54 protein-coding genes and 2 tRNA genes (1 of these 56 running past the window's edge) are annotated in these 56885 nt (G+C 63.6%); 21 read left to right on the plus strand and 35 right to left on the minus strand.

What is annotated here, in order from left to right:
- Positions 1-115: 115 nt before the first annotated feature.
- From WBA38_RS15825 to WBA38_RS15845, 5 genes are all read right to left on the minus strand, one after another.
- Positions 116-188 (minus strand) — tRNA-Glu (locus WBA38_RS15825).
- Between the two features lie 53 nt (positions 189-241).
- Positions 242-313, minus strand: a tRNA-Gln gene (locus WBA38_RS15830).
- Between the two features lie 138 nt (positions 314-451).
- A complete protein-coding gene (gene gltX, locus WBA38_RS15835) occupies positions 452-1942 on the minus strand; it encodes a glutamate--tRNA ligase (RefSeq protein ID WP_424293253.1) in 1491 nt (496 codons plus the stop codon).
- Between the two features lie 55 nt (positions 1943-1997).
- Positions 1998-2831, minus strand: a complete 834-nt coding sequence (locus tag WBA38_RS15840) for an alpha/beta fold hydrolase (RefSeq protein ID WP_424293254.1) — start codon at positions 2829-2831, stop codon at positions 1998-2000.
- Positions 2828-3598 (minus strand): fumarylacetoacetate hydrolase family protein, encoded by a 771-nt coding sequence (locus WBA38_RS15845; protein ID WP_424293255.1) that lies wholly within the window; start codon positions 3596-3598, stop codon positions 2828-2830. Before WBA38_RS15845 ends, WBA38_RS15840 begins: the two co-directional genes overlap by 4 nt.
- Before the next feature lie 86 nt (positions 3599-3684).
- On the opposite strand from WBA38_RS15845, the gene WBA38_RS15850 reads away from it, so the two are divergent.
- Complete coding sequence (locus WBA38_RS15850) at positions 3685-4947, plus strand: MFS transporter (RefSeq protein ID WP_424323123.1); 1263 nt, start codon at positions 3685-3687, stop codon at positions 4945-4947.
- On the opposite strand, the gene WBA38_RS15855 is transcribed toward WBA38_RS15850, so the two are convergent.
- From WBA38_RS15855 to serA, 3 genes are all read right to left on the minus strand, one after another.
- Complete coding sequence (locus WBA38_RS15855; protein ID WP_424323096.1) at positions 4925-5875, minus strand: DUF1648 domain-containing protein; 951 nt, start codon at positions 5873-5875, stop codon at positions 4925-4927. The genes WBA38_RS15850 and WBA38_RS15855 overlap by 23 nt on opposite strands.
- A 117-nt stretch (positions 5876-5992) precedes the next feature.
- Positions 5993-7003 (minus strand): 3-isopropylmalate dehydrogenase, encoded by a 1011-nt coding sequence (locus tag WBA38_RS15860; RefSeq protein WP_424293260.1) that lies wholly within the window; start codon positions 7001-7003, stop codon positions 5993-5995.
- Between the two features lie 8 nt (positions 7004-7011).
- Positions 7012-8607: a phosphoglycerate dehydrogenase gene (gene serA, locus WBA38_RS15865; RefSeq protein WP_424323097.1), complete on the minus strand. Its 1596-nt coding sequence runs from the start codon at positions 8605-8607 to the stop codon at positions 7012-7014.
- Positions 8608-8882: 275 nt separating this feature from the next.
- On the opposite strand from serA, the gene WBA38_RS15870 reads away from it, so the two are divergent.
- Positions 8883-9551 carry a serine protease gene (locus WBA38_RS15870; RefSeq protein ID WP_424296975.1) on the plus strand — a complete coding sequence of 223 codons (669 nt, stop codon included), beginning with the start codon at positions 8883-8885 and terminating at the stop codon, positions 9549-9551.
- Between the two features lie 120 nt (positions 9552-9671).
- On the opposite strand, the gene WBA38_RS15875 is transcribed toward WBA38_RS15870, so the two are convergent.
- The 4 genes from WBA38_RS15875 to WBA38_RS15890 form a co-directional block, all read right to left on the minus strand.
- The gene (locus tag WBA38_RS15875) at positions 9672-10115 is read right to left on the minus strand and encodes an SRPBCC family protein (RefSeq protein ID WP_424323098.1); all 444 of its coding nucleotides are present in this window, start codon (positions 10113-10115) and stop codon (positions 9672-9674) included.
- 552 nt (positions 10116-10667) lie between these two features.
- The gene (ilvC, locus tag WBA38_RS15880) at positions 10668-11669 is read right to left on the minus strand and encodes a ketol-acid reductoisomerase (RefSeq protein ID WP_424323124.1); all 1002 of its coding nucleotides are present in this window, start codon (positions 11667-11669) and stop codon (positions 10668-10670) included.
- A 152-nt stretch (positions 11670-11821) separates the two neighbouring features.
- Positions 11822-12322 (minus strand): acetolactate synthase small subunit, encoded by a 501-nt coding sequence (gene ilvN / locus WBA38_RS15885; RefSeq protein WP_424294876.1) that lies wholly within the window; start codon positions 12320-12322, stop codon positions 11822-11824.
- The gene (locus WBA38_RS15890; protein ID WP_424323099.1) at positions 12319-14226 is read right to left on the minus strand and encodes an acetolactate synthase large subunit; all 1908 of its coding nucleotides are present in this window, start codon (positions 14224-14226) and stop codon (positions 12319-12321) included. Before WBA38_RS15890 ends, ilvN begins: the two co-directional genes overlap by 4 nt.
- Before the next feature lie 335 nt (positions 14227-14561).
- On the opposite strand from WBA38_RS15890, the gene WBA38_RS15895 reads away from it, so the two are divergent.
- The 3 genes from WBA38_RS15895 (at position 14562) to ilvD (ending at position 18298) form a co-directional block, all read left to right on the plus strand.
- Complete coding sequence (locus WBA38_RS15895; RefSeq protein WP_424294879.1) at positions 14562-14969, plus strand: PH domain-containing protein; 408 nt, start codon at positions 14562-14564, stop codon at positions 14967-14969.
- Between the two features lie 26 nt (positions 14970-14995).
- Positions 14996-16309: a magnesium transporter gene (gene mgtE, locus WBA38_RS15900; protein WP_424294881.1), complete on the plus strand. Its 1314-nt coding sequence runs from the start codon at positions 14996-14998 to the stop codon at positions 16307-16309.
- A gap of 144 nt (positions 16310-16453) precedes the next feature.
- Positions 16454-18298 carry a dihydroxy-acid dehydratase gene (gene ilvD / locus WBA38_RS15905; protein WP_424294883.1) on the plus strand — a complete coding sequence of 615 codons (1845 nt, stop codon included), beginning with the start codon at positions 16454-16456 and terminating at the stop codon, positions 18296-18298.
- A gap of 84 nt (positions 18299-18382) precedes the next feature.
- Here the strand turns inward: ilvD and WBA38_RS15910 are convergent, their stop codons facing one another.
- Positions 18383-19600: a DoxX family protein gene (locus tag WBA38_RS15910; protein ID WP_424323100.1), complete on the minus strand. Its 1218-nt coding sequence runs from the start codon at positions 19598-19600 to the stop codon at positions 18383-18385.
- A gap of 80 nt (positions 19601-19680) precedes the next feature.
- On the opposite strand from WBA38_RS15910, the gene WBA38_RS15915 reads away from it, so the two are divergent.
- Entirely contained in the window at positions 19681-20826 is a 1146-nt protein-coding gene (locus tag WBA38_RS15915; RefSeq protein ID WP_424294886.1) for a PQQ-dependent sugar dehydrogenase, read from the plus strand.
- A 73-nt stretch (positions 20827-20899) separates the two neighbouring features.
- Here WBA38_RS15915 and gatB read toward each other — a convergent pair whose 3' ends face one another.
- Genes gatB through WBA38_RS15935 form a run of 4 tightly spaced genes read right to left on the minus strand, consistent with a single transcriptional unit; the run spans position 20900 to position 25549 of the window.
- A complete protein-coding gene (gene gatB, locus WBA38_RS15920; protein WP_424294887.1) occupies positions 20900-22405 on the minus strand; it encodes an Asp-tRNA(Asn)/Glu-tRNA(Gln) amidotransferase subunit GatB in 1506 nt (501 codons plus the stop codon).
- Between the two features lie 54 nt (positions 22406-22459).
- Positions 22460-23488, minus strand: a complete 1029-nt coding sequence (locus tag WBA38_RS15925) for an ATP-dependent 6-phosphofructokinase (protein ID WP_424294889.1) — start codon at positions 23486-23488, stop codon at positions 22460-22462.
- Positions 23489-23543: 55 nt separating this feature from the next.
- Entirely contained in the window at positions 23544-24185 is a 642-nt protein-coding gene (locus tag WBA38_RS15930) for a response regulator (RefSeq protein ID WP_424294890.1), read from the minus strand.
- 5 nt (positions 24186-24190) lie between these two features.
- Complete coding sequence (locus tag WBA38_RS15935; protein ID WP_424323101.1) at positions 24191-25549, minus strand: sensor histidine kinase; 1359 nt, start codon at positions 25547-25549, stop codon at positions 24191-24193.
- A gap of 165 nt (positions 25550-25714) precedes the next feature.
- Here WBA38_RS15935 and WBA38_RS15940 point away from each other — a divergent pair, with 165 nt between their 5' ends.
- Complete coding sequence (locus WBA38_RS15940) at positions 25715-26359, plus strand: hypothetical protein (protein WP_424323102.1); 645 nt, start codon at positions 25715-25717, stop codon at positions 26357-26359.
- Positions 26356-27552 (plus strand): alpha/beta-hydrolase family protein, encoded by a 1197-nt coding sequence (locus tag WBA38_RS15945; protein WP_424323103.1) that lies wholly within the window; start codon positions 26356-26358, stop codon positions 27550-27552. Before WBA38_RS15940 ends, WBA38_RS15945 begins: the two co-directional genes overlap by 4 nt.
- 67 nt (positions 27553-27619) lie before the next feature.
- Here WBA38_RS15945 and gatA read toward each other — a convergent pair whose 3' ends face one another.
- The gene (gatA, locus tag WBA38_RS15950) at positions 27620-29107 is read right to left on the minus strand and encodes an Asp-tRNA(Asn)/Glu-tRNA(Gln) amidotransferase subunit GatA (protein ID WP_424323104.1); all 1488 of its coding nucleotides are present in this window, start codon (positions 29105-29107) and stop codon (positions 27620-27622) included.
- A 2-nt stretch (positions 29108-29109) separates the two neighbouring features.
- Entirely contained in the window at positions 29110-29421 is a 312-nt protein-coding gene (gene gatC, locus WBA38_RS15955) for an Asp-tRNA(Asn)/Glu-tRNA(Gln) amidotransferase subunit GatC (RefSeq protein ID WP_424297453.1), read from the minus strand.
- Positions 29422-29570: 149 nt separating this feature from the next.
- On the opposite strand from gatC, the gene WBA38_RS15960 reads away from it, so the two are divergent.
- Positions 29571-29912 (plus strand): YbjQ family protein, encoded by a 342-nt coding sequence (locus WBA38_RS15960; protein ID WP_424297451.1) that lies wholly within the window; start codon positions 29571-29573, stop codon positions 29910-29912.
- A complete protein-coding gene (locus WBA38_RS15965) occupies positions 29909-30589 on the plus strand; it encodes an amino acid-binding protein (RefSeq protein ID WP_424297449.1) in 681 nt (226 codons plus the stop codon). Before WBA38_RS15960 ends, WBA38_RS15965 begins: the two co-directional genes overlap by 4 nt.
- A 30-nt stretch (positions 30590-30619) precedes the next feature.
- On the opposite strand, the gene ligA is transcribed toward WBA38_RS15965, so the two are convergent.
- Positions 30620-32755 (minus strand): NAD-dependent DNA ligase LigA, encoded by a 2136-nt coding sequence (ligA, locus tag WBA38_RS15970; protein ID WP_424323105.1) that lies wholly within the window; start codon positions 32753-32755, stop codon positions 30620-30622.
- Between the two features lie 82 nt (positions 32756-32837).
- Here ligA and WBA38_RS15975 point away from each other — a divergent pair, with 82 nt between their 5' ends.
- Entirely contained in the window at positions 32838-33227 is a 390-nt protein-coding gene (locus WBA38_RS15975) for an MmcQ/YjbR family DNA-binding protein (protein WP_424297445.1), read from the plus strand.
- Positions 33228-33329: 102 nt separating this feature from the next.
- Positions 33330-33662 (plus strand): DUF4333 domain-containing protein, encoded by a 333-nt coding sequence (locus WBA38_RS15980; protein WP_424297444.1) that lies wholly within the window; start codon positions 33330-33332, stop codon positions 33660-33662.
- An 11-nt stretch (positions 33663-33673) separates the two neighbouring features.
- Here the strand turns inward: WBA38_RS15980 and WBA38_RS15985 are convergent, their stop codons facing one another.
- From WBA38_RS15985 to WBA38_RS16015, 7 genes are all read right to left on the minus strand, one after another.
- Positions 33674-34711: a vitamin-B12 independent methionine synthase gene (locus WBA38_RS15985; protein WP_424297442.1), complete on the minus strand. Its 1038-nt coding sequence runs from the start codon at positions 34709-34711 to the stop codon at positions 33674-33676.
- Positions 34708-35802: a tRNA 2-thiouridine(34) synthase MnmA gene (mnmA, locus tag WBA38_RS15990; protein WP_424323106.1), complete on the minus strand. Its 1095-nt coding sequence runs from the start codon at positions 35800-35802 to the stop codon at positions 34708-34710. Before mnmA ends, WBA38_RS15985 begins: the two co-directional genes overlap by 4 nt.
- Entirely contained in the window at positions 35802-37025 is a 1224-nt protein-coding gene (locus WBA38_RS15995) for a cysteine desulfurase family protein (protein WP_424323107.1), read from the minus strand. Before WBA38_RS15995 ends, mnmA begins: the two co-directional genes overlap by 1 nt.
- Before the next feature lie 69 nt (positions 37026-37094).
- A complete protein-coding gene (locus WBA38_RS16000; RefSeq protein WP_424323108.1) occupies positions 37095-37973 on the minus strand; it encodes a lysophospholipid acyltransferase family protein in 879 nt (292 codons plus the stop codon).
- Between the two features lie 14 nt (positions 37974-37987).
- The gene (locus tag WBA38_RS16005; protein WP_424323109.1) at positions 37988-38839 is read right to left on the minus strand and encodes a GNAT family N-acetyltransferase; all 852 of its coding nucleotides are present in this window, start codon (positions 38837-38839) and stop codon (positions 37988-37990) included.
- A gap of 353 nt (positions 38840-39192) precedes the next feature.
- Positions 39193-40146: an electron transfer flavoprotein subunit alpha/FixB family protein gene (locus tag WBA38_RS16010; protein WP_424297433.1), complete on the minus strand. Its 954-nt coding sequence runs from the start codon at positions 40144-40146 to the stop codon at positions 39193-39195.
- A gap of 54 nt (positions 40147-40200) precedes the next feature.
- The gene (locus tag WBA38_RS16015; RefSeq protein ID WP_424297431.1) at positions 40201-40986 is read right to left on the minus strand and encodes an electron transfer flavoprotein subunit beta/FixA family protein; all 786 of its coding nucleotides are present in this window, start codon (positions 40984-40986) and stop codon (positions 40201-40203) included.
- Between the two features lie 159 nt (positions 40987-41145).
- Between WBA38_RS16015 and WBA38_RS16020 the strand changes: the two genes are divergently transcribed.
- From WBA38_RS16020 to WBA38_RS16055, 8 genes are all read left to right on the plus strand, one after another.
- Entirely contained in the window at positions 41146-41982 is an 837-nt protein-coding gene (locus WBA38_RS16020; protein ID WP_424323110.1) for a class I SAM-dependent methyltransferase, read from the plus strand.
- Positions 41983-43509, plus strand: coding sequence for a 1,4-alpha-glucan branching protein domain-containing protein (locus WBA38_RS16025; protein ID WP_424297428.1), 1527 nt, complete (start codon positions 41983-41985; stop codon positions 43507-43509). It begins immediately after the preceding gene.
- Complete coding sequence (locus WBA38_RS16030; protein ID WP_424323111.1) at positions 43509-44753, plus strand: glycosyltransferase family 4 protein; 1245 nt, start codon at positions 43509-43511, stop codon at positions 44751-44753. The genes WBA38_RS16025 and WBA38_RS16030 overlap by 1 nt, the downstream gene beginning before the upstream one ends.
- Before the next feature lie 163 nt (positions 44754-44916).
- Entirely contained in the window at positions 44917-45438 is a 522-nt protein-coding gene (locus WBA38_RS16035) for an alternate-type signal peptide domain-containing protein (protein ID WP_424323112.1), read from the plus strand.
- Positions 45439-45483: 45 nt separating this feature from the next.
- Positions 45484-46077 (plus strand): hypothetical protein, encoded by a 594-nt coding sequence (locus WBA38_RS16040; protein ID WP_424294132.1) that lies wholly within the window; start codon positions 45484-45486, stop codon positions 46075-46077.
- A complete protein-coding gene (locus WBA38_RS16045; protein ID WP_424323113.1) occupies positions 46074-46745 on the plus strand; it encodes a signal peptidase I in 672 nt (223 codons plus the stop codon). The genes WBA38_RS16040 and WBA38_RS16045 overlap by 4 nt, the downstream gene beginning before the upstream one ends.
- On the plus strand, positions 46742-47314 hold the full coding sequence (locus tag WBA38_RS16050) for a hypothetical protein (RefSeq protein WP_424323114.1): 573 nt from the start codon (positions 46742-46744) through the stop codon (positions 47312-47314). The genes WBA38_RS16045 and WBA38_RS16050 overlap by 4 nt, the downstream gene beginning before the upstream one ends.
- An 8-nt stretch (positions 47315-47322) precedes the next feature.
- Entirely contained in the window at positions 47323-48930 is a 1608-nt protein-coding gene (locus WBA38_RS16055; protein WP_424323115.1) for a signal peptidase I, read from the plus strand.
- A gap of 2 nt (positions 48931-48932) precedes the next feature.
- Here WBA38_RS16055 and WBA38_RS16060 read toward each other — a convergent pair whose 3' ends face one another.
- Positions 48933-49694, minus strand: a complete 762-nt coding sequence (locus tag WBA38_RS16060; protein ID WP_424294127.1) for an acyltransferase — start codon at positions 49692-49694, stop codon at positions 48933-48935.
- 149 nt (positions 49695-49843) lie between these two features.
- Here WBA38_RS16060 and WBA38_RS16065 point away from each other — a divergent pair, with 149 nt between their 5' ends.
- Positions 49844-51175 carry a PQQ-binding-like beta-propeller repeat protein gene (locus WBA38_RS16065; protein ID WP_424323116.1) on the plus strand — a complete coding sequence of 444 codons (1332 nt, stop codon included), beginning with the start codon at positions 49844-49846 and terminating at the stop codon, positions 51173-51175.
- 106 nt (positions 51176-51281) lie between these two features.
- Here WBA38_RS16065 and WBA38_RS16070 read toward each other — a convergent pair whose 3' ends face one another.
- The 7 genes from WBA38_RS16070 to WBA38_RS16100 all read right to left on the minus strand — a co-directional run.
- A complete protein-coding gene (locus WBA38_RS16070; protein WP_424294124.1) occupies positions 51282-51785 on the minus strand; it encodes a hypothetical protein in 504 nt (167 codons plus the stop codon).
- A gap of 53 nt (positions 51786-51838) precedes the next feature.
- Positions 51839-52810, minus strand: a complete 972-nt coding sequence (locus WBA38_RS16075) for an alpha/beta hydrolase family protein (protein ID WP_424294123.1) — start codon at positions 52808-52810, stop codon at positions 51839-51841.
- Positions 52810-53091 (minus strand): hypothetical protein, encoded by a 282-nt coding sequence (locus WBA38_RS16080; RefSeq protein ID WP_424323117.1) that lies wholly within the window; start codon positions 53089-53091, stop codon positions 52810-52812. The genes WBA38_RS16075 and WBA38_RS16080 overlap by 1 nt, the downstream gene beginning before the upstream one ends.
- Before the next feature lie 63 nt (positions 53092-53154).
- On the minus strand, positions 53155-53721 hold the full coding sequence (locus WBA38_RS16085) for a transporter substrate-binding domain-containing protein (RefSeq protein WP_424323118.1): 567 nt from the start codon (positions 53719-53721) through the stop codon (positions 53155-53157).
- Positions 53722-53869: 148 nt separating this feature from the next.
- Complete coding sequence (locus WBA38_RS16090; RefSeq protein ID WP_424323119.1) at positions 53870-55087, minus strand: THUMP-like domain-containing protein; 1218 nt, start codon at positions 55085-55087, stop codon at positions 53870-53872.
- A gap of 110 nt (positions 55088-55197) precedes the next feature.
- On the minus strand, positions 55198-56208 hold the full coding sequence (locus WBA38_RS16095; protein WP_424293381.1) for a class I SAM-dependent methyltransferase: 1011 nt from the start codon (positions 56206-56208) through the stop codon (positions 55198-55200).
- Between the two features lie 13 nt (positions 56209-56221).
- Positions 56222-56885, minus strand: the 3' portion of a protein-coding gene (locus tag WBA38_RS16100; RefSeq protein ID WP_424293382.1) for an enoyl-CoA hydratase/isomerase family protein. The gene runs 125 nt beyond the window's last position; 664 of the gene's 789 nt are visible here — the last part of the coding sequence; the start codon falls outside the window, past its right edge; it ends in the stop codon at positions 56222-56224.

Genomic DNA, 56885 nt, shown 5'->3' on the forward strand with positions numbered 1-56885 from the left:
CTACACGTCTGACGTGTAGCGGGAACGCACGCATCATGCGAGAACACCCGGGGAGTGGGTTGTCGCACCAACGAGAGAAGGTCCGCACCTTTCGGTACGGACCTTCTCTTTTCTGTAGCCCCGACGGGATTCGAACCCGCGCTACCGCCTTGAGAGGGCGGCGTCCTAGGCCGCTAGACGACGGGGCCCTAGGAAAACATTCAATTGTAAAGTGCACAGAGAACTACCTCTGTGAACTTCGCTGGGGTACCAGGACTCGAACCTAGAATGGCGGTACCAGAAACCGCTGTGTTGCCAATTACACCATACCCCAAGGTATTGCCCCGAAATCCGCCAAGACGCTGTGGTCGCGGCGCTTTTCGAGCCGGGAAGAACAATACCAAGAACCCCCTACCCAAACACAAATCGGCTGGTCAGAGGCCACAATTTCAGCCCGACGACGAGGGCGCAGCTATTGCGCAGCCATCGAGGCTGCGAGCTCGCGCGCACCGCGCAGTCGGGCGATCGTCTTCTCCCGACCGAGCAATTCCATCGACTCGTACAGGGGCGGGCTCACCGCAGCACCCGTGACACCAACGCGGACCGGACCGAAGGCCTTGCGGGGCTTCAGTTCCATCTCGTCAATGAGCGCCGCTTTCAAACCAGCTTCGAGAGTCGGGGTGTCCCAGGTGTCGACCGACTCACAGACGGCGATAGTGGCATCAAGGACGGCCGTGGCCTCGCCGCCGAAGTTCTTCTGCACCGACTTCTCGTCGTAGACGAAGTCCTCGTCGGAGACGAACAGGAACTTAATCAGGCCCCACGCATCGCTAAGCACCTGAATGCGGGTCTGCACGAGATCGGCAATAACAGCCCACTTGGCGGGCTCGACGGGCTCCGATAGGTTGCCAGCGTTGATCAGGAACGTCTCTAGGCGCGCGGCAAAGTCAGCGGGGTCCAGACGGCGGATGTGCTCGGCATTGATCGAGTCAGCCTTTCGCTGATCAAAGCGTGCCGGGTTCGAGTTCACATTGCGAACGTCGAAGGCCTCGATCATTTCCTCAATCGAGAAGATGTCTTCGTCGCCCGAAAAACCCCACCCGAGGAGCGCCAGATAGTTGATCAAGCCTTCTGGAATGAAACCGCGGTCGCGGTGGTGGAACAGGCTCGACTCGGGATCCCGCTTCGAAAGCTTCTTGTTTCCCTCGCCCATCACGAATGGCAGGTGCCCGAACTCCGGCACTGCATCGGCAATACCCAAGCGCATGAGGGCCTGGTACAGCGCGATCTGGCGCGGAGTCGACGACAGCAGATCCTCACCGCGCAGGACATGCGTGATCTTCATCATCGCGTCGTCGACCGGGTTCACCAGCGTGTACAGCGGGTCACCGTTGCCGCGGGTCAACGCAAAGTCGGGAACCGTTCCCGCCTTGATCGTGGTGGTGCCGCGCACCAGATCGGTCCAGCTGATGTCTTCGGCGGGCATGCGGAGTCGAACCACCGGATTGCGACCCTCGGCCCGATAGGCGGCACGCTGCTCGTCGGTGAGGTCACGATCGAAGTTGTCGTAGCCAAGCTTCGGGTCGCGTCCGGCGGCCTTGTGGCGAGCCTCGACTTCCTCATTGGTCGAGTACGCCTCGTAGGCCTCCCCCGCCTCGAGCAACTGAGCGACGACGTCAAGATGCGTCTGCTTGCGCTCGGACTGGCGGTACGGACCGTACGGGCCACCAACTTCGGGACCTTCATCCCATTCCAGACCCAGCCAGCGCAGCGCGTCGAGGATCGCATCGTACGACTCCTGCGTGTCACGAGCCGCGTCAGTGTCCTCAATGCGGAAGACGAAGGTACCGCCGTCGTGGCGGGCCTGCGCAAAGTTGAACAACGCCGTGCGGGCGAGGCCGACGTGCGGGGTTCCGGTGGGTGACGGGCAGAAGCGGACGCGAACGTTTGCGGCACTGGTCATGCCCACAATGTTAGTCAGTGTGCCGACTACCATCGAGGCGGCCCGTCCACCGGCCTCACCGATTGCTGTCGAAGAACTCCAAGATCAACGAATTCACTTCGTCCGGCCGCTCAATGTAGCCGTAGTGTCCGGCCCGCTCGATAACCCGGTGCACCGCCCCGGGGATCGCCTCAGCCACCTCTTTCGCCAGATACGGCGGCAGCGTCCGATCATCTGCGAACCCAACCACCAAGCACGGCACGGCGATCGCCCGGTACGCGGCGAGACGATTCTGTTCGCGGTCGTGGAGGTCGAGTTGGGCGCGGACACCCGGCGAACGGGTCTGACCACTGAATCCGATGATATCGAGCCAGTCGCGCGCCGCGCGATCGTCGGACAGCGTATGCGGCGACAGATTCATGTGTGCAGTCAGAGCCGCGTGGTACGACTCGGGCAGCGTGATGTTTTTATCGATCAGTTCACGTTCGCCCTGCGAAACGGCCTCAAGCATTGGGGTGGGACGCCCATAGGTCGCGAGCATTACCGCAGCCTTCACCAGATCAGGTCGAGAGAGCGCCAACTCTTGCGTGATTCGCGCACCGAGTGAAGTCCCCACGACGAGCGCCGGGCCACCGAGGTGCTCGATGAGCGCGGCGGTGTCGGCGACCATGTCGGCCAGGGTGAAGCCTTGGGCACACTCGCTCGACGGCGCGATCCCTCGATTGTCGAAGGTCACCACGCGATAGCCTGCCTTGACCAGCGCTGGCTGTTGGTGCGCGTGCCACACGCGTCCGGGGCTACCCGTGCCCATGACCATCACGACCAGCGGGCCGACACCAACGTCGGTGTACGACACGGTGATTGAGTTCAGGGTGGCAGTCTGCGGCCGAACCGCACCGGGTCGGGTCACTTGTCGATAACCGGATTGCTGAGGGTGCCGATCCCTTCGACCGTCACCGATACGCGCTGGCCGGCAGTCATGGGGCCGATACCTTCCGGGGTGCCGGTCAGGATGACGTCGCCGGGAAGCAAGGTCATGACGCGCGACACCCATTCGACGATTTCGCCGACGCTGTGCAGCATCAGCGAGGTCCGACTCGCCTGCTTGGTCTCGCCGTCGAGCTGGGTGCTGATGGCGACGTCTTCGGGATTGAGATCGGTGACGATCCACGGGCCGAGCGGGCAGAACGTGTCGTAGCCCTTTCCACGGGTCCACTGGCCGTCGTACTTCTGCTGATCACGTTCGGTGACGTCGTTGGCGACGGTGTAGCCGAGGATGAAGTCCTTGGCCTTGGCTGCGGGGATGTCCTTGCCCGGACGGCCGATGACGATGGCAAGTTCACCTTCGTAGTCGACGCGAGTGGCACCGCGAGGGCGCACGATCGGGGCTTCCGGTCCGACGATCGAGGTGTTGGGCTTCATGAAGATGACGGGGTCGGCCGGGGCCTCGGATCCCATCTCGGCCGCGTGGGCGGCGTAGTTCTTGCCGATCGCGATGATCTTGGTCGCGAGGATCGGCGCGAGAAGGCGCGTGTCGGACAGCGGCCACGACCGGCCGGTGAAGGTGGGATCACCGAAGGGATGCTCGGCGATCTCGCGGGCGGTTTCGCTTCCTTCCGCACCTTCGATCGCTACGAATGCGACGCCGTCAGGACTGGCAATACGACCCAATTTCATACCCTCAAGGCTAACGTACCCATGTCGATGTTTTACACTATGGAACACAAGTTTCACTATGTGAGACACAATTGAACGGTGGCGCGATAGCCTCGACGCGGACGAAAAGGAGTCCACAGATGCCCAACACCGACGGTGCCACGGCCAACATCTCCAACGCCCGCGCGTGGACCATGCTCGCGTGCGCACTCATCGCCGCTATGACCACCACGTGCGCCACCGCCGGCGTCGCCTACGTGATCCCCGAACTACACCGGGCGCACGCGATGTCGCTCTCGTCAGCGGCCACCCTGGCGGCCATTCCGACCATCGGCCTGACGCTGACGATCATTGCCTGGGGCGCGGCCTTGGATCGCTTCGGTGAACGACGCGTCCTCCTGGTATCGCTGCTAATCACCCTGGCGGGTACCGTCGCCACCTTGATCGCTGCGGCGGTGGGTGCCGGATTCACCACGCTCGCCGCGGGCCTGCTGATCGCCGGTCTCGGTGCCGGTGCCGCGAACGGCGCGAGCGGCCGGATCGTCGTGGGGTGGTTTCCCGCTTCTCAGCGCGGGACCGCGATGGGCATCCGCCAGATGGCGCAACCCCTCGGAATCGCGGTATGCGCCTTAACTATGCCGGTGTTGGCCGCAACTGCCGGCTTGGTCGCAGCATTCGCTGTGCCCGTCGTCGTCACGACCGTCGGACTGATCGCCGTGGTCTTCGGGATCGTCGATCCACCATTGGAACGGGCCACCGGTCACCCTGGCGCAGCGGCCAACCCGTACCGCGCGTCGTCGTTCCTGCAGCGCGTCCACGCGGTCAGTGTCCTGCTGGTGATCCCGCAGTCGATGCTGTGGACATTTGTGCCCGCATGGCTAATCGTTGGGCACGGGTGGTCTCCGCTGAGTGCGGGAATCCTGGTGACCGCCACCCAAGTGGTCGGTGCCGTCGGCCGAATTGTCGCTGGCCGTATTTCCGACGTGTGGGGTTCCCGCATGCGCCCGATCCGGGCAATTGCGGTCGCCGCCGGTGCCACGACCGCACTGCTGGCCCTGGCCGACTGGTTGAATTCACCTCTCGCCGCCGCGGTGATGGTATTAGCCAGCATCAGTTCGGTTGCCGACAATGGACTGGCCTTCACCGCCATCGCCGAGTTCGCGGGCGGATCGTGGAGTGGCCGAGCCCTCGGTGTCCAGAACACGGCGCAGTACGTGACGACGGCAGCCAGCACACCGGTATTGGGAGCACTCATCCAAGCCGCAGGCTATCCGGCGGCGTTTGCCGTGAGTGCGATCGCTCCGCTGATCGCCGTCGGGTTAGTCCCCAAAGACGCAACGCCTCGGATCAGTGAGACACCAGTGCGTTGAGGATGCCAGCCGCTTCGACTGCGCCGTCGACGACGACCAACTCGCGACGGTCGTCCCCGACGACCAGCAACGCCTCCCCCGACCGCAGCACGAAGCCCTTAACCCCGCGGAGTTCGCCTCGGCCTGCCACCCGGTAGCCCCAGCCACCGAAATCACGGAATCCGTTGACGTTCACCACTTCCGCGCGTCGGATGTCGGCAAGCGCCATATCGATCTTGGGCCAGCCGAGCGAGTTGTGCGCGTGGAATCCGTCGCTCGAGACGGTGACCTTGATTGACCCCATCAAGCCCAAGCTGACAATAGCCACCAACACGGCCAAGCCGAGCAGGAACCAGCTGGTCATCACCACCCCGAGCCCGATCAGCACGGCGACAGAGGCACCCATGGCCACGAGTCCCGTAACGCCAGCAGATGCCGTTCCCTGCCACTCGCGGCGGCCGTCGTGCGCGACGGGCACCTCACCGAGCGCCTTCGTACGGCCGTAGTCACTAGCGCGAGCTGGCGTCGATAGTCCAGCACCGATGCCGATCAGCAGCGAAATCAGGCCGCAAACAACCATCACCCAGTTCGGGGCCGTCGCCTCGGCCGCGTCGGCGAGCCCGCGTTGCCTCGCGGTGATCCACACTTCGGTCGCGATGATGAACACTGCGGTGCCGGTACCGATCCCGACGAGGATACGACTGGTAGTCGTGTCTTTGGCAATGAAGGCACCGTATGCGGCGATCAAGGCACCAACGACTGCCGTGGTCGCGGCGATGAGGATGACGTTGGTCAGCGACGAGAAGCCGTCTGCGCCGCCGTCCATGCCGAAGTGTGACGCCACCGGGTCGGGAAGCTTCCCCGACCACACGGCCAGCAACACACAGCCCACGACTCCGGCGACCACAGCAATCAGCGGCCCAACGGTCCTTTTCGCAGTTTCACCCATGGCCCAACCGTAGCGGTGCGGACCGACAGGACATAAATCGCTCACGGGACGAAAAAGGCCTTGGCCCGCCCGAATCATCGAGCGGCCCAAGGCCTTCAGTCGTTACTCGTGGATTGCTTACACGAGAGCGAGGATGCGAGCACCGACCTCGTCGGTGGCACCGCGCTCGCTGCCGCGGGAGGCGACGTCTTGGGCGACGGCCTTCTCCACGCGCTCAGCACCTTCGTTGTCGCCGAGGTGACGCAGGAGCAGTGCCACGGACAAGATGGCCGCAGTCGGGTCGGCGATGTTCTGGCCCGCGATATCGGGGGCACTACCGTGGACCGGCTCAAACATCGACGGGCTGACGCCGCTGGCATCGATGTTGCCCGACGCCGCCAAACCGATGCCGCCGGAAACGGCAGCGGCCAGGTCGGTGATGATGTCGCCGAACAGGTTGTCGGTGACGATCACGTCAAAGCGGCCCGGATCGGTGACCATGAAGATGGTCGCCGCATCGATGTGCAGGTAGTCGGTGGTGACCTCGGGGAACTCGGTGCCGACTTCTTCGACGGTCCGCGCCCACATGGAGCCAGCGAAGGTGAGGACGTTGTTCTTGTGGACCAACGTCAGCTTCTTGCCGCGGGCCTGCGCGCGAGCGAACGCATCGCGAACCACGCGCTCAATACCGAAGCGAGTGTTGACGCTGACCTCGGTGGCGACCTCGTTGGGAGTGCCGACGCGGATGGCGCCACCGTTACCGGTGTACGGGCCCTCGGTGCCTTCGCGAACGACGATGAAGTCGATCTTCGGGTTCCCGGCCAGCGGCGACTGCACGCCGTCGAACAGGAACGACGGTCGCAGGTTGACGTGGTGATCCATGATGAAACGCAGTTTCAGCAGGAAGCCGCGTTCCAGGACACCCGACGGCACCGACGGATCGCCGATCGCGCCGAGGAGGATCGCGTCGTGCTCGCGCAGCGATGCGACGTCTTCGTCGGTCAGCAGCACACCGGTGTCGTGGTAGCGGCGTGCACCGAAATCAAACTCGGTGGTCGTGACGTCAGGATGCAGCTTGCGCAGCACGTTCAACGCCTGGGCGACGACCTCTGGTCCAATGCCGTCACCGGGGATGACAGCGAGATTCATCGGCTTGCTCATCCGAGGTTCACCTGCTTAATCAGGGTGGCCGAGACTGCATCGCCGACCGAAGCCAGCAGCGCGTCGTCGAGCTCACGGTCGAGGCGGAGGATCATCGTGGCACCTTCGCCATCAACGTCTTGCGCAAGTGCGGCGGCCTCGATGTCGACGCTGGCACCGCCGAGGACGGTACCGATCTTGCCGAGCGAGCCCGGCTGGTCGGCGTAGCTGACCAGCAGGTTGCGGCCTTCGGCGCGGAGGTCGAAGTTGCGGCCGTTGATGTTGACGATCTTCTGGACCTGCTGCGGCTCGGTCAGGGTGCCTGCCACGTTGACGATGCTGCCGTCGGCGAACACGGCGCGCACGTCGACCTGGCTGCGGTGGTTGGGGCTTTCGGTTTCGGTGACGACCTCGTGGGTGACGCCACGCTCGCCGGCAACTGCCGGGGCGTTGACGAAGGTGACGGGCTCGTCGACGACGGCCGAGAACAGTCCGCGCAGCGCCGAGAGTCCGAGGACGTCGACCGGGTTGGCGGACAATTCGCCGCGCACCTCGACGGTCAGGTGGGTCGGCATGCCGCCAGCGACGACGCCCGCGAGGAGGCCGAGCTTGCGGGACAGTTCCAACCAGGGAGCGACTTCGTCGTCGACCGGGCCACCGGTGATGTTGACGGCGTCGGGAACGAAGTGCCCTGCGAGGGCCAGCTTGACGCTCGCGGCGACGTCGGTGCCCGCGCGGTCCTGTGCTTCGGCGGTCGAAGCGCCAAGGTGCGGGGTCACGACAACCTGGTCGAGTTCGAACAACGGCGAATCGGTGCACGGTTCGGTGTTAAACACGTCGAGGCCAGCGCCGCGGACCTTGCCGGAGCGGATGGCGTCGGCGAGCGCCTGCTCGTCGATGAGGCCACCGCGGGCGGCGTTGATGATGATGACGCCGTCCTTCACCTTGGCCAGTGCGTCCGGGCCGATGAGGCCGGCGGTCTCCTTCGTCTTGGGCAGGTGGACGGTGATGAAGTCCGAACGCTCGAGGACCTCGTCGAGCGAGACGAGCTCGATGCCGAGCTGTGCGGCGCGGGCGGCCGAGGCGTAGGGGTCGTACGCGATGATCTTGGTTTCGAAGGCGGCAAGACGCTGCGCGACGAGCTGGCCGATGCGGCCCAAGCCAACGACGCCGACGGTCTTGTCGAAGAGTTCAACGCCGGAGAACGACGAACGCTTCCAGGTGTGCTCCTTCAGGGTCGCGTCGGCTGCGGGGACCTGACGAGCGGTTGCCATCAGCAGTGCGACGGCATGCTCTGCGGCCGAGTGAATGTTGGAGGTCGGGGCGTTGACCACCATGACGCCGCGCTCGGTGGCTGAGGGCACATCGACGTTATCGAGGCCAACGCCTGCGCGGGCGATGATCTTCAGGTTCTTGCCTGCGTCGAGAACCTCAGCGTCGACCGTGGTGGCCGAGCGCACCAGGATGGCGTCGGCGTCGACGACCGCCTCCAGGAGTTTCGGACGATCGGGGCCGTCGACCCACCGAACTTCTACGTCGGAGCCGAGGGCTTCCACCGTCGAAGGGGCGAGCTTGTCAGCAATGAGGACAACGGGACGGCCGGTTTCGGTCACTACTTTCTCCAGGTTTCTTCCGGTGAAGAGTGCCACGTCCGGCACCCGAGATTTCCCTACTATGGTAGGTCGCCGAGGCCCGCCAAGCACAGTTGGCCTCAACTGAATGTGGTGTCCGACACGTCGGGCCTGTACCCTTCGTTAGGCGTCTCAATTCCGTCACAACCTTCTCGCAAGTGATGGAACACATTGGTGGTCGCTGGCAAGGCACCTACAGTTGGCACGTCGCCGTTGTCGCGGCCAGCAGCAATAAACGTACTGAGCGGAGATCTTTTATGAAGAAGTCGATGGTGCTGCTTGCAGTCATCGCAGCGGCGTTGATGTCGCTGGTGGGGTTCGGAACTGCTGAAGCTGCGCCGAAGGTTCCGCTTGGTGGCGGCTCCGGAATCCTGGTTTTGAAGGGCGGGAACACTGCTGCAGCGTGCACGGTGACGACTGTCGGACGCCCTACGGCTGGCGCAAATAAGGGCGAGCTGATCGGCATTACCGCAGGTCACTGTGGCAAGCGTGGCCAGAAGGTCTACTCCGAGCGCTACCAGAACCGCGGCCAGATTGGCACCATCGCGTACACCGCTTCGGATATTGACGTCGCCGTGATTGACCTCGACGAGAGCAAGGTTGCTCCGGTTCGCACCGTGAACGGCGTGACGATCCGCCGCGTCAACACGGCACCCGTGCAGTTCCCGACCATCCTGTGCAAGGAAGGCCGCACCACGGGTAACACCTGCGGAATCACCTGGTTCTCGGACGGCTACTCGCATTTCAGCCAGATGTGCGTCATCGAAGGCGACTCGGGTAGCCCGGTTGTCGTCGGCGATCAGTTGGTCGGCATGGTCAACGCCTACTACTTCGTCTCTTGCCTCGGCCCGGAGACCGGAACCAACATCAAGACGATCCTGAACCGCTTGAACAAGATCGGCTACAACAACTTCAAGGTCATCTGACCGACTTGATCGAAAGGCCCCGACCGCACAGCGGTCGGGGCCTTCTTCGTTCTCGCACCACTTCTGGTTGTCACATTTGGTCGCGACATGTGCGACAACCGGAAGTGGTGCGATAAGGGACTAGCTTGCCTCGATCGCGTCGCGGATCTTGCTTTCGACGTGCTTGACGCCCTGTTCGGCGAAGGGCCCGATGAGGCCGCCGAGGACTTTGCCAGCGAGCCCGCCGGGCAACGTGTAGCCGAAGCGGACGCTCAGAATCGTGGTGCCGGGCTCGTCGCCGTCGGCGAAGGCCCAGTCGGTGTCGGCGCCGAAGCCCTTTACGGAGGCGAGTTTGATCAGTTCACCGTCGACCCATTCGGTGCAGCGAACGGTTGACGCGAGCTCTTTAGGGCCGACTTTGATGGCGGTCGAGAACTCTGCCCCGAGCCCGTGGTCGATGTCGGTGGTCGGCGTGAAGCGGTCGACGCCGAACATGTAGTCGGGTACGTTCCGGTAGTCGTCGACGTAGGCAAAAACCTTCTCGCGCGGACTGTTGATCACTGCTTCGTGGCGTACTTCGCCCATCTCACTTCTCCCCTAGTAATGGCCCCAACTAACACTGCAGAGCATTCCGCAGATCATAAGCGACACCGCAAACGACGACGCAAACAGGCTTGGGCGGGGGCAGCTTTCTGAAGCCCCCACAGTGACAGCGCGCTAGCGGACATCTCGGGGGCGTAGCCCCCTGCCACGGGTCTTAATCCAATTGAGTGCCCCACCCCTGCTGGATCCCGTTGCCGTCGTCCCAAACCGAGCTGCTCGTCCTCAACGGTTGTTGCTTGGGTCGTTTGGGTGGCGGGTTGTAGTGCTCCGGGCGAACGAGAGTCCACCGGTCACGTGCTGGAGGCACCGCATTGTTTGCACCTGCATCAGGTGCGGCCAGCGCTGGTGGTTAATTCCCAGAACCTGACACCGAACATGCTTTCAAAGCATGTTCGACCTACGATCTGCGGACGTCAGGGGCGGTAAGTTTGCGATTCTGTACACACGTTTTGACCTTTAGCCCCCAAACAAATACTCAAGGCACCGTCGGAAGGAATCCAACGGTGCCTTGAGTTGCACGAGGCGAGGCTGAGACTAAGCAGTCTCGGTGATCGGACGATCGACCCAGCTCATCAGGTCGCGAAGCTTCTGACCCGTGACCTCGATCGGGTGCTCAGCGTTCTCCTTGCGGAGACCTTCGAGCTCCTTGTTGCCGCCTTCGACGTTGGCGACGAGGCGCTTGACGAAGGTGCCGTCCTGGATGTCGGACAGGATCGCCTTCATGCGCTCCTTGGTGTCGGCGTCGATGACGCGGGGGCCCGACAGGTAGCCGCCGAACTCTGCGGTGTCAGACACCGAGTAGTTCATGCGGGCGATGCCACCCTCGTACATGAGGTCGACGATGAGCTTGAGCTCATGGAGGCACTCGAAGTAGGCCATCTCGGGGGCGTAACCGGCCTCGATGAGGACCTCGAAGCCGGTCTTGACGAGTTCTTCGGTGCCACCGCAGAGAACGGCCTGCTCGCCGAAGAGGTCGGTCTCGGTCTCTTCCTTGAAGTCGGTCTTGATGACGCCTGCGCGGGTGCCGCCGATGCCCTTGGCGTAGCTGAGCGCGAGCGCCTGGCCTTCGCCCTTGGGGTCCTGGTGGACGGCAATGAGGGCGGGGACGCCCTTGCCGTCGACGAACTGGCGACGAACGAGGTGTCCGGGGCCCTTGGGTGCAACCATGGCGATGGTCACGTTGGCCGGGGGCTTGATCAGCCCGAAGTGGATGTTGAGTCCGTGGCCGAAGAACAGCGCGTCGCCGTCGTTCAGGTTGGGCTCAATGTCTTCGGTGAAGATCTGCGCCTGGCTGGTATCGGGAGCGAGGAGCATGATGACGTCGGCCCAGGCTGCTGCCTCGGCGGTGCCCATGACCTTGAGGCCCTGCTCTTCTGCCTTTTCGCGCGACTTGGAGCCTTCGCGCAGGCCGATCGCGACATCGACACCCGAGTCACGGAGCGACAGCGAGTGCGCGTGGCCCTGGCTGCCGTATCCGATCACGGCGACCTTGCGGCCCTGGATGATCGACAGATCGGCATCGTCGTCGTAGAACATCTCGACTGCCACAGTTAAATCCCTTCGGTACTTCCCATAAAAATTTGGGCTTGTCTGGAAAAGCTTTTCGGTCGTCGCCGACCGTTCTAACGTCATGACCATTCAACCGCGTGGGGGTTGCGGTGGCCACGACCGGGGTCGTCACCGAGCGGTCAGCGGTGTGCCGACATGCTCTTGGGTCCTCGACCCAGGGTGACGCTGCCCGATTGTGCAATCTCGCGGATGCCGTACGGGTCCAGCATGCGCAGGAGTGCGTCGAGTTTGTCGTCCGTGCCGGTTGCTTCGACGGTGACCGACTCCGGCGAGACGTCAACGACCTTGGCGCGGAACAGGTTTACGACATCGATCACTTCGCTGCGGTTGGTGGCGTCAGCGCGGATCTTGACCAACATCAGCTCGCGGGAAACCGAGTTCTCCGGTTCCTGCTCGACGATCTTGATGACGTTGATGAGCTTGTTGAGCTGCTTCGTGACCTGCTCGAGGGGGAAGTCCTCGACGGAGACCATGATGGTCATGCGCGAGATGCCCTTGAGTTCGGTGGGGCCCACGGCGAGGGATTCGATGTTGAATCCGCGGCGGGAGAATAGGCCGGAGACGCGAGCCAGGACGCCGGGTCGGTCTTCGACCAGGACGCTCAGAGTATGGGTGCTCACTTGTCGTTCCCTTCGGTGTCTGCCTGCGAACGGTCGATGACCGCGTCGGTATCGACAGGGTCGCCCGCCAGTTCTTCATCGTCGAACAGCGGACGGATATTGCGTGCGGCCATGATTTCGTCGTTGCCGGTTCCGGCGGCGACCATCGGCCACACCTGTGCGTCCTTGCCGACGATGAAGTCGATGACGACGGGACGGTCGTTAATTTCGCGGGCCTTGGCGATAGCCGGTGCGACGTCTTCTTCACGTTCGACGCGGAATGCGACGCAGCCGAGAGCCTCACCGAGCTTGACGAAGTCGGGGATCATCCGCGAGTGGGTCGACAGGTCGGTATTGGAGTACCGCTCGTCGTAGAACAGCGTCTGCCACTGGCGGACCATGCCCAGGTTGCCGTTGTTGATCAGCGCGACCTTGATCGGGAGACCTTCGATGGCACACGTAGCGAGCTCTTGGTTCGTCATCTGGAAGCAGCCGTCGCCGTCGATGGCCCAGACTTCCTTCTCCGGTGCGGCGGCCTTGGCCCCCATCGCCGCCGGAACCGAATAGCCCATGGTGCCAAGACCACCCGAGTTCAGCCACGAACGCGGCTTCTCGTACTTGATGAACTGGGCAGCCCACATCTGGTGCTGGCCGACGCCGGCCACGAACACGCCGTCCGGTCCGACCATGTTGCCGAGGGTTTCGATGACGAACTCCGGCGACATGGAACCGTCCGACTGGCCGTCGTAGCTCAGCGGGTAGGTGTCGCGGAGGCCCTTGAGGTAGGTCCACCACTCGGTCATCTCCGGCTTGCTGCCGCCGGCGGCAAGATCGGTGCGGATCGCCTCGAGCAGGTCGATGATGACGGCCTTGGCGTCGCCAACGATCGGGACATCGACGTCACGGTTTTTGCCGATCTCGGCGGGGTCGACGTCGGCGTGGATCACCTTGGCGTCGGGCGCAAACGAGTTGAGCTGGCCGGTGACGCGGTCGTCGAAGCGGGCGCCGAGGGTGATCAGCAGGTCGCTGCGCTGCAGCGCGCCGACTGCGCCGACGGTGCCGTGCATGCCGGGCATACCCATGTGCAGCTCGTGGCTGTCCGGGAATGCGCCGCGCGCCATCAGGGTGGTGACGACGGGGATGCCGGTCAGTTCGGCGAGTTCGAGAAGTTCCTCGGAGGCCTCGGCCTTGATGATGCCGCCACCGACGTACAGCACGGGACGCTGCGACTGCGCGATCATGCGTGCCGCTTCCCGGATCTGCTTGCCGTGCGGCTTGATGACGGGACGGTAGCCGGGGAGTTCAAACTGCGGTGGCCACGAGAACGTGGTCTGCGCCTGCAGGATGTCCTTCGGGATGTCGACGAGGACGGCCCCCGGTCGGCCTGATTCGGCGATGTAGAAGGCCTCCGCGATAACGCGAGGAATATCGATCGCCGAGCTCACCAGGAAGTTGTGCTTCGTGATGGGCATGGTGATGCCGGAGATATCAGCTTCCTGGAACCCGTCGGTGCCGATCAAGGCCGTGCCGACCTGGCCGGTGATTGCGACAACCGGAACCGAGTCCATCTGGGCGTCGGCGAGCGGGGTCACCAGGTTGGTGGCTCCGGGTCCCGACGTCGCCATCATGACGCCTGCACGGCCTGCGACCTGCGCGTACCCGGTGGCTGCGTGACCGGCACCCTGCTCGTGACGGACCAGCACGTGGCGGACCTTCGTCGAGTCGAGCAACGGATCGTAAACCGGGAGCACTGCGCCGCCCGGAATGCCGAAAACGACCTCAACGCCAAGCTCTTCAAGCGACCGAACTACCGACTGCGCACCGGTGACGCGTTCGGGTGCCACAACGGCACTCGGCGAACTCATGCCCTCGGTGGACGGCGACTGCGGTCGGGTCGACGACCCGCGTGCTGTTGGAGTACTCACTGCACGATCCTCATCCTCTTGTGTTTGGCCTGTTCTGTTGCACTGCTCACGCTTCCCCGCTCAGGCCCTCGCGGTCACTTTCGACCGGTTCCTGGCAAGAAAAAACCCTCGCCAGCGAGGCTGTGCGAGGGGCGCGTCGTAATTGATCTCGAAGGTTCACGAAGTGACCGATCAGGCGTCGACGCGCCTACCGATTACTACGAGAAGTTTCTGATTCATCACGAGACAAAAATAGGACAGGACCAATGGTTACGTCAAATCGTCGCCGGTGATGACGCTACTTTGGCCGCTCCGCGGAGGTCCGCGCACGCGCCCCGCGTGAGAGAATGGACCATATGACGCAGTCCCCTCACGTTTTCACCATCTCCAAACTCGCGTACTTCGCTGTCCCGGTCGCGCTGCTTCTCGTTCTCATGCTGATGGGCATCTCTGTGCCCGGCTTCGCGTGGACCATCGTGGTCCCCCTGGCGCTGATTTGGTGGATTCGCCGCCTCAAGACCGTCGTCGACGAACAAGGCATCACCGCAGTCGGCACCTTCAAGACGGTTCGCATTCCGTGGCACGACGTGAACGGTTTGCGTTTCCCGAAGTGGAGCCCGGTCTGCGTCGTACTGAACGACGACTCTTCCGTGCGACTACCCTCAGTCAGTTTCAATGATTTGCCCGCCCTGGCAAAGGCGAGCGGCGGCCGAGTCCCCGACCCGTTCGCCGCTGAGCGGGAAGCCCGTCTGGCCGCCGACTAGCCGTGGCGGTCGTTTCAGTCCGGCAGTTGCAGAGTGCCATAAACGACGGTGACCTCGCCGAAGTTGGTCAGCAGTTGTCGCTGCTGGCCCCGCAAGATGCGGCAGCCATGCTCGACGCGATGGATTCCGGCGACCGGACTATCGCCTTTCGGCTCCTTGCCAAAGATGACGCCGTCCACGTTTTTGACGACCTCAGCCCCGGTGCTCAAGCGGCGCTCATCAAGTCATTGGGGACCGCCGAAGTGGTTGACGCCTTCGACCACCTCGACCCCGATGACCGTGCAGAACTGCTCGACGAACTCCCTGCGACGGTCGCGACGTCCTTGATTCGCAGCCTGTCCCCCGCTGAACGCGAAGCGACGGCCGTTGTTCTTGGCTTTGCCCGCGGATCGGTGGGCCGCCGGATGAGTCCGGAGTTTGTGCACGTGTTCCCCGACGACACGTGTGCGACGGCAATCGGTCGTATCAAGGCGGGCGGTCGGGATTCGGAAACCATCTATACGGTCCCGGTCGTTGACCATCAACGCCGCCTGGTCGGGGTCGTGAGCTTGCGAGATCTGCTGCTGTCGGATCCGGAGTCGCTCGTCGAGACGTACACCAAGGCGCCAATCTTCGCGTACGCCGACGAGAACGCCGAATCGGCCGCGCAACGCTGTATCGACCGCGCGGTCCTGGCGATGCCCGTCGTCGACGCCGAAGATCGTCTCTTGGGACTGCTGACCCTCGATGACGCCGCGGAAGTCGTCGAAGCCGCTCGCGACGAGGACGAGGCTCGCGCCGGTGCCCGCGAAGTCCTTAAGACGCCGTACTTGCAGGCCTCGGTGTTTGCGATCACGCGGGCACGGATCGTGTGGCTGTTCGTCTTGGCGATCTCGGCGATCTTGACGGTTAACGTGCTGGAGATCTTCGAGGGAACCTTGGAACAGCGCGTCGCATTGGCCCTATTCATCCCCCTGCTAACCGGCATTGGTGGCAACACCGGTTCCCAGGCCGCAACCACGGTGACCCGCGCCCTGGCAATTGACGAAGTCACCACGGCCGACGTCCTGCGGGTCGCAGGCAAGGAACTCAGTGTCGGAATCACCATGGGTTCGGCGCTGGGCTTAGTCGGCTTCCTAGTCGCTGGCATCGCCTACGACTTCGGCATCGGCACCGTCATCGGTTTGACGATCGTGTCAGTTTGTATGGTTGCTGCTACCGTCGGCGGCCTGATGCCGTTGATCGCCAGAACTGTGCGCGTCGACCCCGCAGTCTTCTCCACGCCGTTCATTTCCACCTTCTGCGACGCCACCGGCCTGGTCATCTATTTCATGATCGCTAAAACGGTGCTTGGCATCTGACGGGATTCGCGGCAGCGACCGCCGGGCCAAACGTGCTGTCCACCACCGGAAACGGTTGGCCATCGGGCGGCGCGTAATGTGGACTGCGTCCGATCAACAGCCCGTTCGGGCCCCATTCAGCGATTTATCTAGCGAGGAATTTTCATGCCAGCCCTGCGCTCTCGCACCACCACTGTCGGCCGTGAAGCATCCGGTGCCCGCGCCCTGTGGCGCGCCACCGGAATGACCGACGACGATTTCGGCAAGCCGATCGTTGCGATCGCCAACTCGTACACCCAGTTTGTGCCCGGTCACGTGCACCTGAAGGATGTCGGCGAGATCGTGGCGGACGCTGTTCGCGCCGCCGGTGGCGTACCCCGCGAGTTCCACACGATTGCCGTCGACGACGGTATCGCGATGGGCCATGGCGGCATGCTTTACTCCCTTCCTAGCCGGGAGATCATCGCCGACTCCGTCGAGTACATGGTGAACGCGCACACCGCTGACGCCCTGGTCTGCATTTCGAACTGCGACAAGATCACGCCCGGCATGCTGAACGCCGCGATGCGACTGAACATCCCGACCGTGTTTGTGTCCGGTGGACCGATGGAGGCCGGTAAGGCCGTCGTCGTTAACGGTGTTGCCCAGGCACCGACCGACTTGATCACCGCCATCTCTGCCTCCGCGAACGACGAGGTCGACGACGCCGGTTTGGCCGCTGTCGAACTCAGCGCCTGCCCCACCTGCGGTTCGTGCTCGGGCATGTTCACCGCCAACTCGATGAACTGCCTCACCGAGGCGTTGGGTCTGGCTCTGCCGGGCAACGGTTCGACGCTCGCAACCAACGTTGCGCGCCGCGACCTGTTCTCACGCGCAGGCACCACGATCGTCGAAGCGGCGAACCGCTGGTACCAGAACGACGATGCCTCGGTGCTGCCCCGCAACATCGCCACGGCGACGGCGTTCCGCAACGCGATGGCACTCGACGTTGCCATGGGTGGCAGTACTAATACGGTGCTGCACATTCTCGCCGCCGCCCAGGAAGGCGAGGTCAAGGACTTCAACCTCGATGTCATCGACGAGATCAGCCGGAACGTGCCGTGCCTGTCGAAGGTTTCGCCCAACTCCGACTACCACATGGAAGACGTGCACCGGGCTGGCGGCATTCCCGCCATCCTCGGCGAACTGCGGCGCGCTGGCCTGATCGACGACACCGCGTCGACGGTTCACTCCCCGACGTTGGCCTCGTTCCTTGACGACTGGGACATTCGGTCAGGGACCGCAACCGAGGAAGCCTTCGAACTCTTCCATGCAGCGCCCGGTGGCGTCCGTACCACGGAGCCGTTCTCGACGAGTAATCGGTGGAGTTCGCTCGACACTGACGCCGCCGAAGGCTGCATCCGCGACTTTGAGCACAAGTACACCGAGGAAGGTGGCCTGTGCGTGTTGAGTGGCAATATCGCCCCCAACGGTTCGGTCCTCAAGACCGCGGGCATCGACGAAGACCTGTGGCATTTCCAAGGACCAGCGCGCGTCGTGGAAAGCCAGGAGGCTGCCGTTCACGCCATCCTGTCGAAGGAACTGCAGGCAGGCGAGGTGCTCGTCGTCCGTTACGAGGGTCCCGCTGGCGGGCCCGGCATGCAGGAAATGCTGCATCCGACCGCCTTTATGAAGGGCACCGGCATGGGCAAGAAGTGCGCGCTCATCACCGATGGTCGTTTCTCGGGTGGATCGTCTGGTCTTTCGATCGGCCACATGGCACCCGAGGCTGCCGCTGGCGGCGCGATCGGTCTGATCGAAGACGGCGACGAGATCTACATCGACGTCAAGGAGCGTGCTTTGAAACTCCTCGTCGACGACGAAACCCTCGCCGACCGCCGCGCCAAGATGGAAGCCTCGGAGAACCCGTGGAAGCCGGTTAACCGCGACCGCGTCGTCACGACCGCACTTCGCGCCTATGCGAAGCTCGCAACCTCAGCCGACAAGGGCGCTGTGCGCGTCGTCGACTAGCTCGACTCGTTCCGCCAAATAGCCAGTGCCCGTTGTGACTTCAGCAAAGTCACAACGGGCACTGGCCATTTGGTACGGGTAACCCTACGGAATGAAATGTCCCGTCGCTTGCAGCGGGTTGGAACCGTTGAAGATCATCCAGACGGCGACTGCGGCACCGATGCCGACGATGACCCAGGCGGCAGATCCCCATGCGGGACGCCGCGACCAACCCCAGCGACGGTCAACGGAATACGTACCCGGACCGGTCAAAATGAGCGCGATGGCGGCCGCAGCCAACAGAATCTCCAGTTCAAGTCCATTGCCGCCACCGTCCGCATTGAAGAACCAGAGGCCACCGGCCAGCGTCGCCTTGTACGTGAGCGCGACAAGAATGGTGCCAAGCAACGCGGCACCCGCGATCGGCGTCAACAGGCCCAGAATGAGCAGGATTCCGCCAGCAGTCTCGGTAATACCCGCAGCCAACGACAGGATCGTCGTCACGTTGTCGTGGAACCCGATGGCCGGGTTCGGCTTGTTGGCCAGGTAATCGGCGAAACCGTTCTGACCGGGGCCGTTCATCCAGCCCGTCAGCTTCTGCAAACCATGCAGCGTGAACGTCAAGCCGACGACGACCCGCAGAATGAGCAGACCCAGATCGAGGGTGCCTCGACGCACGGGCACCACCTCGGGCCCGGATTCACTCACCACTGCTGGTTCCGCGGCCTCGGGAAGGTGCGTCGGCAACTCTTCGGTGTAGTCGTTTTCGAATTCGAGCGGCGTCGTGGGCTGCGGCTCGATGTAGGGCAGCGGCGGCTCCGTTAGGTGCTCGGCATAGCGGCGACGCTGCGCCGCCTCGTCGTCGTCGGAATCAGCGTCCGCGATCGCAGAGCTGTCATCGTCCACGAACGGCTCAGTGCGGACAGGCTCGTCAGAGACGCTCTTCTTCACCGGATTTTCCGTCGGAAGCGGCTCAGCCTTGATGATGGACCCAGTTTTGTTGGACCCAGTGTTGGTGGACGCCTCGTGGTCCGACAGTTGCCCCTCGTCTGCGGCGCTCAACTCCGCGGTTTCAGCAACGGGAAGCGCTTCAGTAGCCGCATCGTCGGCCTGATCACCGGCGTCATCGCGAGCAGCCTTCGCGTCGATCACCGTCCGCACTTCTGGTGCAGGCTTACGCCCGTGCCGGTCGAAGAAGTCATCGTTATCCGGCTTCGGCCGCCTAACCCGCACCTTCTCGATCGCTTGGGTCGGCTCGTCATAGGGGCTACTGGCTGGCGACGAAGAGCCACCCTCCGGGAACGTGTCATCGGTACTACTCACGACTTCGACTCTATTAGCGGCAACCTCAGTGAAGGCTTAGCGCCACCCGACGATTTGGTAACGATCGTTAGAGTGGAGGGATGCCGTCGCACCCCGGGACCACCCGTCGCGCCCTGCTCGCCGTCACCTCCGCGATCACCGCAACACTGATGGCTACTTCGTGCGCCAACTTCAGTGAGACCGATCAGGCGGCCGATCAGGGAACTTTCACCAACGTGCCGACGATGGAACGCGCACCTCAGCTTCCGCCAGCGCCGCCCGAAAACCCCGACGGTGGTCCGCCGCCGACGGGACCGTGCATCGACCCAAACCCAGCAGTTATTGCGACGTGCCTCGAATCGACAAGCGGACTGCGCCCAGGCGACGCCCAGGGACGCACCACCTATGTGGCCGAACGAACAACGGGCAAAATTATCCTGTCGAAGCGGTACGGACCACAGCGAGTCGTCGCCACCGTTCCCGATATCGACGCCTCGGGTGACGGCGGCCTCATCGACTTCGAAATGTCGCCGACGTACATGCAGGATCAGATGATCTATGCCCTTGTCACCACTGGGTCCGACAATCGGATCGTCCGCATCGCGCCGACCGGTTCGGTGAAACCTGTCCTGACGGGAATCCCGAAGGGCCCCACCGGCAATTTGGGTTCGATTTCTTTCGCCTCCCCGACAGAATTGATCGTCGCGACCGGCGACGCCGACAACCCCGGAGCGGCAACCAATCAGGCATCGCTCGCAGGAAAAATCTTCTCGATCGACCCCAACCAGTCGCAACCCAAACCGGACATCCGTGCGTCGGGGCTCGGCTCCAATGTGGCCTTGTGCCCATCTTCCGGAGCTGACGGACAACTATTCGTCGCCGACAGCGGCTCGGCAGGCGACCGCCTATCGCTGGTCGGTCCCAAAGGTCTCCAAACCCTGTGGACCTTCGCCAACCGCCCCGGCGTCAGCGGATGTGCCGTCGGCGACAACTGGATCGCTGTGTCCGCCGCAAAAAGTCGCACCATGAACATCTTCATCAAACCGACCGCTGGCAGCACTTCGGTGGGACAACCCGACACTCAGGACTACACGAAGACCTACGGTGCCGTCGGCCGGCTCACCACCTTCGGTGGCGCGGCAATGCAACTCGCCACCGTCAATAAGACAACTCCCGGCTCCAACGTGAAGTCGTTCGACGACCGCGTCGCCGTAGAGTCACCAAAAGCAGGCGAAGACCGGACCTAGGAGGCCCGGCCCCAACCCCTACCTCGCAGGCAACTCGCTACTCGCAAGCAGCCCTCTACTCGCAAGCAGCCCTCTACTCACAAGCTGCCAGGACGAGTTCCTTGACGCGAGCGGGGTCGGCCTGTCCGCGAGTGGCCTTCATGACGTCGCCGACGATCTTGCCTGCCGCTTGCACCTTGCCCGACCGGATCTTCTCCGCGATGTCGGGGTTCGCGGCCAAGGCCTCATCGACAGCCTTCTGCAGTGCCGAATCGTCGCGCACCACTTCGAGTCCGCGGTCGGCAACAATCTGGGCGGGCTCGCCTTCGCCGTCGAGGACCGCAACCACAACCTGCTGCGCCAGTTTGTTCGTCAGCTTGCCGTCGTCGACCATGCCGATGACTTCAGCCACCTGCTTCGGCGTGATAGCCAGATCAGCCAGCTCGGTGCCACGGGTGTTGGCCTGCTGCGCCAGGAACGATACCCACCAGCTGCGAGCCGAGTCAGCGGAGGCACCGGCTTCGGCGGTCTCGATGATGAGGTCGACGGCGCCGACATTCACCAGGTCGCGCATCACTTCGTCGGACACGCCCCACTGTTCTTGAATGCGCGCACGGCGGATCCAGGGCAGTTCTGGGAGGGTGCCGCGCAAAGTCTCAACCCAAGCCGGATCGGCAATCACCGGCGGCAAGTCCGGCTCCGGGAAGTACCGGTAATCCTCGGCAGTCTCTTTGCGGCGACCTGCAGAAGTGGTGCCGTCGGCCTCGTGGAAGTGACGCGTCTCCTGAATGATTTCGCCACCGCCCGACAAGATGACGGCCTGACGCTGCATTTCGAAACGCACCGCCTGTTCTACCGATTTCAGCGAGTTGACGTTCTTCGTCTCGGTGCGGGTGCCAAACTCGTTTGCCCCCTTGGCCATCAGTGACAGGTTGACGTCGCAGCGCATCGACCCCTGATCCATGCGGACGTCGGACACATTGAGCGACTTCAGCAAGTCGCGCAGGGCGGTGACATAGGCACGCGCAACTTCCGGGGCACGTGCGCCGGCACCTTCGATTGGCCGGGTGACGATCTCGACGAGCGGCACACCGGCGCGGTTGTAGTCGAGCAGCGAATGGCTCGCGCCGTGGATACGGCCCGTCGAACCACCGATGTGCAGCGACTTACCGGTGTCTTCCTCGATGTGCGCGCGTTCAATCTCCACGCGCCACACCGTCCCGTCGGACAGGTTCACATCCAAGTAACCGTCGTACGACGTCGGCTTGTCGTACTGGCTGATCTGATAGTTCTTCGGCTGATCCGGGTAGAAGTAGTTCTTGCGAGCGAAGACGCTGGACTCACGGATCGAGCAGTTCAGCGCCAAGCCGATGCGGATGGCCGATTCGACCGCCTTCGCGTTGGCGACGGGCAATGCCCCCGGCAGTCCGAGGCACGACGGGCAGACCTGCGTATTCGGCTCAGCACCGAAGCCCGTCGGGCACCCGCAGAACATTTTGGTTTCCGTACCCAGTTCGACGTGGACTTCCATACCCATAACAGGGTCGTAGGTCTCGATGACGTCGTCGAAGTCCATCAGTTCGTCGGTAGCCGCACTCATGCCGTCCATCGTATCTGGGGCGGTCGCGGTCGGTGTCGCCAGTATCGCGTGGGATCAGCCGAAGATCGCTCGCGCACCCCGGTAGTAATCAAGCGGCACCGTTTTAGGATTCCCCACGGCTTCGGCGAAGGGGACGCGGACAATATCGGTCCCGCGCAACGCCACCATCTGCCCCCACTGACCGTCGGCGACCAAGTCGCTGACAGCCTGACCGAATCGAGTGCCGAGCGTGCGGTCCCAGGCACTCGGAACACCGCCGCGCTGGATGTAGCCGAGCGTCGTCGAACGTGTCTCGATGCCAGTGTGTTCTTCGATGAGCGGGGCCAAGATGTCGCCGATCCCGCCCAGACGAGGCCGGTTGAAGCCATCGAGACCCTTATGCGAGTGGGCTTCATCCATGTGTGGGAAGGTGAACCCTTCGGCAACAACCACCATCGGAGAGCGCCCGCGGTCCTGGACGCTGAGGACCCATTCGCAGATCTGCTCGAGTGTTTCAGGCTGTTCCGGGATCAGAATGGCGTGCGCCCCGGCCGCAACCCCCGAATACATGGCAATCCAGCCCGCATGCCTGCCCATCACTTCCAGCACCATGCACCGTTTGTGGGAGTTGCCGGTAGTTCGAAGTCGGTCAACAGCCTCGGTCGCCACTTCCACGGCAGTATTGAAACCGAACGTGTAGTCGGTGGCGTTGAGGTCGTTGTCGATGGTCTTCGGTACGCCAACGATCGGGATCCCGTCCGTCAACAAGCGGTTGGCAGCGGCCATGGTTCCGTCGCCGCCGACCGCGATGACCGCGTCGATCCCGAGCCGAGCGAGAACGCCCTTGATATTGTCCGGGCCGCCGTCGGGTTCATACGGGCCAAACCTGCTGGTCCCAATAATGGTGCCACCCTGCGATGAAATGCCTTGCACGGCAGTGCGATCCAGATCCACAACATCGCCGTAGACCAGGCCGTGGAATCCATCTTTGAAGCCGACAAACTCTTGCCCGTGAACCTTGGTGCCCTGGAGGACGGTCCCGCGGATGACCGCGTTGAGGCCGGGGCAGTCGCCACCGGAAGTCAGAATGCCGAATCGGGCCATCGCTGTGAGACCTCTCGTGAAAGGAGACAGATGTCGGTCTTCATCAGACCATGTTCTACTTCAGTCCGTTCTCGTACGCGAACACGACCGCCTGGGCACGATCGCGTAAACCGAGTTTGGTCAGCATGTTGCTCACGTGCGTTTTGACCGTCTGCTCGGAGACGAACAGATCCTGTCCTATCTCCGCATTCGATTTTCCGTCAGCCACAGTCAACAGCACCTCCAGCTCACGCGGAGTGAGGGCGGAAGCAGCGTTGGTGCGCACACGTCCAGACGTCGCAGTGACCTTCTGGATGAGCCGCTTCGTCACCGAAGGTGCGAGCAGGGCGTCACCTGCCGCAACCACGCGGACCGCACGCACCAACTCGTCAGCTGGCGCATCCTTCAGTAGAAATCCTGACGCGCCGATGCGCAACGCGGAGTACACGTAGTCGTCGATATCAAAGGTGGTGAGCATCAACACTTTCGAATTCGAGCCCCCGGAAATGATCTGCTCGGCCGCCCACAGCCCATCGCGCCGCGGCATCCGTACATCCATCAGGACAACGTCGGGGTTCAGTCGGCGGACCTGTTCGACGGCGGCGAGCCCATCCTCGGCGTCGCCGAGCACAGAAATTCCGTCAGCCGCATCCAACAGAGCCGCGAATCCCGCCCGAACCATCGCTTGATCATCGGCAATCAGCACAGTAATCGGCACGTCACTCAGCCTAGTTCGGGTGGCTCGGTACCTGCCGAAGGCTGCTGGGTCGGCGCGCTGGTTGCCGTATCCAAAGCCTCGTCCGAATCCGAATTGGGCGGATCGCCGGGCTCAGCGCGCCCGATGGGATTGGCGGGCATGCTGGAGCGAACGACAAAACCGCCACCCGGCCGAGGTGCTGCGGTCAGCGTGCCGCCGACGGCTAGCGCGCGCTCAGTCATGCCCAGAATCCCTCGACCACCGCCGTGGGCGTCGCCGACCGGCCTGGTGGGTCCACCATTCACGACCTCGACGACGAGTCGGCCAGCATGGCCGGCGTCCGGTTGCATTCGAACCGCAATATCCGCACCTGGCGCATGCCGAGTCGCGTTGGTGATCGATTCCTGCACAATTCGGTACACCGCTGTCCCCACTGCCGGGGCAACATCGTCGCGCACCACAGTGCTGTCGAACTCAACGGTGACGCCGATCGCCCGGACTTCATCGACCAGTTCGGACAGCGCGTCGAGCCCCGGCACCGGAGCGAGTGCAGCACCACGGTCACTGTGCGGTGACAGTACCCCGAGCAGTTGTCGAACTTCATCGAGCGACTCGCGGGCGGCATCGGCGATGGCCGCGAACTCTCGCACCGTGCCAGGGCCGACCTGCTCCCGAGGTTCGGCGGCCGCCAGCCGGAACTGCGCAGTTTGAGCCATGACCACCACCATTGACATCCGGTGAGCCACGATATCGTGCAGGTCACGGGCGATCCGGGATCGTTCCGCGAGCACCGCTTCGCGGGCGCGCAGCACTTCGGTTGCCTCGGTCTGTACGGCGATCTCCTTCTGCGACAGTGTCCGATAGCGCAGGAATGCGGTACTTATCGCGACAACTACGAGAGCGAACACCCATCCGACGACCGCACTCAGGGGTAGCCCGACAAAGAAGACACCCGCGGTCGCGACGGTAATGATCGGCAGCGTCCGCAATGGCTGAGTCCAGAGTGCGGCGACCGTCATCACCAACAGCACCAGGAACAGCGGGATCGGCATCGACCACGAGTCCGCGCCCGGCACCAATGACGCCACGCCGGACGTGATGAGGGTGGCCGCCCAACCGAACCTGACGCCATCTGGACCGGTAAACAAGAGCGCCAGCCCGCAGCATCCAACGATGGCGAACACGGGGAGGAGGAAAGCAGGCAGGCTGGTGTATTCGCCGAGGACCGGCCAGCACACGGCGATCATTGCTACTGCGAGCAATGCGGCAAACCAGTTCCGCCCCCGCGACAGATAGCGATGCACTGCGGGGTCGCTGATCTGATCGACGTACGGGCGCACAGATCGGAACCCCGCCACCAATCTCTGCGCAACAGAAGTCTTCACACTTCGACGATAGGGGCCCGCAACTCCCGGTGCCTCCCCCACAGGAGCGAAATCGCAATGCCTCCTGCGGGTGAGGTAGGAACTTCGGCTACCCCGCGAGAACCCCGTCAATCTGGCCTTTCCGGGCGATCCGGCACAGTGTTTGCCGTTCATAGCGTTGCCACCATGACGTCCAACGACACCGACAGAACCGCGCTCGCCCCGCCCCGCCACCGCGTCCGAAAGTGGGCCCTGAGATTCGTCGTCGGGTTCGTCGCGACAGTGGGCTTGCTCGGTGCGGTCCCAATCGCCGTCGCGGTCGCCGACGTGAAAGCTGGCGACCCCCCGGTACATCCCGCTTTCCAAACCGAGCGGGCCATCGTCGCTCTAGTCAGCGATCACCCGCTCGACGCGCTCGCGTATCTCCCGGCAAAGTTCGTCGAACGATTCGGCTACACGCCCGAAGTGGTCGACGCTCGACCTCTCAATCCGCACGGTGACTGCTCCTCACCAATATCGCTGCCAGACGCGTTCACGAACGCGTGCCGGGCGCACGATTTCGGCTACGACCTTCTCCGCGACGCCGACAGTGAAGGTCGTCCGATCGGTGCCTGGGCGAGGCAAGCCCTCGACCGAAAACTGTTTGACGACATGCACAACAGTTGCCGACTATCGCCGACCCCCGGGTGCACCGCTGCCGCCGAAACGGCGCGGGTCGCGGTTTCGCTCAATACCTGGCGGCAACGCTCCGGGCCACCGCGACCGGAAACTACCGGCGATATCGCGGTCACCTATCTGACACGCGCAGTCGAAGCGCTGGGCCTGTCGTGAATTGGCTGCGGGTACCCCCGTCGGTCGCGTTCGGAGCGCTCGTCGGACGGCTGTTGGCCTTGTCGCCGGGAATGCTGCCGCGGTCGGTGCTGGTCGCGACGGCAGCCGGATCGGTCCTCACGGTGATCGGTATGGGAGTCGGCGGTGCCATTGGATCAGGCATGAACCGGATCTGGCGTCGCCGCCCCACCTGTGTGCATCCACTCTGGATCGCCGCCGGTCTAATGACCGTCAGCGTCGCGCTCGGGTTCGCTGTACGACACGAGATCGCTGTGCGATGCACGCTCGGCGTCCCGGCGATTGGCCCCTGGTGGGTACTCACTGTTTGGCTGATCCCACTTGCGACGGCGGCTGGCGTCGCGGCAGCGGTACAGGTGCCGCGGCGGCGGTTGGTCGGCCTCGGACTGGTTGGGTTGGTGATCGCTACCTTCCTGGTTCCGGGATCCGCCGCGCAGGCGACAACGGCGGATCGTCCCGATCGATCCGATTTGCTCTACAGCGCATTGAGCGAACCCGGATCTTTCCAAGTCCGGGCCGACCGACTAGTCGAACGGTGGGTCGCTCGTGGCGGCTTAACGCAACGGGCGGTGGCGCTAGTGGTGCCCACCGGATCGGGTTGGGTCGATGCCAGTTCCATCGAGGGCTTGAGCCGACAGTTCGGCGGGTCGGTCCGGAGCCTAGCGCTGCAGTACGACAACGTGCCTTCGTGGCGGGCCTTCGTCTCGGATCCCGACCGCGCCGGCGATGCGACTGTTGCTCTGCTATCACGTCTCTGGGAGGAAGCTACGCGGGTGCCAGCGTCGCAGCGGCCACGGATCTATCTGGTGGGCCAAAGCCTCGGCGCGGTCGGAGCGGACGCGGCCCGCGAGTGGGCACGCTCGGCAAAGGTCGACGTTGCGGGAACGATTCTTACCGGTCCCCCGGCCGGAACCATCCGCGCACTCGCCGCGTGCGAACGTCGTGTCATCGTCGCCAATCACGACGATCCGGTTCCTGGTTTTGCGCTCTCCCTGCTTTGGAGACCGACGCCGCGGGCGGACGGCGAACACCGTGCATGGTTACCTGCGGTGTCGGCGACGGCGACGGTACTCGACCTCGTTGGCTCGCTCGATGTTCCCACCGGCCACGGGCACCGCTACGGGATTGAGCAGGGATCTGCGCTCACCCGCATGCCCGCAGGTTGCATTGACTGAAGCGACAAATCGGAAGTGCCCCGGTGATTCAACAAATCACCGGGGCACCGCTCGTTGTTGACCTGTGTCAGGCGACGGGGCCGCGCGCCGCCTCGTAGGCCGCGCCGACCCGGTACAGGCGGTCGTCGGCCATGGCCGGAGCCATGATCTGCAGACCGACCGGCAGGCCGTCGTCGCTGGAAACGCCCGAGGGCACCGACATCGCGGCCGTACCGGCCAGGTTGACCGGAAGCGTGCAGAGATCGAACAGGTACATCGACAACGGGTCGTCGACCTTCTCGCCCAACTTGAACGGCGTCGTCGGTGTGGTCGGCGAAATCAGGACATCGACGTCCTGGTAGGCCTTCGCGAAGTCCTGTGCAATCAGTGTGCGGACCTTCTGCGCCTGCCCGTAGAAGGCATCGTAGGCACCGGAGCTCAGCGCATAGGTACCGATCATGATGCGGCGCTTCACTTCCGGACCAAAGCCAGCTTCTCGCGTCAGCGCCATCACTTCGTCTGCGCTGTGGGTGCCGTCGTCGCCGACGCGGAGGCCGTAGCGCATAGCGTCGAAGCGCGCGAGGTTACTCGACACCTCCGACGGGAGGATCAAGTAGTACGCGCCGAGAGCGTAGGTGAAGTGCGGGCAATCGACCTCAACAATGGTGGCACCGAGACCGGTGAGCACCTCGCACGCTGCCTGGAACGATTCCAGCACGCCTGCCTGGTATCCGTCGCCCTGCAACTGCTTGACGACGCCGATGCGCATGCCCGAGAGGTCGCCGGTGGCACCGGCAAGTGCGGCACCAACCACATCCGGAATGGCGGCGTCGATCGACGTCGCATCGCGGGGGTCGTGGCCGGCGATTACCGAGTGCAGCAGAGCGGTGTCGAGAACGGTACGACCGCAGGGTCCGCCTTGATCGAGCGACGACGCACAGGCGACAAGACCGTAACGCGAGACGGTGCCGTAGGTCGGCTTGACGCCGACGGTCGCGGTGACCGACGCGGGCTGACGAATGGAGCCGCCCGTGTCGGTGCCGATCGCAAGGGGTGCCTGGTACGACGCGAGTGCTGCAGCACTGCCGCCGCCCGAGCCGCCGGGAATGCGCGTGACATCCCAAGGGTTGCGAGTGACCTGGTACGCGGAGTTTTCCGTCGACGAGCCCATCGCAAACTCGTCCATGTTGGTTTTGCCGAGGATCGGAATACCGGCGGCGCGAAGCTTCGCGGTCACGGTCGCGTCGTACGGCGACACCCAACCTTCAAGCATCTTGGATCCGCAGGTTGTCGGGGCGTCGACAGTGGTGAAGACGTCTTTCAGCGCGATCGGCACTCCGGCCAATGCCGACGGTGCCTGCCCAGCGGCGATGGCTTCATCAGCGGACTTGGCGGCAGCCAATGCCTCGGATGCACCGACATGCAGGAAGGCTCCGAGTTCACCATCGATCTCGCCAATCCGATCCAGGTGCGCTTGAGTGACCTCGACCGACGACAATTCGCGAGCAGCGATCTTGCCTGCGAGGTCGGCTGCGGACAGACCGGTGATATCACCGGCGGTACGGGTGTTGCTCACGCTTACTCTTCCCCCAGGATCTGCGGAACGGCAAAGCGCTCCTGTTCGACGGCGGGCGCACCAGAAAGAGCCTGCTCTGCGGTGAGGCCGGGAACCACGACATCCGGACGCAACGGATCGCGCAATTCAGCGGGGTGCGCGGTCGGCGCCACGTTGTCTGCGGCGACCTCGGAAATCTGGGCGACGTGGCTCAGGATTGAGTCGAGTTGCGACGCGTACCGATCAAGTTCGGCATCATCGAGCGCCAGTCGGGACAGCCGCGCCAGATGCGCGACTTCATCCCGGCTGATCGCCGGCTGGGAATCGGTAGACATTCCTCGACCTCTCTACAGATACGGGAATTTCGGATTGGACTTCATACAAGGATATGCGGCCCCTCCGACAGCGTCCCGGGCAGGGAGGGCTGCGTCAATCGAATGATCCATCGGTGGCTGCCACACGCGCCCCAAGGTAGTTTGAACACATGATCATCGTCACCACGAATGAACTTCCCGGCTACCAGATCGAGCACACATTCGGGGAGGTATTCGGCCTCACGGTGAGATCCCGCCACATCGGCTCAAATATCGGTGCCAGCTTTAAATCCCTCGCCGGTGGCGAATTGAGGGGCATCACCGAACTTCTCCACGAGGCCCGACACGAGGCGCTGAACCGACTGGCAGCCGAGGCCACCGGCAAAGGTGCGAACGCGGTCGTCGCCTTCCGCTTTGAAACCAATGAGTATGCGGGGTCGGGCGGCGTAGAGGTATGCGCGTACGGCACAGCCGTCGGTGTACGGCCGCTGGCGTCGACGCCAAACCAATGAGTCCGTCGACCTACCTACTCCGCGTTGTCCTCAACGATCGCCCCGGCAGCCTCGGCATGCTCGCCGTGCAACTCGGCACCATTGGTGCTGATATCCGCTCGCTAGAGGTGGTGGAACGCGAGGATGGCTTCGTCGTTGATGACCTCGTAGTCGATTTGCCCTCCGGGGCCCTCCCCGACACATTGATCACCGCGTCCGAGAAGGTGGCAGGGGTGCACGTCGATTCGATCCGCCCGCATGCCGGAGTCCTCGATACTCACCTGGAACTCGAACTAATCGACCGCGTGGCCGCCGGCGGGAAGGATGGCCTGCAGGTCCTAGCCGACTACGCGCCGCGTGTCCTACGGGTGTCGTGGGCGACGGTGATTTCCAAGCCCGGGCCCGATGTCCTGCGGTTGTACGGCAGTTCCGGTGCACCCGAAAGCCCGTTGGAAGTGGCCGATTGGCTCCCCCTCGACCATCCGACCTCGTTCGACTCGGAAGCCGAATGGATTCCCGCGTCGTGGCGCGACATGGACACCAGGTTGGCGGCGGCACCGCTGGGTACATCCGGAAAGGTGCTGCTGCTGGGCCGGATTGCCGGCCCGGATTTCCGTCCCGCAGAGGTCGCGCGCCTCGGCTACCTGACCGGAATCATCGGCACCCTGCTGCACACCAAGAAGCCGAAGGAAGGCTGAGCCCGATTCTGCGGGACGAAGCCGGCGAGGCTAGTCCTCGTCGGCTTCACTGCTTTCGGAATCGGTGCCTCCCGCGCTCCCGGTCTCAAGGAGCACCTTGAAGCCATCCTCATCCAAGATCGGCACACCGAGTTCCTCGGCCTTGGCGGCCTTGCTCCCGGGTGAATCACCGATGACGACGTAGTCGGTCTTCTTCGATACCGAACCGGAAGCCTTGCCGCCGCGGGCGATGATTGCTTCCTTGGCGCCGTCGCGGGAGAAGTCGACGAGCGATCCCGTCACAACGATTGTCTTGCCTTCGAGAGTCCGTTCGATGGAGTCGTCGCGTTGATCTGCCATGGCGACGCCCGCGGCCCGCCATTTCGCGACGATCTCGCGATGCCAGTCGACGGAAAACCAGTCGTGGACGCTGGCCGCACGGGTGGGACCCAGCCCGTCGACCTGGGCAAGTTCATCGACGGAAGCGTTCTGGATCGCTTCGAGATTGCCAAAGGCTGTCGCCAACGCACGGGCCGGGGTGGGACCGACGTGCCGGATCGACAGCGCCACAATTACCCGCCACAGGGGAACGTCCTTGGCTTTGTCGAGATTCTGCAGGAACCGTTTGCCGTTGGCCGACAACTGACCGGCCTTGGTGGTGTAAATGTCGGTCTTCGTGAGGTCGTCGGCCGTGAGCGAAAAGAGGTCCCCCTCATCGGTGAGCACGCCGCTGGACAGGAGTGCTTGCGCACCCTCGTAGCCGAGCGCTTCAATATCGAACGCTCCACGACCGGCCAGGTAGAACAGCCGCTCACGCAGTTGGCCCGGGCACGATCGCTGGTTGGGGCAGCGGATGTCTTTGTCGCCCTCTTTCGCCGGAGCGAGTTCGGTACCGCACTCGGGGCAGTTGGTGGGCATGACGAAGGCGCGTTCGGTGCCGTCGCGCAGTTCCACGACGGGGCCGAGCACCTCCGGAATTACGTCGCCTGCCTTGCGAATGGTGATGGTGTCACCAATCAGCACGCCCTTGCGTTGTACTTCGAAACCGTTGTGCAGGGTGGCGCGTGCGACTGTGGACCCGGCGACCAATACCGGTTCCATTAGTGCCCACGGCGTGATGCGACCCGTGCGGCCGACGCCGACCATGATGTCGAGAAGCTTGGTGGTGACTTCTTCGGGTGGGTATTTGTAGGCGATGGCCCAGCGCGGGGCGCGGGAGGTGGCACCGAGCCTGCGCTGCAGGGAGACATCGTCGACTTTGACGACGAGACCATCGATTTCGTGTTCTACCGAGTGTCGGTTTTCGCCCCAGTAGTCGACGGCGGCGACGATGTCGTCTGCGCCGGTAACTTTGCGAGTGTGGGTGGAGACTGGCAGACCCCAATCACCGAGCGCGAGGTAAGCCTCGTGCAGTGATTCGGGCTTCCATCCGTCGATCTTGCCGATGCCGTGGCAGATCATCCGCAGGTGCCGCTTGGCGGTTATCTGCGGGTTCTTTTGACGCAGCGAGCCAGCCGCCGAGTTGCGGGGGTTCGCGAACGGCGCTTTGCCGTCCTCGACCAGGGAGGCGTTCAGGACCGCGAAGTCTTCGAGGCGGAAGAAAACTTCGCCGCGAACTTCCAGAAGCGTCGGCACCGGCCGGACGGAAGCGTCGAGTTGGTGCGGAACGTCGGTAATGGTGCGGGCGTTGAGGGTCACGTCCTCGCCGGTACGACCGTCGCCTCGGGTGACGCCGCGAACCAGCTTGCCGTTCTCGTACACCAGCGACAACGCGACACCGTCAATCTTCAACTCGCACAAGAACTCTGCGCCAGCACCGACTTCGGCTTGGGTGCGGGCCACCCAGTCGCGCATCTCGGTGTGGTCGAAGACGTTGTCGAGCGACATCATGCGTTCGAGGTGGTCGACGGAGGTGAATTCGGTGGAGAATCCTCCGCCAACCAGTTTGGTTGGCGAATCGGGCACCGCGAGTTCAGGATGATCGGTTTCGAGCGCCTCAAGCTGGCGCAGCAGGGTGTCGAACTCCCCATCACTGATGATCGGCGCATCTTGCACGTAGTAGCGGAATTGGTGTCCGCGGACTTCCTCGGCTAGCCGGGCCCATTCGCGTGCCCAGTCTTCGCCTGTTCCCCCGGGTTGGTTGCCGCCGGCGTCGTTCGTGCTGCTTACCTTCTCACCCTCACTCACTTGACCAGATTAGCCGAGGGTTCTGACATTTCTTGCGACGAGAATCTGCGCACTCTCTACGGTCCGCAACTACCCTGGTTTCATGCCGCATCCGATCATGTTCGATGACGCCGATCCGATCCTGCACCGCTTGAGGAAGGCGGCCCTCGCACTCCCGGAAGCGACCGAGAAAGTGGCGCATGGTCGTCCAACCTTTCGCTGCGGGAAGATGTTTGCGATGTATGGCGGCGGAGAAAAGGGCAGCAAGGTTCGGCGCGATACGGCTCTGTTGTTCATCCCCGACCCTGTCGAACGGGAAGCCCTGATCCAGGACGACCGGTTTTTTGTTCCCGCCTACGTCGGTGCTTACGGCTGGCTCGGCATCGATCTCGCGGCCGACTCCGACTGGGCCGAGATCGCTGAACTCCTTGACGCCAGCTTCCGGCAGATCGCTCCGAAACGCGCCATCGCCGCACTTGAGAATTCCGCGTAGTTCGTTATCTTCCCTCCCACACGAGATTTCCCTCGTTAGGCTGGCACCACCCAAGTTCTCCACTAGACCGCACGAAGACCGTTGACCAGCGAAGGAACCCTCGTGAAGAAGAACATGATCGTTGCCCTGGCCGCTCCGCTGCTTGTCGCCGCGGCAGTCTCGTCGTGCAGCGTTGAAGCTTCAGTTGGCACCTCCAACTCGATTTCAAAGTCCGATCTGGCTTCCGCAACACAGAAGTCCCTGGCCGAGAAATTCGGCGATCAGACTGGCGAAGTGCGGTGCAAGGGCGACCTCGAGAAAAAGGACGGTGCCACCCAGGAATGCGCGATCAAGGATCGCAACGGGTGGCTTCCGATCACCATCACCGCCAAGGGTAGCGACGGCAAGTTTAATTATGAGGTGGGTACCGCGGTCATTCCCGAACCCACTTGGTGACAGGCGCTGGCCTACGGGCCAGCGAAGTCCGGGTCGCTCGCCAACCCCGACGCCACCTGTGACGCCAATTCCAGTGCGCGCGCGGCCCATTCGGGCGTAGCCGAGGCGAGGCCGCAGGTCGGGGTCACAAGAATGTTGTCGCGCAGCACGTTTCGCGGCAGCCCGATGCGATCGATGAGGCTTGCGAGATCAGCGGCAAGCTCTTCGGCCTGCAGCGGCGCGCCCGCCTTGGGTGCGGTCGACGGCACCAGGCCCGCGGCGAGAATCCCCCCGGAGTCCAGGAAACTGCCGAGACCGTCGTAGTCGCGGGCCGCGTCCAACGTCGTCACGTCCAACGACAGCGCCACCGACGAGAGCTGCTTCGTCAAATCCCAGCGGGGCACATTGCACGAATGCAGGACTACCGGCACACCGAGCGCGTCAATCATTTCCTGCAACTGCGCTGCGACATCGGGTGCCGGAATCGGACGTATCGGGTCAAGTCTGGTCAGGGGCGTCACACGACCATCGATCACGCGACCCACGTCAGGCTCATCAAGCTGCACGACGACCGTCGCCCCGAGGCGCCGCTGCAACTCCCCAACGTGCTCGCGGAGCCCTTCGGTCAGAGAGGCCGCAATATCGCGCACTGCGCCGCGGTCCTTGACAATCTTGTGGCCGCCTCGCAATTCGATGTGTGCACCCAACGTGAATGGTCCGCACGCCTGCACCTTCACCACGCGGCCCGACCCCATGAGACCAACTGTTTCCCAACGCTCTTCAAGAGCGTCCAGGTCCCAGCGCAGCCAGTCGCGGGCACGACGAGTTGTGGTGTTCGGGTGGTCGGCAAGCCGGTAGGCGCGGTGCACCAGGTCAACGTTGATATCGACCAACAGCGCACCGGTGCGACCGATCATGTCTGCACCCACGCCCCGATCGGGCAGTTCGGGCAGGAAGGGGAAGTCGACTTCGCCCGTCGCGACCTTCACCGATTCACGAGGATCGGTTCCGGGCATCGACCCGATACCAGTACCGACACCGGTCGGCACCGATCCGAGAACCTCGGTCATACCCCGGTCCCGGTGATGCGGCCACAGCCAATCACCTGATCACCGTTGACCGCATCGGCGAGGTACAGCACGGCTGCCTGGCCGCGGGCCACGCCACGCAGCGGTTCGCGCAGTTCAATCCGCATTTCTGGGCCATCAACGCCGTCAACGGGCGTGGCGATCGCGGGGGCCAACCCACCGTGTGCGCGGACCTGGACCAGGCATTCGACGGGACCGTCAGGGGTCACACCCGAAGTCCAGATCGCCTTGTTCGAGGTAATGGACCAGACTTCGAGCTCTTCGGCACCTCCGACGGTGACCGTCCCACTGTTGGGGTCGATGCTGGTCACGTAGCGTGGCTGCCCATCCGCCGCGGGGGCTTCAATACCGAGGCCCTTGCGCTGCCCGATCGTGAACCCGTGAACGCCTTCGTGCTCGCCGAGGACGTCGCCCGTCGCCGAATCAACGACGGAACCGGTGCGGATACCGATCTTGGCACCGAGGAAGGCACGGGTGTCACCACTGGGAATGAAGCAGATGTCGTAGGAATCGGGCTTGTCGGCGACGGCTAGACCGCGCCGCTCGGCTTCCTCGCGAATCTGCGGCTTAGCGGTGTCCCCCACCGGAAACATCGCACGCGACAACTGCTCGTGGTCGAGCACGGCGAGCACATAGGACTGGTCCTTGTCGGCGTCGACCGCGCGACGCAAGACGCCATCTTCCAAACGTGCGTAGTGGCCGGTCGCGAGAGCGTCGAAGCCGAGTGCCACGGCCCGCTCCGCGAGCGCCGAGAACTTGATCTTCTCGTTGCACGACAAGCATGGATTGGGGGTTTCGCCCGCCGCGTATGCCGCCACGAACTCGTCGATCACGTCTTCCTTGAACTTCGCGGCGAAATCCCACACGTAAAAGGGAATGCCCAGCAGGTCGGCGACGCGTCGAGCATCGTCGGCGTCCTCGCGGGAGCAGCAACCGCGCGACCCGCTGCGCAGTGCACCCGGGGCCGTCGACAATGCCAGGTGTACACCGACCACCTCGTGCCCAGCTTCCACCGCCCGCGCTGCGGCGACAGCCGAATCGACGCCACCGCTCATTGCTGCAAGTACACGCATTAGGAATTTCCTCCGGTTCGCCCACCAGCCACCGAGAGCAACCCTGCGGCCCGGGCACGGTCCACGACTTCACCGATTACCCCGGCGACGACGTCGACATCTTCGTTTGTGTTGTCCGGTCCCAACGAGAACCGGAGCGATCCGCGGGCGGTCGCGGTGTCCAAGCCCATCGCCAGGAGGACGTGGCTTGCTGCGGCAACGCCCGCGGTGCATGCCGATCCGGTGGAACACTCGACACCTTTGGCATCGAGCAGCATCAGCAGTGAGTCGCCTTCGCAACCGTCAATCGACACGTGCAGCAGACCCGGCAATGCCAGCTTTTCGTCGACGGTGCGCGCACCGTTGATCCGGACGGCACCAACGGCCGTAATCACCTCAGCCAGGCGGTCACGCAATGCCGCGACACGCACGGTTTCGTCGTCGAGCCCGGCAACCGCTTTCCGCAAAGCCGCAGCCATTCCCGCCGCGGATGCCACATCGGGAGTGCCGGATCGCAGGTCTCGCTCGTGACCGCCACCGTGCAGGAGCGGAACGGCAGCCACATCCCGACGGATCAAGAGAACGCCGGTGCCCTGCGGGCCGCCGAACTTATGAGCCGCCACCGACATGGCCGATAGCCCGCTCGTCGTGAAGTCGACCGGCAGATGGCCAACCGCTGCGACGGCGTCGGAGTGCACCGGAATCCCGGCGTCAAGGCCGAGTTGCGCGATCTCGGCGATCGGCTGGATGGTGCCAACCTCGTTGTTCGCCCACATCACCGAAATCAGCGCGATCTGGCCCGCATGTTCGACGAGCGCTGCGCGCACCGTATCCGGGTGTACAAAACCGTTCTCGTCGACGGGTAGGACCACCAATTCCGCACCAGCTTCGTCAGCTAGCCACTGCGCCGGATCCAACACTGCGTGATGCTCCACGGCGGAAATAACAATCTTGCGAAGACGGTCATCCTCGCGACGTCGGGCCCGGTAGATGCCCTTGATCGCGAGATTGTCGGACTCGGTACCACCGGCGGTAAAGATCACCTCGGACGGTCGTGCACCAAGGTCGCGGGCGATAGCCTCGCGCGATTTCTCCAGAGTGCGCCGCGCCGCCCGACCAGCACCGTGCAGAGACGATGCATTTCCGGGGTGACGCCAAGCATCAACCATCGCCGCGACGGCTTCGGGAACCATCGCGGTGGAGGCAGCATTGTCGAAGTAGACGGGAGGGCGCTGAACAGACATGACTTCACCAGGATAGACACCGGGCCCGCCCAACTCCCACCCGAGAGATGCCCGTCACGGCACACCGGGTCAGGCGGCAGTCGTTCCCGGTTCGCGAAGCGGGGCCGGAACTGCCAGGTCGACAGCGAGTTCGCGCAGGTCGTCGGACGAGACAGTCGGTGCGATCAGTTCCTGCGCCGCGGCCGCCAACTCCGCCCGACTGCCCGCAGGCAGCTGCAAGTCGAAGACGGTGACGGTGATGGTCAGGTCTGCCGATCGCAGTACCCGCGACATGGTGGTGCCCACGGTGTCGTCGCCGAGAAAACCGGGCATCGTCGTGGCATGGCCGGCGTCGGTGTAGCGCAAGCTAATCGGGAGGACCGGGACGCCCGCGTCGACAGCGGCTTGGAAGAAGGCGGGACGGAAGCGGCCCGATGCGGTCCCGCACCAAGTGGTTCCTTCGGGAAAGACCACCACGGGCCGACCGCTGTCGAGCACCCGCCCCACTTGGTCGATCATGGGTCGCAAGCGTCCGAGGTCGCCGCGAATGTGCGGTAATACCCCGAACAGTCGGGCGACGGGCCCAAAGCCTGCCATCTGCACGACCTCTCGCTTCGCGACAAACCGTGCGGGAGTCACGGCGGCCACGGCGACAATGTCCAGCAGGGAAATGTGGTTGGCGACCACGAGTGCGCCGTGTACCCGGCGACCATCGGTAGGACGGCGATCGTCGATCCGCAGGGTGATGCCCATCAGGCGAAGCGTCACCTTCGCTGCGCCGCGCCAGTAGCGGTGCCGGGCGCTGCGTGGTAGCAGCAGCGTCGCTAGGCCAACCATCGCAATGATCGATCCGACGGAGATGACGGTGCCCGCGCGCGCAATCGCGCGCAGGCGGGTCGCCGGGTTCGCTGGCGTGTGAACGCAGTGCGGTCCGCACGGACTGCTGGGTACCCAGATGTTTGCGGTCAACGGTTGGTCCTCCGCTAGTTAGTGCCGAGCCTGGTCATGGCACCGCGCAGTCGTTCGGTGTACCGCTGATCGCCGCGGTGCCGGTCGAGGACGGTCAGAAAGTCGCCGACGTCGAAAATCTCGTCGAAGGCCGGTTCACCGCAGACACGTGCCCCGAGGCGGACATACCCGCGCAGGAGTGCGGGGAGGCGGTTGGTGGTCGGAGGTTCCAGTTGATCCAGGCTCAGGCCGTCTACTTCGACAGGGCGGAACGGGAATACTTGCCAGTCTGCGCGGTGCTTGTCACGTGCCAGGTCGCGGATGCCGCGAAGTTCGCGTCCGCGGCCGATCGGCGACTCCAGCGGCACCGACACGCACCCCATCAGGTAGCGGTAGCCGCCTTCTTCGAGGTAGCCGAGCAGCGCGGCCCACAGCATGGCGGTAACCGAGCCACTCCGGTGGTTGGCGTCGACGACGGCGCGCCCCATTTCGACGGTCTCGCCGCGAATTGGTGAGAGCTCGTCGAGGTCGAACTCGGTGGCGGAGTACCAACCGCCCGCGGCGATGGCGCGGGGCGGCGGGAGGACGCGAGCACAGCCGACCAGTTGGCCCGTCGGCAGATGGTGGACCAGGAGGTGGTCACAAAAGTCGTCGAACGTATCGGCATCCAGTCCGGACGTGGCGTCGCCGATGGAGTCGGAGTACCCGGTTTCACTGTTGAAGACGTTGAAGCGGAGTCGTTGCGCGGCCTCGATCTCGCGGCGCACGTCGCCCTTGCTGATGCCGCCGATTCCCGCGTCGCTGACGATCGAAACGCAGTAGTCACCGCCGGACAGAAGCACCCGACGCGAAGAAGTTCTTGCACTGCCGAACTCGGTTACTGTCATGCCACGAAGTCAAGGCGGGCCAGTCGACGCGACGGTCACAGTGGCGTGACATGTCCGGACACGACAGGTGAACTCCTCGCGACGATGTGAACGGGCGGCAAACGAGCCGTCGAATCTGGGGCCAGAGCGTCGTCGTACCGGTTCTGGGTCGACTTCCCGCCCGACTTTCCCCTTTTCTGTCACATCTGACGGTCATGCTTCCGCCAAAGTGTCACCGGACGGCCTGTTCGGTGATGGGTGGGGCGAATCGTGACAGAAAAGGGGGACGGCCGAAGGCCGGGAAACGGGGCCGGGAAGACGACGACGCCCCGCCATGGGAATCCAGGGCGGGGCGTCGCGGGAAAGCTAGCGCACTACTTGCGCTTGTTGACCTCTTCGGTCAACTGCGGAGCGACGTTGAACAGGTCGCCGACCACACCGAAGTCGCTGATCTCGAAGATCGGAGCTTCTTCGTCCTTGTTGACGGCCACGATGGTCTTCGAGGTCTGCATGCCAGCACGGTGCTGGATGGCACCGGAAATACCGAGGGCGATGTACAGCTGAGGCGAGACGGTCTTACCCGTCTGACCCACCTGGAACTGGCCCGGGTAGTAACCGGAGTCGACCGCGGCACGCGAGGCACCGACAGCCGCACCGAGCGAATCGGCGAGAGCTTCGACCACTGCGAAGTTCTCAGCCGAGGCGACGCCACGACCACCCGAGACGACGATCGACGCCTCGGTCAGTTCGGGACGGTCGCCGCCAACGTTCGGCGCGAAGCCGGTGATCTTGACACCGCCCTCCTGTGCCGGAACCTCGACGTTAACGACTTCGCCTGCACCAGCGGCCGGCGCAGCCTCGACGCCGCCGGGACGGACCGAGATGACCGGGGTGTCGCCACCGGCGGTTGCGTCAACGGTGAACGCGCCACCGAAGATCGAGTGGACGCCAGCGCCGCCTTCCTTGACGTCGATGACGTCGGTCAGCAGGCCAGAGCCCAGACGCACGGCCAGCCGGCCGGCAACCTCTTTGCCGTCGGCAGTAGCAGCGACGAGCACGCCAGCGGCACCGTTGGCCTCGGCCAGCTGCGACAGGACGTCGACGGCCGGGGTGATGAGGTAGTTGGCGACGTCGTCCGACTCGGCGACGTAGATCTTCTCAGCGCCAGCCTCTGTGAGACCGGCGGTGATGCCAGCGGCCGAGCCGGGCTTGCCGACGACGACTGCAGCCGGGGTGCCGAGGGCACGGGCGGCGGTGATGAGCTCGCTGGTGACCTTCTTCAGTCCACCTTCGGCATCCTGCTCAACGAGCACGAGTACTTCAGCCATGATTGTTCTCCTGAAATTCTTGGGTTTCGCCTGTGGAAGTGGTGTTCGCGGGGATCAGATGATCTTCGACGCGACCAGGTACTCGGCGACCTTGGTGCCGCCGTCGCCCTCGTCGGTGACGCGCTCACCAGCGGTCTTTTCAGCCTTCGGGGTCACGGCGGTGACGGTGCTGCCCGCGTTGGCGAGGCCAACGGTGTCAGCGTCGACGCCGATCTCGGCGAGCGTCAGGACGCTCACTTCCTTCTTCTTGGCGGCCATGATGCCCTTGAACGACGGGAATCGCGGCTCGTTGATCTTCTCGTTGACCGAGACGATGGCGGGGAGCGAGGCCTCGACGTTAAAGATGCCTTCGTCGGTCTCGCGCTCGCCGCGGAGGGTCTCGCCGTCAACCTCCAACTTGCGCAGGTGAGTCAGGTGCGGGAGTTCCAAGTATTCGGCGATCATGGCCGGGACAGCGCCGCTGCGGCCGTCGGTGGCCTCGTTGCCGGCAATAACCATCTCGACGCCTTCGACGGTGCCGAGGGCGGTAGCCAGGACGTATGCGGTCTGGACCGCGTCGCTGCCGTGCATCAGGTCATCCTTGATGTGGATGGCCTTGTCTGCACCCATCGACAGGGCCTTGCGGATGGCATCGGTAGCGCGCTCAGGACCGACGCAGAGGAGGGTCACCTCGCCACCGTTTGCTTCCTTGATCTGCAGAGCCTCTTCGACAGCGCGCTCGTTGATCTCATCGAGCACTGCGTCTGCGGCTTCCCGATCGAGCGTAAAATCGCCATCGGCGAGCTTGCGCTCGGACCATGTGTCGGGAACCTGCTTGATCAGAACGACAATATTCGTCATGGGTCTTCGTCGACCTCCTGCTTCGGGTTCGGCAACTTACCGGCCGGTAAGGCCATGGGTCTCTGCCCTACTTTAGCGGCTGTCCGCCCGGCCGAGAACATGGCACCGATCACTTCCCACCTGCCAAGCGCCACAAGCACGGGTACTAAGGTCGAGTTGATGACCGAGAATCAGCCGACCGCGACCCCTCACGGCACCAACTTTGTTGGGGCACCGCCGTCCGATCAGCTTGCACTCACCGGTGAACGCACCGTACCGGGTATCCCGGCCGAAAATTACTGGTTCCGCCGCCACGAGGTGGCCTACGAATACATCCTCGACGCGGTTGCCGACCGAGATGTCCTCGAGGCAGGTTCGGGCGAGGGATATGGCGCGTCGATGCTCGCCACCCGCGCCAAGACCGTGACGTGTGTCGACTACGACGAACAGGCCGTCGCCCACACCTCTCGGGTGTACCCGGAGTTGACTGTTCAACAGGGCAATCTCATCGACCTGCCATTGGCCGATGGATCCGTCGATGTGGTGGTGAATTTCCAGGTTATTGAGCACCTCTGGGATCAGAGTGCCTTCGTCGCCGAATGCCACCGTGTGTTGCGTCCAGGGGGTTTCCTGCTGATGAGCACCCCGAATCGGGTGACCTTCTCGCCCGGCCGCGATACCCCACTCAACCCGTTCCACACGCGTGAGCTCAATGCCGCCGAACTTACCGAGTTGCTCGCTGAGGTACCCGGGACGACAGGCTTTGATGTGACCGGCATGGCTGGCGTCTACCACGGGACGTCGCTGGAAGCCCTGGACGCGAAGTGGGGTGGGTCGATCATCGACGCGCAGATCGAACGCGCCCTCGCCGGTGACCCCTGGCCCGACGAGTTGACCGCCGATGTTGCCGCGGTGACCACCGCTGATTTCGCTATCCGTTCGGCGAAGAAGGCCGACATCGATGCGAGCCTCGACTTGCTCGCCGTGGCGGTGCGTCGCCCGGATCCGGCGGACTAAATGGCTGAGCAGGTTCCCGGCCAGTTCACGCTGGTGCTGCATTCGCATCTGCCGTGGCTAGCCAATCACGGTCGGTGGCCGGTTGGCGAAGAGTGGCTCTACCAATCGTGGGCGAATTGCTATCAGCCGGTTTTCGCGGCGTTGCGTCGCCTGGCCGACGACGGCTTCACTGACGTGCTGTCACTGGGTATTACCCCGGTGTTGGCAGCTCAGCTCGACGACCCGCACTGCGGGACATCGATGTACGAGTGGCTGGCCGACTGGCAGTTGCGGGCCATGGAGGCGGCAACCGACTCCGACCCCGACCGCCGAAACATGGGTCACCGCGAGTTCCGGGCGGCCGCAACCGCCTTGGCCGATTTCGAGACCCAGTGGCGACACGGTGGCAGCCCACAGATTCGGCCACTCATTTCGTCGGGAATCATCGAGCTCCTCGGTGGCCCCCTGGCCCACCCGTTCCAGCCGTTGCTGGATCGGCGCCTGCGCCAGTTTTCCCTTCGCGAAGGCCTCGCCGATGCCGAGTTACGTTGGGGCACAAGACCGTCCGGCATCTGGGCACCGGAGTGCGCGTACACGCCGGGCATGGAGACGGAATACGCCGCCGCGGGTGTCGGACACTTTATGGTCGACGGCCCCACCCTGCACGGAGACACGGCCCTGGGCCGGCCCGTAGGTGACTCGGGCGTCGTTGCCTTCGGTCGGGACCTGACCGTCAGCTACCGCGTGTGGTCGCCTAAGTCGGGCTATCCGGGTCACGCGAACTATCGCGACTTCCACACCTACGACCACGAGACCGGCTTTAAACCTGTGCGGGTTACAGGTAAAAATGTGCCGAGTGAGGCGAAGAAACCGTACGACCCGTCGTTGGTGGATCCCGTCATCGATAAGCATGTCGACGATTTCATCGGTGCGGTCCGCGAACGCCTGATTTCCGAATCCGAGCGCATCGGCCGCCCAGCGCACGTCATCGCAGCCTTCGACACCGAACTATATGGCCACTGGTGGCATGAGGGCCCCATCTGGTTGGAACGGCTCATCCGCCGACTCCCCGAAGCTGGCATTACCGTGGGATCCCTCGAAACCGCCAGGCAGTCCGGGTACGTCGGCGAGCCCGTCGAACTCAGCGACTCATCGTGGGGTTCAGGCAAGGATTGGCGCGTCTGGGAGGGGCCCCAGGTGCAGCACCTCGTACAACTCAACGCCGAGGTCACCGAGACCGCACTCGACTCCCTCGACAAGCGGGCCAGCCACGAACCGGCCCGCGATCAGGTCGCCGACCAGATTCTGCGGGAAACCTTGATGACCGTTCAGTCCGATTGGCCGTTTATGGTGTCCAAGGACACGGCCGCCGGTTACGCCGAGGACCGTGCTTACAAGCACGCGCACGCTACCCGCGAGATCTGTGCGGCGTCTGACGCCGGTAAGGATCGACGAGCAGACCAGCTCGCGCAGGGTTGGCGGCGTGCCGACAATTTGTTCGGTGCCCTCGACTCCCGTCGACTACCGAGCCGGGAAGGCAACTTTTAATGCGCGTACTCGTCGTTTCTTGGGAGTACCCGCCGGTGGTCGTTGGCGGGCTCGGCAGGCACGTGCACCATTTGGCTGAGGCCGTTGCGGAGTTGGGCCACGATGTCATCGTGCTGACGCGCCAGCCGTCGGGCACCGATTCGACGACGCATCCCACCACGGACACCGTGGTGAACGGCGTGCGCGTTATTGCCGTGGCAGAGGATCCGCCAGCGTTCGATTTTGGTGCCGACATGATGGCGTGGACCCTCGCCATGGGTCACAGCTTTGTGCGCGCAGGTCTGCAGATTCTGCGCGACGAGCCGCGCCCGGACGTGGTGCACGCGCACGATTGGCTGGTAGCCCACCCGGCGAAAGCGCTGGCCGAGTACTTCGACGCGCCGCTGGTTTCGACACTGCACGCGACCGAAGCTGGCCGGCACAGCGGTTGGGTCGCCGGACACATCAACCGTCAGGTCCACTCGGTGGAGTGGTGGCTCGCGAATGCTTCCGACGCCCTCATCACCTGCTCGGCGTCGATGCGCGACGAAGTCGCCACACTATTTGGCCCGCAACTGCCGCCGATCACGTTGATTCACAACGGGATCGATGTCGGCACCTGGAGTTTCACTCCGCGCGCTGCCCGTACCGGTCCCGCGGAATTGCTGTTCGCCGGACGGTTGGAATACGAGAAGGGTGTGCAGGACCTCATCGAGGCATTGCCCGCCATTCGACGCCGCCATCCCGGCACCACTGTCACCATTGCTGGCGACGGCACCCAGAATCACTGGCTGCGCGAGCAAGCCCACCTGCACGGCGTCACCGATGCCGTTGAATTCGCCGGTCAGCAAGACCGCGATGGCTTGATGAAACTGATGCATCGGTGCGACGCGATCGTCCTCCCAAGCCGCTACGAGCCGTTCGGGATTGTTGCCCTGGAAGCTGCCGCAACGGGCATCCCCCTAGTGACGTCGACTGCTGGCGGATTAGGTGAGGCCGTCACCGACGGCGTCACCGGGTGGACGTTTGAGCCCTTCGATCCCGTCGGCCTCGCGACCGCCGTCTGCGCCGCCCTCGACGACCCCGAGGCGGCGGCCGCTCGCGCCCTCCGCGGCCGAGAACGGTTGGACGAGGAGTTCACCTGGCGGGCCATCGCGAAGCGAACCGCCGATGTTTACCGCGAGGCTGTCAAGCAGCCCACGCGCCCGCTGGGCCGCCCGGTAATTCCAATGCGCCCCATGCCCGAGCGCGATCCGATGCAGTAGAAATTTCGCTTCAACTGCCCCTTTGCCCTACTGCCGTCCGAACGGATGAATTAAACCGGGGACGTAACAACCGACTCAGAATGGGCGAAACTTTCGGTAAGTGACGTTCGTCACTGACATCCTGGGTGGCGAAACAAAGTCCACCTTAAGTGGAGGTGGACTGATGAATCGCAAAACTAGGGGCGCACTCGCTATCGGAGCCGGAGCCATCCTGCTACTGGGCGGCGCGGGGTCGTACGCCCTGTGGAGCGTCGACTCGGATATCGCCGGGGGCAGCAACATTTCGACCGGCAATTTCGCGCTGGATTGTGGAACGTCCGGTGCCTGGACCGACGAATCGCCAACGACAAACGGCGTACTGACCGTCAATCCTTCCGTCGACCTGATGGTTCCGGGCGACGTCTGGAAGTACACCGGTAGTTGCACACCCACGTTCACCGGTAAAAACATCAAGGCCGAACTCAGTGTCAGCGGGATCGGCACGGGTGCCACGCTTCCCACTGGCATCACCGCGGTTTCCACGGCCAACGGCAGCCCGGGCACTGCGTTCCCCGCAGTCAGCGGAACACCCATCGCCGTCACTGTCACGTTGACCTTTGATGCGGCCACCGGCGGAACCACCAGCACGAACACCGCCGTATCGGTCGATGCCATGGCGATCTCACTCAAGCAGCTTCGTCCGTAGCCCGCCACCCATCGAAAGGCCACGGAACATCGTCGAACTGCTACCGTGACGCGAAACAAACTGCTCCTGGGAGCCTTGGGTTTCCTGGTGGTGTCGCTGATCTTTGGATCGGTGTACACCACCGGGGCCTATTGGTCCGAGACCGGATCCCTCGGGACACAGACTGACATTGGGACCGGCACCATCGGTCTCAATCCGCACGGCAGTGGCGATGCCTCCTACAGTTTCGGTTCCCTCACCGGAAACAACATCGCGGTCGGCAATGTCACCGAGAAGCCGTTAACGATCGTTAATACCGGGACCACCCGAATTAAGTTCCAACTCTCCAGTGCCGGACCGGCCATCACGAGCCCCGGGTCCACAGTTACCGTGACACTGTCCGGATCCGTGGCCGGCACTTGTCCCGGCGGCACCGGCAATCTGTCGGGCGCTTTTCCGGCAACCGACACCACGGGACCGGCGACAACGATCGGTTCCCCGAACCCCGGTTTGGCGAACTGGCGGGTCCTCGACAAGGGCGGTTCCGAAAGCTGGTGTGTCCGAGCAATCCTGAAGACCCTCGGCGGCACCCTGCCCGCCGCGTACACGATCAACTTCAATTTCTCCGTCGGCCAGCTACGTCCGGGGACAAACCCATGACGACGCCTACCTCTGAGACTTCGGGCACCGAAACTCCCGGCACCGACGCCGTCGAACGCACTCCCCGCCAACGCGCGATGCACATCCTGTGGCAGACGGTCAGTTGGTTCCTGCTGGCGGCCGCCTTCGCCATGCTGTGCACGACAATTCTGATCCCCAAGATCGCGGGTGCGCGGCCATACACCGTGTTGACCGGGTCCATGAAGCCCGACTACCCGGCTGGCAGCCTGGTCGTCGTGAAGCCGCGGACCGTGTCGTCTATCCACGTTGGCGATGTCATCACCTACCAAATCGAGTCCGGTAAGGCCGATGTGGTGACGCACCGCGTGATCGAAGTCCAGGAGGGGCCCGACCAGCAGCCCCGGTTCATCACGAAGGGCGACAACAACAATGTCCCCGACGCCGAGCCGGTCCGCCCGATCCAGGTGCGCGGCGTCCTCTGGTATTCGGTCCCCTACCTCGGGTTTGTGAACACCTGGTTCACCGGCGCCAAGCGGACGATCATCGTGTTCGTCCTGGCTGGCCTGCTATTTGTTTACGGCGGCTGGCAGTTTTACGTCGACTGGCGCGACGGTCGTCGTGCCGAGGCCGAGGGCACCGATGAGACCACGGTGCCAGAGCCCGACAACACCGACACCGCTCCCCTCCGAACGGAGGTGGAGTCGTGAAGCTGCCGAACATTTCCGCCGGAATGTCGCGACGAGTTCGAGCTCTGCTTGCGTGCGGAATCTTGCTGGGCACGGGCGCAGTCGGCACCACGGCACTATGGTCGACGACGGCGGCAACAACATCGGGCCAGTTCACAACCGCTGGCGTCGAAATTATGGTGGGCCCCAGCGGCGGACCCCACAAAGCGAGTTACAACTTCACGTTCCCCGGAAACTTGCTGCCGGGCTCAACGACGGCCCAGATTGTCCAGGTCAAGAACACCGGCGGCATCCCATTCACTTTCACCTCAGCCGCGACACAGTCGGGTGTGGGAGCTTTCACGACGCTGACGGCACGACGATCGACAACTAGCGCGGTCAACATCGGTACCGGCCCCTACGGCGAACCAGCCTGCGGGACCGGCGGTGTCGCCATGGCGATGGGTACCGCGGTCGGCCCAATAGCCGCGGGCGGTGTGCAAGATATTTGCCTCGGCATCCAACTCAATGACAACACTCCCGGCTCCTACGCCAACAGCGCTGCGGCTGGCACTGTGACCGTGACCTTCACTGCGACGGCGGCATCATGACCGCGCCCATGACCCCACCGACGCGACGTCGCCAAGTTCTCGCCAATGCCGCACTGACCAGCGCAGCCATCCTCGGTACGTTCTGCATAATCCTCACCGTGCTCGCCATATCTTTCGGTATTCGACCGCTCATCTTCGAGACCAACTCCATGGCCCCGGCAGCGCCGACCGGATCCCTCGGCATTGCCCGGACCGTGCCCGCAAACACTGTCCATCCCGGCGACATCGTCACCGTCACCGCCGACAACGGCACACGCCTCACTCACCGAGTCGTCACCGTCGGTTCGTTCGCCGGGGATTCCGCAACCCTCACGTTGAAGGGCGACGCCAACAACGTTGCCGACCCCGGAAGGTACGTCACGACCACCGTCGACCGCGTCTACTGGACCGTCCCCTACCTCGGGTATGTGGTGTCGTGGTTGAAGAACCCGATGACCCTCGCCCTCGAAGCCGTCGCACTGTTGATCCTGTTGGCAATTGCGTTCGCACCGAAGCAGGGGTGGCGCAACAGTCCCGCCGGACAACGCTTCCTCGCCGGAACCGCCGCGGCGTCGGTTGTTGCGGTCGTAGTGTCGGGTGCGCAAGCTCCTGGCGAAGCCCAGGCAGCTCCACCGCTGTCGGCAACAGCGACGGGGACGATTTCGACGGGAATCCCAGCCAACCCGACGTCGATGGGCTGTTACAACACGACCACATCGATCCTGCTCCTGAGCTATTCGACCGTCGAACTCCGATGGCCCAATCCCGCCTCAAATTCCAGGTACACCTACGAACTGAGCTTCCCCGGACAGAGCCAAGCACCAGTCACAATTAACGCGGCGACTGCACCGAACCCCGCCGTCTACAAACTTGACCAGGGTCTGCTGACTGCCATCATCACCTGGCTACTCGGAGGCGGCACAATAACTGTCGTACTGACGAACACAGTGAAGAACTTCCGCTCAGCAGCAACCGTCACACAATTAATCCGCCCGACCAGTCCTGGGCAAGATGGCCTGTTAACACCGGCCGGAATCAGATGCGTTACTCCCACGAGTGGGTTCGCAGCGCGGAACGAACCGCCGAGTGAGTCAGCGACGTCGGCAGATCCGAGCACTTCAGCATCAAGTGGAGAGTCGTCAAGCTCGGCACCTTCCAGCACTGCTACGGAAAGCGCAGGACCGTCCTCCAGCGAAACATTGTCCCCGATCTCCACTGCCCCGAGTCCCCCGACGGCGACACCGACCACAACCGTCCCGAAACCAACCCTGCCGCCCGGCGGCACGACTACCGCGTCGGGCAGTTACGCCTTCTATCAAGAGGGCGGCGCGGTGATGATTCGGGACGCGTCGTCGACCGATGTGGTTTATCGGGGTAATTTCCCGGCGTCGAGTTCAGTGCGGTGGCTGCCGCAGTCCGAACAACTTGAGGTCACCGAGCCAGATGGAACGGTTGTGGTGGTGAGTCAGTCGGCTGGCGTGTGGACCGAGGCGGTCACGCCGCCTCCCCCGCCTCCGGCAGAGCCGCCACCAGCGAACGAACAGCAGCCAACCGAGCAACCGTCACGCGCACCGGCGGAGCCGACCCTGTCGAAGCCGGTTCCGGTCGCACCGTCGAGCGAGCAGCCCAGCGAGTAAAGCTAGGCGCTATCGCCAGCCTTCTTGTTGGCCGCAGCTTTCTTGCGTTCGATGTCGGCGAGTGCGCGTTCGAGTTCAGCGCGCTGCTCGGCTCCGGCTTCCCAGTCAGTCATGCGGTTCTTGACGACGCGGGCCGGTGCACCGACGGCGATGCCGTAATCCTCGATGACGCCGCGAACCACAGCGTGTGCACCCAGCACACAGCCACGTCCGACGGTCGTGTTGCGCAAGACAGTCACCTTGGCAGCAATCCACGTATCGGGACCGATGCGCACGGGGCCCTTCACGATGCCCTGATCCTTGATCGGCAGGTTCAGGTTGTCGGTGACATGGTCGAAGTCGCAGATGTAGCACCAGTCGGCAACCAGGGTGGAGCCGCCGATCTCCATGTCGAGGTACGAATTCACGACATTATTGGCACCAAAGACGGCCTTGTCGCCGATGCGCATGCTGCCCTCGTGACAGCGGATGGAGTTGCCGTCGCCGATGTGGACCCAGCGGCCAATCTCCATGCGCGCCAGTTCGGGGGTCGCGTGGATCTCAACATCCTTGCCGAGGAAGAGCATTCCGCGCAGCACGATGTGCGGGTTGGCCATCCGGAAACGGGCCAACCGGTAGTAGCGCACCAGGTACCAGGGGGTCCAGGCACGGTTGCGCTTAATCCAGCGCAGCGAGTCGAGCGTCAAAAAACGCGCCTGCTGCGGGTCGCGGCGGCGGCCGGCACGCCATCGTGAACGGTAAGACGCATTCCACATCGTGGTCATGGATCAAAACTTTAATCGACCAAACATTGAACTCGCCCATCGCACCGGTGCGCCCAGCGCCTCACCCATGGTGTTAATGCAGGCGCATTCACCCGACCAGATAGAGTCGTGCCCGAGCGTGGAGCCATGAGACCTAAGCTTCCCCGCGCATGTCAAAGGATGATCGGAGCACGATGACCCAGGCCGCACGTCGACGCTTGCGCGCGATCGGACGGATCGCCGTACTCGGAACGTTGGCCGCACTGGTGGCTACATCCTGCTCCGATGGCCATATCGACGTCCGATCGGTCCCGGCTGCCGGATGGTCGTCGTACGGCGGTAACAGTGGCAACAGCAACTACAGCCCGGCCGCTCCATCTGCCGACCTGAAGCTGTCGTGGACGCGACCCACCGGCGGCCCCGTCACCAGTCCGACCGTCATGAACGGTGGCGGCGATGTCCTCGTCACCGCCCGCACCCCGAACGGCTGTAACTTCCTGGTGCTCGATTACCGCGCGGGCCGTAAGAACTTCTGCAAGCGGATGAAGGACGGCTTCTGGGGCAACGCTCCCGTCGTCGACCAGTTCACTCAGCCGTACATCGGTGAGCCCGGCAAATTCTTGGCGCTGACCGGCGGCGGCCCTATCCGCTGGCGGATGGACGTTCCCGGTGTTCCGACGTCGGCCAAGTTTGTGAGCCCCGGCCGCATTCTGATCACGACCTCGCTGGGCCGCGTGCTGATCGCCAACTCTCAGAACGGCGACCTCGCCGCTCCGGCCCGCGACCTGTGGTCGAATGTCGCAACCGATCCGCTGACCGGCTTCGGCGATTGTGTGTCCGGCGGTCCGGGATGCGCCATTTCTGCGCCCCCTGCGGTCGACTGGGCGGGCAAGCGGATCTTCCTGAACTTCTTCCCGCAGGGCGCGAAAGCGTCGCAGGTGAAGGCCCTAAGCTACGCGCAGGTCGATGGCAAGGACGTCGTGACTGATGCGTGGGTCGCCGACCTGCCCGGCGGTGTCGTCGGACCTCCGGTTTCCTCCAACGACGGCAAGACTGTCTACGCGTTCGGTCGCGACGGCAAGATTTACGCCCTCGACGCTACCAACGGCACTGTCCGTTGGAGCTACGACAATGGCGGCTACGGCTTCGGCACCATGTCCGTCTCCCCCGACGGCCTCATCATTCCGGCTGGCACCATCGGCGCGCCGCTGGTGATGCTGCACGACGATGGAGACAAGGCCACCGAGGTAGCCCGACGCGACGACCTGCAGACGGCGGGACTGGCAACGGTGACCGCCTCAGGAACCGCGTGGGCCGTTATTCGTCAGGGCCCCGAACTGGAATTGGCCCTCGCAGAAATCGACACCAAGACCGGCAAAACCAAGCGCACCCTGCCGATGCCCGAAGCGAAGGGCTTCGCGACCGGCGTCGCCGTGTCGCCCTACGGCCAGCTCGCTGTCACGACCAACATCGGCAAGGTTTACTACTACGCCGCCGACTAGCAGGCATTCCGCTGGACGAAAAGGGTCCGCCCAAGCCAAAAATGGCTGGGCGGACCTTTCTTGTCCGTGATCGCTACCCCGGGTTTCGTCCTTACTGGGTGCGTCCCTATCGGGGTGCGTCGCCCGTGATGTTGCAAACCCAGCCGCCGGAGGATCCCGGAATCAGGTAACCGGGTGCACCACTCTGATCGGTGCACGGATGCCCGCCCGGATCATCGTCGTGAGTGGCGTGCGGCTGTGTCGTGGCCTGCGGTGCGTCACCAGTGATGTTGCAAACCCACCCGCCAGAAGACCCCGGAATCAGGTAACCGGGTGCACCACTCTGATCGGTGCACGGATGCCCACCCGGATCATCGTCCTGCTCTGGTTGGGCTTTAGGGGTCGTGTGATGCGGTGCTGGAACTGGCGCAACGTTCGACGCTTCCGGCTTCGGATTCTGCGGAGTGGTGACTGCGGGCGTCGAAGACATCGTGGTCGTCGTTGCCGAAGCCGCTGTCGTTGGACTGCTCGCCGACGAGGTCGTCGTGTCTGAATCACCGGACCCGCACGCACCAACTAACAGCGCCATGGCAAACAGGCCCGCAGCGAGCCCAGACTGTCTCACGTTCATCGAAAAACTCCTCAAACAGATGGGTTTGTTCCAGCTCTCGGTCTGCCGTTCACTCAGTCACGTTGGGCGGTAAATGCCGCCCGGCTTATCGTCTCCAATACGGTCATGAATTGGCCATTGTTGACGTCAACAATGCTGACATGATTGCCGCCCGGAATCGAGATGAACTCGGATTTGGCACCGGCTTTCCTCGCTGCGGCCACGTAATTGCGCGCGAGCACCGCCGGAACCACATGGTCGCGGTCACCAGCGATGGCAATGGTGGGAATGCTTGGATCGATGTTCTGGATGGGATCCACCATCGCGTACCGTTCAGGGGCTTCGTCGGGACTTGCGGACATGACGCCCTCGATGTATTTGTCGCCCATCGCCACGGCCTTCCGCATATCGAGGGGCCCGGCGAGGGAAATGACATTCTCCGGGCGAAACTTCGGTTTGGCGCCCACTTCGTTGTCTTCCAGGCGATGCCGCGTTCCCGACCACATCGCCAACTGCCCGCCCGCCGAATGGCCGGCGACCACCACGTCATCGGTATCGATCGCCGAGTTAGCGGCCTTCACCGCCGGAACGTAATCGAGGGCAGCCGCCACATCGGCAAAGGTCGTCGGCCATCCTCCGCCCGCACCGACCCGGCGATACTCCACGTTGTAGACGGCCAGCCCACGCTCACCAAGGCGGCGAGCGAAGTTCACGAACGAGTCCGCACCGATCTCCGATTGCCAACCACCCCCGTGAATCAGAATGACGAGTGGGACCGACGAATCGGCATGGTCGCCCTCCGGGATAAAGAGGTCAACCCAGTTCTGATCGTCATCCCGGGTGCCGGTGGTTGTTGGGTACAGATACCGCTTGGCGTCGACGTTCGTGGAGGCCTCGACTTTTGCGAAGTCGGCTGCAGCCTTGCCGGGATCCGCCTTCTGCGCTGGCGGCACCCCTGGCGTGTCCGTCGAGGAACACCCGCCGACGACGACCATCGTCGCGGTCAACAGGATGGCAATCAGCCGGTGCCGCACCGTGTTTCGCATTAGTGGACCGCCGCGTTAATCAGTGAGGTCTCGATGACCCCGTTCTCGATCCCCCAGCGCTCGGCGATCGTGCGCATCTCGCCCGAGTCGATCAGGTACTGGACCACCGTTTGAAGTACGGGCCCAAGCGTGGACCCCTTCGCGACGGGCAAACTGTACGGCAGCGTGTCGAAGGCTTGACCAACTGCTTTGATGGCCCCATTCGACCGCTCGGCGGCATACAGCGTCACCGGCGAGTCCGCCGACACGGCATCAACTTTCCCCGCGACGAGCGCTTCCATCGCCGCCCTTTCGGAACTGAACTCGACGATCTTGATCGGCTCCTCACCGACGGTTTCGCACGCCTAAGACTTGGCAGGGAGTTCGATGGTCGACTGGGTTGTCGCAGCCTCGGCACCGACCGTTGTGCCACAGGCTTCGTTGGGGTTGATGTCCGTCGACATCGCGGCCCACTGCGTGCCAGCGCGGAAGTAGGTCACCATGTCGACGACCTTTTCTCGCTCGGCCGTATCGAAGATGCCTCGAGAGGCGAGGTCGACTTGACCATTCTGGACAGCGGAAATGATTCCGGAGAATTCTTGGTCCTGAAACTGCGTCCGCAACCTGAGCGCGTTAGCAATCGCGGTGAGCATATCGATATCGAAGCCGGTGAGCTTTCCGTCGACAGAATTCACCATTGGCTCGAACGGCGTACTGGTGATGACAGTAAGCGTTCGAGATTGGCGAATCCGCTCGGGCAACCGCGCGGTAAGAGCGGCAACGTCCAGCGGCGCGACTGCAGCCGAGGACTGCGGTGATGTCGACTCCGACGGCGTGGTCTCAGTACTGCATCCGACGGCACCCACAGCCAAAACCAACGGCACAATCGCACCGAATCGCGCGATACCAGCCCACCGCAACCCAATCCGCATTCCGTTGCCTCACTAGCAAATTGAGGATGCAGCTTGGCGCCACACCAACAGGTTCATCGGCATTCGGAAATGAATGACGAAATTGCCTGCAACGCTAACAAAGACACAAATTTGACGTTGCAAATCGGAAGAATGCAGTTCCCAGCGGTCAATGCGGAAAACGCAAGCCCGGCTCGCAAAGAAAGGCGGTGCCCGCCCGACCAATTCTGGTCATAACCAACGACAGTGGCTTTGTGCCCTTAAGCTTTAATCGCTTCCGTAACTGGTCCGGATCGACATTGAGGCCGCGAACCAGGATTTCTAGACTGCCGCAATCGTGGGCGGCAAGCGCCGCCCGCAGCACCTTCTCGGTCACCCCCAACTGATCGATCACCCGAAATCCACGTTCTCCGGCGGGCACCGAGTCGCCGGTCAGATAGGCGATCTGGGGGTCCAACTGTCGCAGGCCGTGCCGGCGGGCGTAGTGCCGCACCAGGCCCGCGCGCACGACCGCCCCATCGGGGTCGACGATCCACTCGCCGATTCCGGGCTCGTCAATGTCATCGGGGTCGTCACTGGTGATCTCGAAGCTCCCACTTTCAAGGCCACCCTCACCGCGCAGGACAGTCGCGCGCCGTTGCGGGCCATCGACCCGACTCCACAGGCATGCTTCGCGCACTCCCCCGTCGAGTGAAACCACCTGAACCTGACCCTCGAACCCAAACCGTTCGCGCAGGAGGTCGTAATCCAGGCCCGGGGCGCACTTCACCACCAACGACCGCCCTTCATACGCGGCGAGCAGATCCGGCAACGGTGGGACCAGTTCGTCGAACCGGAAGGTGCGTCCGCGCGCATTTCGGCGCGCCGGATCGGCCAACACCACATCCGCGGTCGATGTCGGAGTAAGGGCGTCGCCCCGCAGCAACACCCGGGGCACTCCGGCACTCACGGAAAGGTTGTGGTCGGCCATCGATAGCCGGATCGGGTCAATGTCGCTACCGATCACGCCACCGATGCCCGGGTTGCCTGTCAGCGCCAGGAGCTCGGAACCGATGGAGCATGTCACGTCATGTACGACCGCCCCGGGGTGGCGCGCGGCAATGTCGGCGGCGCGATGCCTGGCGACGACTGTTGCGGTGGCCTGTTGCAGCGCCGCATCAGTGGCGAGAATGCGGTCGGCGTGCTCAAGCTTCACCCCGGCCCGACGCCGGACCAGGACCGTCTCGACGACGGCTGCGGCACGATCGCCATAGTTGGCGCGCAGCGTCGGCATTTCCTGCAACAACGACGCCGGAGTCAACACCAGCCCAGCCGCTTGCGTCAGCGCCTCGGTACCGGCGGCCGATCGCAAGAACTCGACGTCGTCGTAGCTGAAGTCATAACCCACCAGCCAAGCGTAGATTGCGGGACCGCAGACGGAGGTCGCGTACCGGGGAGAAAACAAAGCGGCACCGGACTTGGGAGTCCGATGCCGCTTGGAAAAGCTAAAGCTCTGGCTTACTTGGGCTCAGGCTTCACGCCGGTGATCAGCAGGTTGTAAAAGAACTCCTTCGGGACCACCTTGTCGAGGACGTTCTCGTCGAGCCAAGTCATCCGCTTCCAGCCGCCGAACGCGAAACGCGCCCAACGCCACTGCAGCTTCTCCTGCGGGACAGCAGCCTCGAAAGTACGGACCGGCCAGCCGAGCATCGCAGCTGCGAGCTCTTCCGATGCCGACTCCACCTTCACTGCACCGGCGTTGGTAGCGAGGCGCTCCAGATCGTCGGGGGTAAAAGTGTGGATGTCGACGACCGCTTCGAGTGCTGCTGCACGCGAGGACTCGTCGAGTTCGGCCTGCGGACGGCGCCAGCTCTTCAAGGGTCCGAGCTTGGTGGCGTTGGTGGTGATCCACCAGGTGGCACGGCTCATCCAGCGAGCATAGAAGTCACCGTAGGTCGACGGCTCACCGGCGAACACGAAACGACCGCCCGGCTTCAGGACGCGTAGCACCTCGCGGAGCGACTTCTCGACGTCCGGAATGTGGTGCAGCACGGCGTGACCGACGACGAGGTCGAAGGTGTTGTCCGGGTACGGGATCGACTCGGCGTCCGCAACACGACCGTCGACGTCCAGGCCGAGGTTCTCAGCGTTACGCAGCGCAACCTTCACCATGCCGGGCGACAGGTCGGTGACCGAGCCCTTGGTGGCGACACCCGACTGCATCAGGTTCAGCAGGAAGAACCCGGTACCGCAGCCCAGTTCCATAGCGTGGCCGTACGGGAGAGGTGCGTCGGGCAGGATTTTGTCGAGGCGACCGCGCGCGTAGTCGATGCAGCGCTCGTCGAATGAGATCGACCACTTGTCGTCGTAGCTCTCGGCTTCCCAGTCGTGGTACAGCACCTGGGCGAGCTTGGTGTCGTTGAAGGCGGCTTGGACCTGCTCAGCACTGGCGTGCGGGTTCGGGGCCGGATCGACCTGGTCGCTCGAGGCGGCCGAATCGGCGGTGTTCTGATCGTCGATGGCGGTCATGTCTGGTCTTTCCCTACTTTCCAGTGAATTGGGCTTTGCCGGGCCCATTGGCAACGAACGACTCCATGCCGATCGTGCGGTCGTCGGTGGCAAACAGGGAGGCGAACACCTGCTCTTCAATCTTAAGGCCAGACGCGAGATCGACATCCAGACCAGCGTCGATGGCACGTTTTGCGGCGGCGAGCGCCATCGAGGCGGCCCCCGAGAACTGACCAGCCCACTTCAAGGCCTCGTTGTACACGTCGTCGGGTGCCACAACCTGGTCGACAAGTCCGATTGCCAAGGCCTCCTCGGCACCGACGAAACGTCCGGTAAAGACGAGGTCTTTGGCGCGCGACGGTCCGATGAGGCGAGCCAGTCGTTGCGTGCCGCCACCGCCGGGGATCACCCCGAGCAGGACCTCGGGCACGCCGAGCTTGGCGTTATCGCCAGCAATGCGACGGTCGGCCCCCAGGACCACTTCGAGGCCACCGCCGAGCGCGTAGCCGGTGATAGCGGCAACGGTCGGCTTCGGAATCTCGGCGATCGCACCGAGCGCCCGCTGCAGGCGGCCCGCGATCTTCGCCATGTCGGCGTATGAAAGGTCAGTGAGTTCTTTGATGTCGGCACCAGCGGCCAGCACCTTGGGGCCGCCGTAGATGACGACGGCTTTGATGTCATCGCGGACGCTCGCCTCG

Source organism: Gordonia sp. (in: high G+C Gram-positive bacteria) (genome assembly GCF_049647785.1).
Taxonomy (GTDB): domain Bacteria; phylum Actinomycetota; class Actinomycetes; order Mycobacteriales; family Mycobacteriaceae; genus Gordonia.

Bases quoted from the DNA above. Each gene is read 5' to 3' on its own strand.
- gltX (WP_424293253.1), bottom strand. From the start codon at position 1,942: ATGACCAGTGCCGCAAACGTTCGCGTCCGCTTCTGCCCGTCACCCACC.
- WBA38_RS15845 (WP_424293255.1), bottom strand. From the start codon at position 3,598: ATGAAATTGGGTCGTATTGCCAGTCCTGACGGCGTCGCATTCGTAGCG.
- WBA38_RS15855 (WP_424323096.1), bottom strand. From the start codon at position 5,875: ATGGGTGAAACTGCGAAAAGGACCGTTGGGCCGCTGATTGCTGTGGTC.
- WBA38_RS15860 (WP_424293260.1), bottom strand. From the start codon at position 7,003: ATGAATCTCGCTGTCATCCCCGGTGACGGCATTGGACCAGAGGTCGTC.
- WBA38_RS15870 (WP_424296975.1), top strand. From the start codon at position 8,883: ATGAAGAAGTCGATGGTGCTGCTTGCAGTCATCGCAGCGGCGTTGATG.
- WBA38_RS15875 (WP_424323098.1), bottom strand. From the start codon at position 10,115: ATGGGCGAAGTACGCCACGAAGCAGTGATCAACAGTCCGCGCGAGAAG.
- ilvC (WP_424323124.1), bottom strand. From the start codon at position 11,669: ATGTTCTACGACGACGATGCCGATCTGTCGATCATCCAGGGCCGCAAG.
- WBA38_RS15895 (WP_424294879.1), top strand. From the start codon at position 14,562: ATGACGCAGTCCCCTCACGTTTTCACCATCTCCAAACTCGCGTACTTC.
- ilvD (WP_424294883.1), top strand. From the start codon at position 16,454: ATGCCAGCCCTGCGCTCTCGCACCACCACTGTCGGCCGTGAAGCATCC.
- WBA38_RS15915 (WP_424294886.1), top strand. From the start codon at position 19,681: ATGCCGTCGCACCCCGGGACCACCCGTCGCGCCCTGCTCGCCGTCACC.
- gatB (WP_424294887.1), bottom strand. From the start codon at position 22,405: ATGAGTGCGGCTACCGACGAACTGATGGACTTCGACGACGTCATCGAG.
- WBA38_RS15925 (WP_424294889.1), bottom strand. From the start codon at position 23,488: ATGGCCCGATTCGGCATTCTGACTTCCGGTGGCGACTGCCCCGGCCTC.
- WBA38_RS15940 (WP_424323102.1), top strand. From the start codon at position 25,715: ATGACGTCCAACGACACCGACAGAACCGCGCTCGCCCCGCCCCGCCAC.
- gatC (WP_424297453.1), bottom strand. From the start codon at position 29,421: ATGTCTACCGATTCCCAGCCGGCGATCAGCCGGGATGAAGTCGCGCAT.
- WBA38_RS15960 (WP_424297451.1), top strand. From the start codon at position 29,571: ATGATCATCGTCACCACGAATGAACTTCCCGGCTACCAGATCGAGCAC.
- WBA38_RS15965 (WP_424297449.1), top strand. From the start codon at position 29,909: ATGAGTCCGTCGACCTACCTACTCCGCGTTGTCCTCAACGATCGCCCC.
- WBA38_RS15975 (WP_424297445.1), top strand. From the start codon at position 32,838: ATGCCGCATCCGATCATGTTCGATGACGCCGATCCGATCCTGCACCGC.
- WBA38_RS15985 (WP_424297442.1), bottom strand. From the start codon at position 34,711: ATGACCGAGGTTCTCGGATCGGTGCCGACCGGTGTCGGTACTGGTATC.
- mnmA (WP_424323106.1), bottom strand. From the start codon at position 35,802: ATGCGTGTACTTGCAGCAATGAGCGGTGGCGTCGATTCGGCTGTCGCC.
- WBA38_RS15995 (WP_424323107.1), bottom strand. From the start codon at position 37,025: ATGTCTGTTCAGCGCCCTCCCGTCTACTTCGACAATGCTGCCTCCACC.
- WBA38_RS16005 (WP_424323109.1), bottom strand. From the start codon at position 38,839: ATGACAGTAACCGAGTTCGGCAGTGCAAGAACTTCTTCGCGTCGGGTG.
- WBA38_RS16010 (WP_424297433.1), bottom strand. From the start codon at position 40,146: ATGGCTGAAGTACTCGTGCTCGTTGAGCAGGATGCCGAAGGTGGACTG.
- WBA38_RS16015 (WP_424297431.1), bottom strand. From the start codon at position 40,986: ATGACGAATATTGTCGTTCTGATCAAGCAGGTTCCCGACACATGGTCC.
- WBA38_RS16020 (WP_424323110.1), top strand. From the start codon at position 41,146: ATGACCGAGAATCAGCCGACCGCGACCCCTCACGGCACCAACTTTGTT.
- WBA38_RS16025 (WP_424297428.1), top strand. From the start codon at position 41,983: ATGGCTGAGCAGGTTCCCGGCCAGTTCACGCTGGTGCTGCATTCGCAT.
- WBA38_RS16030 (WP_424323111.1), top strand. From the start codon at position 43,509: ATGCGCGTACTCGTCGTTTCTTGGGAGTACCCGCCGGTGGTCGTTGGC.
- WBA38_RS16035 (WP_424323112.1), top strand. From the start codon at position 44,917: ATGAATCGCAAAACTAGGGGCGCACTCGCTATCGGAGCCGGAGCCATC.
- WBA38_RS16045 (WP_424323113.1), top strand. From the start codon at position 46,074: ATGACGACGCCTACCTCTGAGACTTCGGGCACCGAAACTCCCGGCACC.
- WBA38_RS16055 (WP_424323115.1), top strand. From the start codon at position 47,323: ATGACCCCACCGACGCGACGTCGCCAAGTTCTCGCCAATGCCGCACTG.
- WBA38_RS16060 (WP_424294127.1), bottom strand. From the start codon at position 49,694: ATGACCACGATGTGGAATGCGTCTTACCGTTCACGATGGCGTGCCGGC.
- WBA38_RS16065 (WP_424323116.1), top strand. From the start codon at position 49,844: ATGTCAAAGGATGATCGGAGCACGATGACCCAGGCCGCACGTCGACGC.
- WBA38_RS16070 (WP_424294124.1), bottom strand. From the start codon at position 51,785: ATGAACGTGAGACAGTCTGGGCTCGCTGCGGGCCTGTTTGCCATGGCG.
- WBA38_RS16075 (WP_424294123.1), bottom strand. From the start codon at position 52,810: ATGCGAAACACGGTGCGGCACCGGCTGATTGCCATCCTGTTGACCGCG.
- WBA38_RS16080 (WP_424323117.1), bottom strand. From the start codon at position 53,091: ATGGAAGCGCTCGTCGCGGGGAAAGTTGATGCCGTGTCGGCGGACTCG.
- WBA38_RS16085 (WP_424323118.1), bottom strand. From the start codon at position 53,721: ATGCGGATTGGGTTGCGGTGGGCTGGTATCGCGCGATTCGGTGCGATT.
- WBA38_RS16095 (WP_424293381.1), bottom strand. From the start codon at position 56,208: ATGACCGCCATCGACGATCAGAACACCGCCGATTCGGCCGCCTCGAGC.